General features: G+C 42.2%; 55 protein-coding genes, 2 pseudogenes and 2 riboswitches (2 of these 59 cut by a window edge). Of the genes and pseudogenes, 49 read left to right on the forward strand and 8 right to left on the reverse strand.

Annotation, left to right across the window (positions count from 1 at the left end; genetic code table 11):
* From dnaI to greA, 11 genes are all read left to right on the forward strand, one after another.
* Positions 1-84, forward strand: the 3' portion of a protein-coding gene (dnaI, locus tag I2D56_RS04455; RefSeq protein WP_023024133.1) for a primosomal protein DnaI. It extends 816 nt beyond the left edge of the window; the window shows 84 of its 900 coding nt (coding positions 817-900); its start codon lies beyond the left edge, outside the window; the stop codon is at positions 82-84.
* Positions 81-797, forward strand: a complete 717-nt coding sequence (locus I2D56_RS04460; protein WP_195348063.1) for an NADPH-dependent oxidoreductase — start codon at positions 81-83, stop codon at positions 795-797. The genes dnaI and I2D56_RS04460 overlap by 4 nt, the downstream gene beginning before the upstream one ends.
* Positions 798-813: 16 nt before the next feature.
* Positions 814-2124 carry a ribosome biogenesis GTPase Der gene (gene der / locus I2D56_RS04465; protein WP_129822391.1) on the forward strand — a complete coding sequence of 437 codons (1311 nt, stop codon included), beginning with the start codon at positions 814-816 and terminating at the stop codon, positions 2122-2124.
* Positions 2125-2130: 6 nt separating this feature from the next.
* Positions 2131-2577 (forward strand): hypothetical protein, encoded by a 447-nt coding sequence (locus I2D56_RS04470; RefSeq protein ID WP_195348064.1) that lies wholly within the window; start codon positions 2131-2133, stop codon positions 2575-2577.
* Between the two features lie 401 nt (positions 2578-2978).
* Entirely contained in the window at positions 2979-6074 is a 3096-nt protein-coding gene (locus I2D56_RS04475; protein ID WP_195348065.1) for a DEAD/DEAH box helicase, read from the forward strand.
* A gap of 57 nt (positions 6075-6131) precedes the next feature.
* Positions 6132-6800: a hypothetical protein gene (locus tag I2D56_RS04480; RefSeq protein WP_023027160.1), complete on the forward strand. Its 669-nt coding sequence runs from the start codon at positions 6132-6134 to the stop codon at positions 6798-6800.
* 14 nt (positions 6801-6814) lie between these two features.
* Positions 6815-8149 (forward strand): UDP-N-acetylmuramate--L-alanine ligase, encoded by a 1335-nt coding sequence (gene murC, locus I2D56_RS04485; protein WP_006595771.1) that lies wholly within the window; start codon positions 6815-6817, stop codon positions 8147-8149.
* Positions 8150-8158: 9 nt separating this feature from the next.
* Complete coding sequence (locus I2D56_RS04490; RefSeq protein WP_129822387.1) at positions 8159-8587, forward strand: GNAT family N-acetyltransferase; 429 nt, start codon at positions 8159-8161, stop codon at positions 8585-8587.
* Between the two features lie 12 nt (positions 8588-8599).
* The gene (locus I2D56_RS04495) at positions 8600-9100 is read left to right on the forward strand and encodes a GNAT family N-acetyltransferase (RefSeq protein ID WP_129822386.1); all 501 of its coding nucleotides are present in this window, start codon (positions 8600-8602) and stop codon (positions 9098-9100) included.
* A gap of 62 nt (positions 9101-9162) precedes the next feature.
* Entirely contained in the window at positions 9163-10773 is a 1611-nt protein-coding gene (gene mltG / locus I2D56_RS04500; RefSeq protein WP_193775110.1) for an endolytic transglycosylase MltG, read from the forward strand.
* Positions 10774-10834: 61 nt separating this feature from the next.
* Positions 10835-11317: a transcription elongation factor GreA gene (gene greA / locus I2D56_RS04505; RefSeq protein ID WP_006595775.1), complete on the forward strand. Its 483-nt coding sequence runs from the start codon at positions 10835-10837 to the stop codon at positions 11315-11317.
* 232 nt (positions 11318-11549) lie between these two features.
* On the opposite strand, the gene yidC is transcribed toward greA, so the two are convergent.
* Together yidC and I2D56_RS04515 are read right to left on the reverse strand one after the other, a co-directional pair.
* Positions 11550-12488 carry a membrane protein insertase YidC gene (gene yidC, locus I2D56_RS04510; RefSeq protein ID WP_195348066.1) on the reverse strand — a complete coding sequence of 313 codons (939 nt, stop codon included), beginning with the start codon at positions 12486-12488 and terminating at the stop codon, positions 11550-11552.
* Between the two features lie 78 nt (positions 12489-12566).
* Positions 12567-12845, reverse strand: a complete 279-nt coding sequence (locus I2D56_RS04515) for an acylphosphatase (protein WP_023024118.1) — start codon at positions 12843-12845, stop codon at positions 12567-12569.
* Between the two features lie 73 nt (positions 12846-12918).
* Between I2D56_RS04515 and I2D56_RS04520 the strand changes: the two genes are divergently transcribed.
* From I2D56_RS04520 to yidD, 14 genes and pseudogenes are all read left to right on the forward strand, one after another.
* A complete protein-coding gene (locus I2D56_RS04520) occupies positions 12919-13659 on the forward strand; it encodes a TrmH family RNA methyltransferase (RefSeq protein WP_023024117.1) in 741 nt (246 codons plus the stop codon).
* A gap of 61 nt (positions 13660-13720) precedes the next feature.
* Positions 13721-14185 (forward strand): annotated as a pseudogene (locus I2D56_RS04525) (HDIG domain-containing metalloprotein).
* Between the two features lie 29 nt (positions 14186-14214).
* Complete coding sequence (locus I2D56_RS04530) at positions 14215-14901, forward strand: Bax inhibitor-1/YccA family protein (RefSeq protein ID WP_129270194.1); 687 nt, start codon at positions 14215-14217, stop codon at positions 14899-14901.
* 82 nt (positions 14902-14983) lie between these two features.
* Positions 14984-16234: a diaminopimelate decarboxylase gene (locus tag I2D56_RS04535; protein ID WP_154853591.1), complete on the forward strand. Its 1251-nt coding sequence runs from the start codon at positions 14984-14986 to the stop codon at positions 16232-16234.
* Positions 16235-16290: 56 nt separating this feature from the next.
* Complete coding sequence (locus I2D56_RS04540; RefSeq protein WP_006595782.1) at positions 16291-16533, forward strand: YneF family protein; 243 nt, start codon at positions 16291-16293, stop codon at positions 16531-16533.
* Positions 16534-16612: 79 nt separating this feature from the next.
* A complete protein-coding gene (racE, locus tag I2D56_RS04545; protein ID WP_006595783.1) occupies positions 16613-17407 on the forward strand; it encodes a glutamate racemase in 795 nt (264 codons plus the stop codon).
* Positions 17404-18372: a nucleoside-triphosphate diphosphatase gene (locus tag I2D56_RS04550; protein WP_048688311.1), complete on the forward strand. Its 969-nt coding sequence runs from the start codon at positions 17404-17406 to the stop codon at positions 18370-18372. Before racE ends, I2D56_RS04550 begins: the two co-directional genes overlap by 4 nt.
* The gene (locus tag I2D56_RS04555; RefSeq protein ID WP_048688308.1) at positions 18357-18878 is read left to right on the forward strand and encodes a metallophosphoesterase; all 522 of its coding nucleotides are present in this window, start codon (positions 18357-18359) and stop codon (positions 18876-18878) included. Before I2D56_RS04550 ends, I2D56_RS04555 begins: the two co-directional genes overlap by 16 nt.
* Positions 18875-19336, forward strand: coding sequence for a cyclic-di-AMP-binding protein CbpB (gene cbpB, locus I2D56_RS04560; protein WP_048715404.1), 462 nt, complete (start codon positions 18875-18877; stop codon positions 19334-19336). Before I2D56_RS04555 ends, cbpB begins: the two co-directional genes overlap by 4 nt.
* Positions 19333-20064, forward strand: a complete 732-nt coding sequence (gene xerD / locus I2D56_RS04565; protein ID WP_048688302.1) for a site-specific tyrosine recombinase XerD — start codon at positions 19333-19335, stop codon at positions 20062-20064. The genes cbpB and xerD overlap by 4 nt, the downstream gene beginning before the upstream one ends.
* Positions 20064-20774 (forward strand): segregation/condensation protein A, encoded by a 711-nt coding sequence (locus I2D56_RS04570; protein WP_129822382.1) that lies wholly within the window; start codon positions 20064-20066, stop codon positions 20772-20774. The genes xerD and I2D56_RS04570 overlap by 1 nt, the downstream gene beginning before the upstream one ends.
* Positions 20767-21336, forward strand: coding sequence for an SMC-Scp complex subunit ScpB (gene scpB / locus I2D56_RS04575; protein WP_023027150.1), 570 nt, complete (start codon positions 20767-20769; stop codon positions 21334-21336). The genes I2D56_RS04570 and scpB overlap by 8 nt, the downstream gene beginning before the upstream one ends.
* Positions 21326-22054: a pseudouridine synthase gene (locus tag I2D56_RS04580; RefSeq protein WP_023024093.1), complete on the forward strand. Its 729-nt coding sequence runs from the start codon at positions 21326-21328 to the stop codon at positions 22052-22054. The genes scpB and I2D56_RS04580 overlap by 11 nt, the downstream gene beginning before the upstream one ends.
* Positions 22054-22308 carry a membrane protein insertion efficiency factor YidD gene (yidD, locus tag I2D56_RS04585; RefSeq protein ID WP_129822381.1) on the forward strand — a complete coding sequence of 85 codons (255 nt, stop codon included), beginning with the start codon at positions 22054-22056 and terminating at the stop codon, positions 22306-22308. Before I2D56_RS04580 ends, yidD begins: the two co-directional genes overlap by 1 nt.
* A gap of 78 nt (positions 22309-22386) precedes the next feature.
* On the opposite strand, the gene I2D56_RS04590 is transcribed toward yidD, so the two are convergent.
* Together I2D56_RS04590 and trkA are read right to left on the reverse strand one after the other, a co-directional pair.
* Entirely contained in the window at positions 22387-23847 is a 1461-nt protein-coding gene (locus tag I2D56_RS04590; RefSeq protein WP_195348067.1) for a TrkH family potassium uptake protein, read from the reverse strand.
* 3 nt (positions 23848-23850) lie between these two features.
* Positions 23851-25206, reverse strand: a complete 1356-nt coding sequence (trkA, locus tag I2D56_RS04595; RefSeq protein WP_006595793.1) for a Trk system potassium transporter TrkA — start codon at positions 25204-25206, stop codon at positions 23851-23853.
* 300 nt (positions 25207-25506) lie between these two features.
* Between trkA and I2D56_RS04600 the strand changes: the two genes are divergently transcribed.
* From I2D56_RS04600 to I2D56_RS04635, 8 genes are all read left to right on the forward strand, one after another.
* Positions 25507-26049: a tRNA (cytidine(34)-2'-O)-methyltransferase gene (locus I2D56_RS04600; RefSeq protein WP_154853575.1), complete on the forward strand. Its 543-nt coding sequence runs from the start codon at positions 25507-25509 to the stop codon at positions 26047-26049.
* Positions 26050-26135: 86 nt separating this feature from the next.
* Positions 26136-26291: riboswitch (FMN riboswitch) on the forward strand.
* A gap of 216 nt (positions 26292-26507) precedes the next feature.
* Positions 26508-27065 (forward strand): ECF transporter S component, encoded by a 558-nt coding sequence (locus I2D56_RS04605; protein ID WP_154853572.1) that lies wholly within the window; start codon positions 26508-26510, stop codon positions 27063-27065.
* Entirely contained in the window at positions 27055-27705 is a 651-nt protein-coding gene (locus I2D56_RS04610; protein WP_195348068.1) for a phosphatase PAP2 family protein, read from the forward strand. The genes I2D56_RS04605 and I2D56_RS04610 overlap by 11 nt, the downstream gene beginning before the upstream one ends.
* Positions 27706-27708: 3 nt before the next feature.
* Entirely contained in the window at positions 27709-28020 is a 312-nt protein-coding gene (locus tag I2D56_RS04615) for an MGMT family protein (protein WP_126404689.1), read from the forward strand.
* A gap of 23 nt (positions 28021-28043) precedes the next feature.
* The gene (locus I2D56_RS04620) at positions 28044-28976 is read left to right on the forward strand and encodes a TIGR01212 family radical SAM protein (protein ID WP_195348069.1); all 933 of its coding nucleotides are present in this window, start codon (positions 28044-28046) and stop codon (positions 28974-28976) included.
* A 10-nt stretch (positions 28977-28986) separates the two neighbouring features.
* A complete protein-coding gene (locus I2D56_RS04625; protein ID WP_195348070.1) occupies positions 28987-29544 on the forward strand; it encodes a class I SAM-dependent methyltransferase in 558 nt (185 codons plus the stop codon).
* Positions 29537-29800: a hypothetical protein gene (locus tag I2D56_RS04630; protein WP_195348071.1), complete on the forward strand. Its 264-nt coding sequence runs from the start codon at positions 29537-29539 to the stop codon at positions 29798-29800. The genes I2D56_RS04625 and I2D56_RS04630 overlap by 8 nt, the downstream gene beginning before the upstream one ends.
* Before the next feature lie 3 nt (positions 29801-29803).
* Positions 29804-31858 (forward strand): cation:proton antiporter, encoded by a 2055-nt coding sequence (locus I2D56_RS04635; protein ID WP_195348072.1) that lies wholly within the window; start codon positions 29804-29806, stop codon positions 31856-31858.
* An 82-nt stretch (positions 31859-31940) separates the two neighbouring features.
* Here I2D56_RS04635 and I2D56_RS04640 read toward each other — a convergent pair whose 3' ends face one another.
* A complete protein-coding gene (locus I2D56_RS04640) occupies positions 31941-32744 on the reverse strand; it encodes an ABC transporter ATP-binding protein (protein WP_195348073.1) in 804 nt (267 codons plus the stop codon).
* 56 nt (positions 32745-32800) lie between these two features.
* Between I2D56_RS04640 and I2D56_RS04645 the strand changes: the two genes are divergently transcribed.
* The 8 genes from I2D56_RS04645 (at position 32801) to I2D56_RS04680 (ending at position 42725) form a co-directional block, all read left to right on the forward strand.
* On the forward strand, positions 32801-33928 hold the full coding sequence (locus I2D56_RS04645; RefSeq protein ID WP_195348074.1) for an AI-2E family transporter: 1128 nt from the start codon (positions 32801-32803) through the stop codon (positions 33926-33928).
* A 156-nt stretch (positions 33929-34084) separates the two neighbouring features.
* Positions 34085-35566 carry a M protein trans-acting positive regulator PRD domain-containing protein gene (locus I2D56_RS04650; protein ID WP_195348075.1) on the forward strand — a complete coding sequence of 494 codons (1482 nt, stop codon included), beginning with the start codon at positions 34085-34087 and terminating at the stop codon, positions 35564-35566.
* 104 nt (positions 35567-35670) lie between these two features.
* On the forward strand, positions 35671-37020 hold the full coding sequence (locus I2D56_RS04655; protein WP_023027140.1) for a hemolysin family protein: 1350 nt from the start codon (positions 35671-35673) through the stop codon (positions 37018-37020).
* 111 nt (positions 37021-37131) lie between these two features.
* Positions 37132-38355: a hypothetical protein gene (locus I2D56_RS04660; RefSeq protein WP_195348076.1), complete on the forward strand. Its 1224-nt coding sequence runs from the start codon at positions 37132-37134 to the stop codon at positions 38353-38355.
* Between the two features lie 271 nt (positions 38356-38626).
* Positions 38627-39601 (forward strand): hypothetical protein, encoded by a 975-nt coding sequence (locus I2D56_RS04665; RefSeq protein ID WP_129270219.1) that lies wholly within the window; start codon positions 38627-38629, stop codon positions 39599-39601.
* Positions 39602-40029: 428 nt separating this feature from the next.
* A complete protein-coding gene (locus I2D56_RS04670; RefSeq protein WP_154853547.1) occupies positions 40030-41004 on the forward strand; it encodes an ABC transporter substrate-binding protein in 975 nt (324 codons plus the stop codon).
* A 10-nt stretch (positions 41005-41014) separates the two neighbouring features.
* Positions 41015-41908, forward strand: coding sequence for an ABC transporter permease (locus I2D56_RS04675; protein ID WP_154853544.1), 894 nt, complete (start codon positions 41015-41017; stop codon positions 41906-41908).
* A 13-nt stretch (positions 41909-41921) separates the two neighbouring features.
* Positions 41922-42725, forward strand: a complete 804-nt coding sequence (locus tag I2D56_RS04680; RefSeq protein WP_123159480.1) for an ABC transporter ATP-binding protein — start codon at positions 41922-41924, stop codon at positions 42723-42725.
* A gap of 54 nt (positions 42726-42779) precedes the next feature.
* On the opposite strand, the gene I2D56_RS04685 is transcribed toward I2D56_RS04680, so the two are convergent.
* Entirely contained in the window at positions 42780-47663 is a 4884-nt protein-coding gene (locus tag I2D56_RS04685; RefSeq protein ID WP_195348077.1) for a glycosyl hydrolase family 95 catalytic domain-containing protein, read from the reverse strand.
* Positions 47664-47927: 264 nt separating this feature from the next.
* Positions 47928-48110, reverse strand: a pseudogene (locus I2D56_RS04690) (UTRA domain-containing protein); the annotation flags it as partial.
* 213 nt (positions 48111-48323) lie between these two features.
* Here I2D56_RS04690 and pflA point away from each other — a divergent pair.
* The 4 genes from pflA (at position 48324) to I2D56_RS04710 (ending at position 51392) form a co-directional block, all read left to right on the forward strand.
* The gene (gene pflA, locus I2D56_RS04695; RefSeq protein WP_048689741.1) at positions 48324-49118 is read left to right on the forward strand and encodes a pyruvate formate-lyase-activating protein; all 795 of its coding nucleotides are present in this window, start codon (positions 48324-48326) and stop codon (positions 49116-49118) included.
* A 128-nt stretch (positions 49119-49246) separates the two neighbouring features.
* Positions 49247-50182, forward strand: coding sequence for a manganese-dependent inorganic pyrophosphatase (locus tag I2D56_RS04700; protein WP_003005572.1), 936 nt, complete (start codon positions 49247-49249; stop codon positions 50180-50182).
* A 63-nt stretch (positions 50183-50245) separates the two neighbouring features.
* A complete protein-coding gene (locus I2D56_RS04705; RefSeq protein WP_195348078.1) occupies positions 50246-50758 on the forward strand; it encodes a YiiX/YebB-like N1pC/P60 family cysteine hydrolase in 513 nt (170 codons plus the stop codon).
* Positions 50742-51392: a DUF1803 domain-containing protein gene (locus I2D56_RS04710; RefSeq protein ID WP_195348079.1), complete on the forward strand. Its 651-nt coding sequence runs from the start codon at positions 50742-50744 to the stop codon at positions 51390-51392. The genes I2D56_RS04705 and I2D56_RS04710 overlap by 17 nt, the downstream gene beginning before the upstream one ends.
* A gap of 191 nt (positions 51393-51583) precedes the next feature.
* Here the strand turns inward: I2D56_RS04710 and I2D56_RS04715 are convergent, their stop codons facing one another.
* Positions 51584-53029: a UDP-N-acetylmuramoyl-L-alanyl-D-glutamate--L-lysine ligase gene (locus I2D56_RS04715; protein WP_195348080.1), complete on the reverse strand. Its 1446-nt coding sequence runs from the start codon at positions 53027-53029 to the stop codon at positions 51584-51586.
* Between the two features lie 86 nt (positions 53030-53115).
* On the opposite strand from I2D56_RS04715, the gene I2D56_RS04720 reads away from it, so the two are divergent.
* From I2D56_RS04720 to mgtA, 4 genes are all read left to right on the forward strand, one after another.
* The gene (locus I2D56_RS04720; RefSeq protein WP_195348081.1) at positions 53116-54744 is read left to right on the forward strand and encodes a putative polysaccharide biosynthesis protein; all 1629 of its coding nucleotides are present in this window, start codon (positions 53116-53118) and stop codon (positions 54742-54744) included.
* Between the two features lie 140 nt (positions 54745-54884).
* Positions 54885-55979, forward strand: coding sequence for a cystathionine gamma-synthase (locus tag I2D56_RS04725; RefSeq protein ID WP_195348082.1), 1095 nt, complete (start codon positions 54885-54887; stop codon positions 55977-55979).
* A gap of 9 nt (positions 55980-55988) precedes the next feature.
* Entirely contained in the window at positions 55989-57158 is a 1170-nt protein-coding gene (locus I2D56_RS04730) for a MalY/PatB family protein (RefSeq protein WP_195348083.1), read from the forward strand.
* 41 nt (positions 57159-57199) lie between these two features.
* Positions 57200-57354, forward strand: a riboswitch (M-box (ykoK) riboswitch).
* Between the two features lie 223 nt (positions 57355-57577).
* A protein-coding gene (gene mgtA, locus I2D56_RS04735) for a magnesium-translocating P-type ATPase (RefSeq protein ID WP_195348084.1) crosses the window boundary here: on the forward strand, positions 57578-57671 show its beginning. 2567 nt of this gene lie beyond the right edge of the window; only the first 94 of its 2661 coding nucleotides appear in the window; its start codon is at positions 57578-57580; its stop codon lies off the right edge, out of view.

Consider the following 57671-nt stretch of genomic DNA (forward strand, 5'->3'; position numbering starts at 1 on the left):
GAGACTTGGCAAGCCAAACGTGTCATGGAGCGAATCAAGTTCCTTGCTAAAGAAGTCCGCCTAGAAGGAGAAAATCGCCGATGAATCCTGTTATTGATTTGATGAAATCTCATTCCTCTGTCCGTCGCTTTAAGGAGGAGGACATCAAAGAGGAAGACCTTCAAGCAATCCTAACAGCAGGACAGATGGCTTCCTCTTGGAAGAACTTCCAGTCTTATTCCATTATCTTAGTGAGAAGCCAGGAAAAGAAAGAGGGGCTCTATCAATTCGTCCCTCAGGAGGCAATTCGTCAATGCTCTGTTTTCTTACTGTTTGTAGGAGATCTCAACCGAGCTGAAAAAGGGGTTCGAATGCATACGGATCAATTCCATCCAGAAGGACCAGATAATTTATTGATTACTTCTGTAGATGCGGCCTTGGCAGGTCAGAATACCTTGCTAGCTGCTGAAAGTCTAGGCTACGGAGGAGTCATTATTGGCTTGGTTCGGTATGAAGCGGCTGAAGTGGCCAAACTATTTAACTTACCAGACTACACCTATCCTGTCTTTGGGATGGCTTTAGGAGTGCCAAATCAGAACCATCCTGTGAAGCCCCGCCTTCCTTTGGAAGCTGTTGTCTTCGAAGAAAGTTACCAGGAGCAGACTCCTGAAGTGATTGAAGCCTTTGATCGAGTACAGACTGCCTATGCTGGAGCACGGGCAACGGATACTTGGAGCCAACGCTTGGCTGCCCAATTTGGACAGGAAGAACCAGCTGCTACGGCAGAATTATTAAAGAAACACCAACTAGAAAAATAAGAGAAAAGAGGACACCATGGCTTTACCTACTGTTGCCATTGTAGGACGTCCAAATGTCGGGAAGTCAACGCTCTTTAACCGGATTGCCGGTGAGCGGATTTCCATTGTCGAGGATGTCGAAGGGGTTACTCGGGACCGTATTTATGCAACGGCTGAGTGGCTCAACCACCAATTTAGTATTATTGATACTGGCGGGATTGATGACGTGGACGCACCTTTCATGGAGCAAATCAAGCACCAAGCGGAGATTGCCATGGATGAAGCAGACGTCATTGTCTTTGTCGTATCTGGAAAAGAAGGGATTACAGATGCAGATGAGTATGTCGCTCGGATGCTCTACAAGACCCACAAACCAGTCATTTTAGCGGTCAATAAAGTGGATAATCCAGAGATGCGAACTGACATCTATGATTTCTACGCTCTTGGCCTGGGCGAACCCTTGCCAGTGTCATCTGTGCACGGGATTGGTACAGGGGATGTCTTGGATGCCATCGTTGAAAACCTTCCGACGGATCGGGAGCCAGAAAATCCAGATGTCATCAAGTTCAGCTTGATTGGCCGCCCTAATGTCGGAAAATCTAGTCTGATCAATGCCATCCTTGGGGAAGACCGCGTCATTGCCAGTCCTGTAGCAGGAACTACGCGAGATGCGATTGACACCCATTTCACCGATGCAGAAGGCCAAGAGTACACCATGATTGATACAGCCGGAATGCGGAAATCTGGTAAGGTCTATGAAAATACAGAGAAATATTCTGTGATGAGGGCTATGCGGGCTATCGATCGCTCGGATGTGGTCTTGATGGTCTTGAACGCAGAAGAAGGAATCCGCGAGTACGATAAGCGGATTGCCGGATTTGCCCATGAAGCTGGAAAAGGGATGATCATCGTGGTCAATAAGTGGGATACCCTTGAAAAGGATAACCACACCATGAAGCAATGGGAAGATGATATTCGAGATCAATTCCAATACTTATCTTATGTACCTATTATCTTTGTCTCTGCTTTGACCAAGCAACGCTTGCACAAGCTACCAGATATGATCAAGCAGATCAGTGAGAGCCAAAATACACGGATTCCTTCAGCTGTCTTGAACGATGTCATCATGGATGCCATTGCCATTAATCCGACACCGACAGATAAAGGAAAACGTCTAAAAATCTTCTATGCGACTCAGGTTGCTACCAAGCCACCAACCTTTGTGGTCTTTGTCAATGAAGAAGAGCTCATGCACTTCTCTTATCTTCGTTTCTTGGAAAATCAAATTCGGAAAGCCTTTGTCTTTGAAGGAACCCCAATCCATTTGATTGCTCGGAAACGGAAGTAGGTATTTATGAAAACCTTGAAACAAGGACTCCTGCTTGTAGTCATATTTATAGTATTTCTGGGACTGACAGCTTGTAGCGTTGAAAGAGAAGAAACCTATGAGAAAAAAGATAAAGACATTCTTCTTCGAGTGACGATTCGACATAGAGCCAATCAAATGATCTCTGAAGAGTTTTGGGCTGATAATTTTAATGTAAATATTGAAGATGACTCTGAGTTCGAATATATTAAAAAAGAAATTGTTGAACCTAAAAAAGGAATTTCGGGCTATACAACAGATGTGAGTCGGACGAAAGAGGGTGGACTGATGATTCATACCAAGATCGTCTACCAAGACTTAGATATTGAAGCCTTAAATAAAGCCAACGATGAGAAAAAAACGTTTGGAGAACTGGCCAACTATTCAGAACATATCAAAAATTTCAAAAAAGAAGGCTATAAGAGAATAAAATAAAAGGAACACACTTGGTGTTCCTTTTAGAATGTAAACAAACCATTATTAACATAAAATAGCTAGCTATTTTTCAAATAATGACTTTTATTTTTGGAGTCATTCAAGTAGATCTGAAACTTTCCGCCGTGAGAAAAGTGCTAGAAACAAGATTGTTTCTAGCACTCGGGAGTTTTGGAACCTTGGGTCCAAAACTAAGTCATGGAACTTCATAGAAGTTCCATGACGTCCGTACTCACCTAAGGGAAGTTTCTAAGAATAACTCTTCTTTAATTTGAATGGAAAAAGAAAAGTGGAGTAGGTGATAGTAAAATCAGGCATTGAATTCTTCACAATTCTTTGTCTTTTTTTTCTATTTTAGAGGGGATATGATATAATAAAGGGATAAACATAAGGTGGTAAATATGGCAAAATTAATTCCTGGGAAAATCCGTTCAGAAGGAATCCTTCTCTATGAAAACGGGAAAGTATCCCTACAGGAAATGAAGAATCAGTACCTCTATTTCAGAATTGACAATGAGTCCCTCCGCTATAGTCTAGATGATCAAGCAATTTTTTGTAGTTGTGAGTTTTTCCAGAAGAAAAAATTCTGTGTGCATTTAGCCGCAGGAGAAGCCTTTTTAAAAAATGATGAAGAAGGGAAGGAACTCTTGCTTGGTTTAGAGCAAGATGCAACAGAAAGTCAAGAAACAAAGGAAAAAGTATCTTTTGGAAGTTTGTTTTTAGATCAAGTCCTACCAAAAATTGAAAGCAAGGAAGTCCGTTTTGGTCTCTCAGCAACCGGTCATGTAGACGACTATTCCGGTCAGTTTTTGTGGACCCTTCGTATCTATCGCAGACCGGATGAGAGATCTTATGTAGTGCGGGATGTTGTGGCTTTTTTGCAAGCTATCAGAAAGCAGTCCCATTTTGCGATTGGGAAAAGTTATTACGAGCCGATTTCCTATGCGGCCTTTGACCCTGAAAGTCGCGCCTTGATACGATTCTTAGAAGGGTTATTATCGGGGGACACGGTACATGATGCTCTATTCTTTCCAAATGGAGGCCGTCACCTTTACTTTCCAATGAGCTTCTTTGAAGAGGCTGTGCAATTATTGATGGATTTACCGTCCTTTACCCTTGAAGTCGGGATGGATACCTATCAGGAAGTTTTCTTTCAAGAACTCCAGGAAGATTCAGGCTTGTTTTCTTTCCAAGTCGTGGAAATGAAGGAGTTTATCGAACTACAGGTCCAAGTGGCTTCCTATAAAATGGTGGAAGGTCGCTTTCTTTTGGTAAATGGCCATTTTTACCAAATCTCCCCACTGCAAAAGATTTTGATTGAGGCTGTTCAGAGTTTACCCCTATCTAGTGATCAGAAGAGACATGTTCAATTTGATTTGTCAGATCAGACCAAATTGACCTATAGCTTAGAGCAATTCAGGAAAATTGGTGAGGTGAAAGCACCAAGTAACTTTTATATCCATGATTTTCAACCTCACTTTACTTTTGATTTATCTGAACAGGGAGAAGTGTTGTTAGAAGTAGCATTTGTCTACGAAGATTGTATCGTTTGCTCTGACCAAGAACTTAAGAATCTGCCTTATTCCAGTAATTTTGATAAGGAACGTTTGGTTTTTGAAACCATTTTGGCAGCTGGTTTTACCAATCACTTTCAAACCAAACGGTCTCCTCTTCTTCCTAAACAAATCTATCCTTTCTTTCAGCAGACCCTTCCATTATTTGAACAACTAGGAGAGGTGGACGCTTCGGAGAAATTGTTGGATTTGTATCAGGTGGAGAAGCCCAAGATTGACATTCAAACCAGTGGACGACTGCTTGAAATCGGTTTTGAATTTGACTCCATTGATCCTTCTGAAGTTGACCAAGTCATGAGTGCCTTAATCGAGAAGAATGACTATTACATCAGTCAAACAGGGAAGGTCCTTATCTTTGATGAAGAAACCAAGCGTATCAGTCAGACCTTATTGAATCTTCGCGCAAAGAAGACAAAAACAGGTCAGTTGCAGACCAATCGCATTGCAGCTTTCCAGCTCTCCCAGTTATTTGAGACAGCTGACAATGTCCGATTTTCTGAAGAGTTTCGTCATTTGGCTCATGATTTGATTCATCCAGAGCAATTTCCATTAGGTAAGCTGCAAGTAACAGCTAAACTACGAGATTATCAGGAAGTAGGAGTCCGCTGGCTATCCATGCTCAATCACTACGGCTTTGGGGGAATTTTGGCAGATGATATGGGACTTGGAAAGACACTCCAGACTATTGCCTTTCTCTCGAGTGTTGTGACAGCAGATTCTAAGATTTTGATCTTAGCTCCATCTAGTTTAATCTATAATTGGAAAGAGGAGTTCGAAAAGTTCGCCCCACAAATGAAAGTAGAGGTCATTTATGGCCTTAAAGCAAGTCGCGACGAGATTATTGCAAGCAATCCTCAGGTAGCGATTACCAGTTATGCTTCCTTCCGTCAGGACGTAGAGCAATACGAAAAAAATCAGTACCAATACTTAATCTTGGATGAAGCGCAGGTCATGAAAAATTCCCAAACCAAAATTGCTCAATACTTACGGAAATTCGATGTTCCTCATACTTTTGCTTTGTCGGGAACACCAATAGAAAACCATGTGGAGGAACTCTGGTCGATTTTCCAAATTGTTCTTCCTGGTTTATTTCCCGGTAAAAAAGAATTTAAACAATTGAGTCCAGAGACCATTTCTCACTACGTCAAGCCTTTTATCATGAGACGGAAAAAAAGTGAAGTCTTGCAGGAACTTCCGGATCTGATAGAGATGACCTATAAGAATGAATTGGCTGACGATCAAAAAACAATCTATTTGGCTCAGTTGAAGCAAATGCAAGACCGCATTCTAAGCTCTTCTGAAGAGGAACTCAATCGCAGTAAGATGGAAATCTTATCTGGCCTGATGCGTCTTCGTCAAATTTGTGATACGCCATCCCTCTTTTTAGAGGATTATACTGGGGAAAGCGGGAAGTTGGATAGCCTTCGAGAACTGCTAGAGCAGATCAAAGACGGCAACCAACGTGTCTTGATCTTCTCACAATTTAGGGGTATGTTGGATATCATTGAAAAAGAGTTGGATGCTCTGAAGATGACTTCTTTTAAAATCACGGGATCTACGCCAGCTAATGAACGCCAAGACATGACCAATGCCTTTAATTCCGGTCAAGGAGATGCCTTTCTCATTTCCTTGAAAGCAGGTGGAGTTGGTTTGAATTTGACAGGTGCGGACACGGTTATTCTAGTTGACCTATGGTGGAACCCTGCGGTAGAAGATCAAGCCATTGGCCGTGCCCATCGAATGGGACAAGATAAGAATGTTGAGGTCTACCGGATGATCACTCGAGGGACCATTGAAGAAAAAATACAAGAGCTCCAGACCAGCAAACGTCATTTAGTTTCTACCATATTAGATGGTACCGAAACGCGCTCTAGTCTTTCTATTGAAGAAATTCGGGAAATTTTGGGTATTTCGGTGGAATAACTTGAAAAATAAAATGAATAGTTTATAATTAATGAAGTGTCGAAAGGAAGAAGAAGGATGACGGATAAGCATTTCCCACAAGTAGCAGATGATGAAATCATGCTAACTCAAATGCCCCATATGAATTTATATGATGACGGGGACTTCATTAGTAATATTCTTGGAGAGTATACAGATAAAAATTATTTAGAATGGGAGCCGATTGCTACTGGAAAGACTGCAGAGCAGCCCTATCAGAAATCCCTTCAAAAGTCTCTTCAAAAACCATTTGAAGTGCCCAAGTCAAGAAGGCAGCCAATGGCTCCGGATTTCAAGGAACCTGTTGATAAAAAGAGCCCGGCAAATCGCTACGCAGAAGAGGCGCGTGAAGCAGCGCGAGCTGATTTGAAAAAGAAGCGAACGGCTCCTTATTTAACAGCAGATATTGCCTCTAAACCCAATCGGAAAAAATTCACCCCTTCTTTCATACCAAAAGTGAAGCCAACAGCTCCTTTTCAAAAAGAAAATCCAGGTGAATTAATCAAATATGGCGAGCGACTGAAACAAGAGCAATTGATTCTTTTAGAGGAGGCAGAGGAACTTCCGGTTCAAGAGTCTCACCAAGAAGAAAAGCCAAAGAAGAATAATTATGATTTCTTGAAAAAGAGTCAAATCTATAACAAGGATCATCAAAACATCCAAACGAGACCCATTAAACAAGAACTCGATGTGACCAATCTGGACTAGCAGGAGGAGAAACTATGTCAAAAACATTTCATTTTATCGGAATAAAAGGAGCAGGTATGAGCGCCTTGGCTCTGATGCTCCATCAGATGGGACACACTGTACAAGGATCTGATGTGGAGAAATACTACTTTACACAAAGAGGTTTAGAGCAGGCAGGGATTACCATTTTACCATTCAGTGAAGAAAATCTTACCGGTGATCAAATCTTGATCGCAGGGAATGCGTTTAAACCTGAAAATAATGTAGAGATTGCTTATGCAGATGCTCAAGGCTACACCTATCAACGCTACCATGAATTCTTGGGTGAATTTATGCGTGATTTTGTCAGCATGGGAGTAGCAGGAGCTCACGGGAAAACTTCTACTACAGGGATTTTGTCCCATGTCTTGTCTAATATCACAGATACCAGCTATTTGATTGGTGATGGAACTGGCCGTGGTTCCAAAGGTGCTAAGTACTTTGTCTTTGAATCAGACGAGTACGAACGTCACTTTATGCCTTACCACCCAGAGTATTCGATTATCACCAATATTGATTTTGACCATCCTGACTACTTTACTGGCCTAGAAGATGTCTTTAATGCCTTCAATGATTATGCCAAACAAATCTCCAAAGCCTTGTTCATCTATGGGGAAGATCCTGAGCTTCGTCGGATTACAGCTAATGCCCCAATCTATTACTATGGCTTTGAAGAAGAGGGCAATGATTTTGTAGCCAGTGATCTCTTGCGTTCTACTACTGGATCAACCTTTACTGTTCACTTCCGTGGAGAAGATTTGGGACAGTTCCAAATCCCATCCTTCGGACGTCACAATATCATGAATGCTACAGCGGTCGTTGGTTTGCTTTATATCGCTGGATTCGATCTTGATTTAGTTCGGGAACACTTAAAAACATTTGGCGGGGTCAAACGTCGCTTTACAGAAAAGATTGTCAACGATACCGTCATCATCGATGACTTTGCCCACCATCCAACTGAAATTATTGCCACTTTGGATGCAGCCCGTCAAAAATACCCAAGTAAGGAAATCGTAGCGGTCTTCCAACCTCATACCTTTACTCGGACGATTGCCCTCTTGGATGAGTTTGCGGATGCCTTGAATCAGGCTGATGCGGTGTACTTGGCACAGATTTATGGATCAGCCCGTGAAGTGGATCATGGGGATGTCAAAGTTGAAGATCTAGAAGCGAAAATTATTAAGAAATCAGGTGTGATTACAGCTGAAAACGTTTCTCCACTTTTGGATCATGACAATGCCGTTTATGTCTTCATGGGAGCAGGAGATATTCAGACCTATGAATATTCATTTGAACGTTTACTTGGGAACTTGACCAATAACGTTCAATAAGGAGATACCATGCAACCAAGCGTTAGGATTCGGTTTGCTAAAGAAAATGATTGGGATGAGATCGAGCAGATCACGTCCCAAAATTTTTCTTTTCAAAGAGAGAAGTTGCAAGAACTGAATGGGTTTAGGACCCTGGTCTTAGAATTTGAAGGGCAAGTGATTGGAAGTTGCCTGATTCAGATGGAGGATCAGTTCGAGAATCCCTCTTTAAAATTATTGTGGTTGGAAATTCTTCCAGACTTTAGAAAACAAGGCTTTGGTACCTTGTTACTGGCCTCACTCAAGTCTCTTGTAGCTCAAGAATCCTTGTTAGAGATTCATGTGACCTGCCAGGAAGAGTTGATTCCGTATTTTGAAATGAATGATTTTCAACTAGAGATAGAGGATAAGGAAGAAGGAGTGGAGGGCTATCACCTAATGTGGCACCTATCCCTATAGAAAGGAAGAAAAATGAACATTCGTCGCGCAACGATTGAGGATTTAGAAGCCATTTTTGCCATAGAACTGGAAAATTTTAGTCCAGAAGAGGCAATAGATAAGACGGTGCTTGCAAAACATATTGACGTTTTTTCTACTAGCTTTTTGGTCGCTGAAAAAGATGGCCAGATCCTAGGCTATCTAGAAGGACCCGTTACTCAAAAGCGATATGTCGATGACCGCTCTTTTACAACAGAAGTAAAGGATGAGTCCTATCTACCAGGTGGTTTTATTACCCTTACGAGTCTTTCGATTTCTCAGTCTGCCCAAGGCTTAGGAGTTGGGAAAGCCCTACTTGAAGCCATGAAGAATCTTGCCTTAGAAGAAGGACGGGAAGGGGTTAGTTTGACCTGTCATGATTACTTGATTGGGTATTATGAAAGGAACGGCTTTGTAAACGAAGGACGCTCGGCCTCTAACTATGCTGGGGAAGTCTGGTACGATTTAGTATGGGAGGTCCCATCAAGTAAGTGATCAATAGGATTTAAGACCCTCAATCCTCGTTCCTATTGCTTTTCTATCCCTTTTAAGATATAATATTAAGGATTATGACAAGGGGGGTCAAGTATTTGACTGAAAACCAACAAGAGAATGAAAAATTATTAAGCTTCAAAGAGCGGATTCTCCGTGATCTTGAAGAAGCCAATAAACAGATTGTACAGGTTGAAAAAGAAGTTGACTTACCTGTTCAAGAAATTTCTATTCCAGAGAACCAAGAAGACGAGACGGAAGGGGCGCTTTCTGAGCTTGTGTCGGAAGAGTCCGAAGTTCAGGAAACCGTAGAGATTCCAGAGGAAGTAGAAAAAGTAGAAGTACCAGAGGTTACAGAGGTTCCTGCAATTCAGGAAGTAGCCGAAGAGAACCAAGAAGAAACACCTCTACCAATCGAAGAGCCAACTCGAGAATCAGAAAGCTCAAGTCAGCCTGTGGCTGTTTCGAGAAAAGAAACACCTGTATCTAGTGTTTCGCGCAAGGATCGGGATCAACGCGTTCAGAAAAAGAAAAAGCAGAACACCATTGCGAAGCGGATCGTCTTGACAGTTCTAGGAATTCTTTTTGTCTTAATGGTTGCAACTGGAATTTTTGCAGTGACCTATGTTCAATCTAACTTAAACGCTATGGATGCCAAGGCTACAGAGTTTGTAACCGTTGAAATTCCTGCTGGTTCTAGCAATCGTGAAATTGGGACTATTTTGGAGAAAAAAGGCTTGATTAAGAATGGCCAGTTCTTCAACTATTACACCAAGTTCAAGAATTATGGGAACTTCCAATCCGGTTATTTCAATCTTCAAAAGAGTATGGATCTCGATACCATTATTCAAAAATTGCAAGAGCAAGGAACTAAAACTCCGGAACCACCAGTCTTAGGAAAAATTACCATTCCTGAGGGCTACACAATTGATCAAATCGCGGAAGTGGTTTCTGTGGATGCGAGCTCCAAATCTGGTGCCAAGACTCCATATACGCAAGAAGAATTCCTAAAAGTCATCCAAGATGATGCCTTTATTGAAAAGATGGTAGCCAAATATCCTAAGTTACTCGCAACCTTGCCGTCCAAAGAAAGTGGCGTACGCTATCGCTTAGAGGGCTATCTCTTCCCAGCTACTTACGGTTATGGAAAAGATAGTAAAATGGAAGATCTTGTAGACCAAATGTTAGCTGCAATGGACCAAAATCTTTCAGCCTACTATGACACTATGGAAGCTAAAAATATTGATGTCAATGAGGCATTGACTCTGGCTTCTTTGATTGAAAAAGAAGGCGCTACAGATAAAGACCGCAAGGATATTGCCAGTGTCTTTTATAACCGTTTGAATCAAGATATGCCTCTTCAAAGTAATATTGCCATCTTGTACGCACAAGGTCAATTAGGCAAGAAGACGACTCTTAAAGAAGACGCAACGATTGACACCAATATTGATTCACCTTATAATATCTACAAGAATACTGGTTTGATGCCTGGTCCAGTAGATAGTCCTGGGCTATCTGCAATTGAAGCAGCTGTCAACCCAAGCAAGACAGACTACCTCTACTTTGTCGCAAATGTAGAGACAGGGGAAGTCTATTTTGCGAAAACTTTTGAGGAACACACTAAAAACGTGGAAGAACACGTGAATAGCAAATTAACAGAAAGCAGCTCAAACTAAGGAGGATGTGGCATGCCACACCTTTTTAGTTCGAAAAAAATAATAGAAAAGAGAAATAAATATGGCAGAAAAAACCTATCCAATGACCCTTGCTGAAAAGCAAAAGTTAGAACTTGAATTAGAAGAATTGAAATTAGTTCGTCGTCCAGAAGTTGTAGAGCGGATTAAAATTGCTCGTTCATACGGAGACCTTTCAGAAAACAGTGAATACGAAGCAGCTAAAGACGAACAGGCTTTTGTTGAAGGGCAAATCTCCAGCCTAGAAACAAAGATTCGCTATGCTGAAATTGTAGATAGTGATGCTGTCGCTGTTGATGAAGTAGCGATTGGAAAAACAGTCACTGTGCAAGAAATTGGTGAAGACGAAGAAGATGTCTACATCATCGTTGGTTCAGCTGGAGCAGATGCTTTTGCTGGTAAGATATCAAATGAAAGTCCAATTGGTCATGCCTTAATTGGTAAGAAAACAGGGGATACTGTGACGATTGAAACTCCAGCAGGAAGCTACCAAGTGAAAATCTTGAACGTTGAAAAAACAGAATAAAAAGAGAGTGGGACAGAAATCGGTCATTCGTTAGAATTCGATTTCGTCGTTCCACCTCCGCACAGTTGAGTAGGGCTGTAAAAGCTGATGAAAGCAGCGTAGTAGAGCCCACTCAACCACTGCGTCTTGCTCGACAATCCAAAGACAATTGAGAGGCTAGGACTTTTGTCCCAGCCTCTTTTTTTATAGTAATGGAAAAGGCCGAGATATTATCTCAGCCTATTTGTATGTATTAGTTACGGTTGCGTTGTTTTCCAGCATTTCGTTTTTTGTTTCCGTTAGTTGGAAGGGAACGATGAGCGTTGGCTGGATTGGTAGGTGTGATATCCTTTTTAACGCGACGTCCATTGGATGCTGGAGCTTTTGGAGGATTGTTTTTATATTCCTCTGCAACTTGTTTCCGCAATTTTGGACGGATGAGGTAGTTGATGACAAATTGTTGAATAATCTGTACGAAACCACCGACTACCCAGTAGAGAGTGACGCCAGCTGGTGCCATCAAAGAGAAGACTGCAATCATAATTGGGCTTACGAGAGCTGTTTTCTTCATGGTTTCTCTTTGGTTTTCATCTTCGATACCATGGAGAGAAAGCATGCTTTGAATGTAGTAAAGAACAGCAACAACTAAGGTTAAAGCCAGACTTTTTGAACCGAGATCAATGCCAAGGAAACTGCTCTTGTTGACTCCTGGAGTATATTGAGCTGCAAAATAAAGAGCTGAGAAGAATGGCATTTGAATCAACAAGGGCAAGCATCCAATACCGCCGAATGGGCTGACGCCGTTTTCTTTTTGGGCATTCATCAATTCAGAGTTGGCAAGAAGTTTTTCTTCTTGAGTCTCTGCATTTTTGATGCGTTCTTGAATCGGTGCAAAGATCGGTTTGAGGTAGTTCATCTTTTCTGATTGGTAGGTTGCCTTCCAAGATTGATAAATACCTAGAGGGAAGATGATGATTCGAACGATTACGGTTACTAGGATAATCCCTAAACCAAAGCCAAGTCCAAGATCCGTCGCAAAGAAATTGATGGCTTCTCCCATTGGTTTTCCAATGAGATTCCAGACGAAACCGGTCGGTTGTTTGGTCGTCTTGTCAATGCTGACACATCCCGTTAAGAGGAGGAGGGCAGACAAGCTGAGGGCTGCAAGTAGATAACGTTTATATTTTTTCACGAGTTTTTATCCTTTAATTTTAAATAATACCTTTCTATTCTACTGTTTTTTTATCAAATTAACAATAGTTCTCTGGACTTAATTTGAAATTTTAAAATCTTTGTAGGGTTCGAAGTTTGCCAGATGGACGTCCAGATAAGAAACTTTGGAAAAAGGAGTAGGACCTTTTCGTATTTCTTGGATAAATTTGGCCATGAGGGCATTGTCTTCACAGGCGGCAAGGATAGTGACTGTGCCGTCATCATTGTTCCAGACCCGACCTGTAATGCCTCCGATTTCTAATGCTAAGCTATAAACTCCCCAGCGAAAGCCAACACCTTGGACCCGACCTTGGGCTGTCATTTCAACTTTTTGCATGCTTGTTCTCCTTGTGATTGAATTCCTACTCAGGACGGAGAAGCTCCTCCTGTGAATGTGGTATAATAGTCTTATGAATATTATAACCTCTAAGTCCAATAATGGGATTAAAAAAGTTAAAAAACTTCATCAAAAAAAATACAGAACAGACTCCTACCTCATCGAAGGATGGCATCTTTATGAAGAAGCTGTCAATCATCAGGCACCGATTGAACAAGTCTTTGTTTTGGAAGAGTTTGTAGATAAGATCAAGATAGATGCGAAGGTGTCCATCGTATCTCCTGAGGTTTTAGCAGAAATTTCTGATTCAAAAAGTCCTCAAGGAATTGTGGCTGAAGTCAAGATAAATCCGATCCACCATCTTCAGCTGACCCAAGGAAGGTATTTGTTGTTAGAGGATGTCCAAGATCCAGGCAATGTTGGAACCATGATTCGGACTGCTGATGCAGCAGGCTTTGACGGAGTGTTTTTAACCGATCAATCTGCGGATTTGTATAATATGAAAACCTTGCGCTCCATGCAGGGAAGTCATTTTCATCTTCCTGTTATCCGTTTAAACAGAGAGCAACTCTTGACAGGTATTAAAGAGAGCCAGCTCCCCATCTATGCGACCACCTTATCCAAGGACTCCGTTGACTATAAGAAAGTGGAAAAAGTCCCTGCTTTTGTGCTGGTCATGGGGAATGAAGGACAAGGTATTAGTGACCAGATGGCTGAGAAGGCAGATCAGCTGATTCATATCTCGATGCCGGGTCAAGCAGAAAGTCTGAATGTCGCAGTTGCAGCAGGGATTTTAATGTTTTCTATGATTTAAGAAGAGTGAGCTAGTTAGATTTAAGGAGGTAAGACTTGTGTATCAGAAAGATAAAGAATATATGGCTGAAGTGGGGCATTTGATTCAACACCCAAAACTTCAAAAATTAAAGGAAATTCCGCATCATATTCACTCCAATCGTTTGGAGCATTCTATTCATGTTAGCTACACTAGTTACCGCATTTCTAAGAAGATGGGCTGGGATACCAAAAGTACAGCGAGAGGAGCTCTTCTGCACGATCTTTTTTACTATGATTGGCGCCAAGTCAAATTCAATAAGAGCCATGCTTGGGTCCATCCACGAATAGCTGTACGAAATGCAAAAAAGATAACAAGCCTCAATAAAAAAGAAGAGGATATCATCCTCAAACACATGTGGTGATTGACGCTTGCTCCACCACGTTACAAAGAATCTTTCCTCGTGACCATGGTCGATAAGTACTGGGCTATCAAAGAAGCCTCAGAACCAATGAGAAAAAAGTGGTCAAAGAGGAGACTTTTCCATCGAAAAATGTTAAAATTATAATAATTTAAGTTTGAAAGGAATGATTGATTATGAATCAACAAACCGTTATCCACGAACAAAGTGGCCTTAATAGCTTTTATAGCAAAATTTATTCTCTAGTCGGAGTTGGAGTTGGAATCTCAGCTGTTGTATCAGCTTTGATGATGACCCTTTTCCAAGAAACCTTCATGTATATTCTAATTCAGGCTCCATGGGTCTACTATATTGCCATTGCCGTTGAATTGATTTTGGTCCTTGTCGCTTCTAGACAATCGGTGAAAAACAATCCCATGGCCTTGCCTCTCTTTTTAACCTATTCCGCTTTGAATGGTTTTACCTTGAGTTTTATCATTGCTCGCTATGCTCAAGCGACAGTTTATAAAGCTTTTGTAGTCAGTGCCTTGATGTTCTTCATCATGTCAGCGATTAGTCGTGTGACCAAAAAAGACTTGTCTGGAATGGGACGAGCCTTTATGGGAGCCTTGATTGGTATCATCATTGCTTCAATTGCGAATATTTTCTTACAAAGCTCTGGTATGGATTATGTCCTTAGCATCCTTTGTGTGATTATCTTTGCAGGTTTGACTGCTTGGGATAATCAAAAGATTCGTTATGTCTATGAACAATCCAATGGTCAACCAACCAATGGTTGGGTAGTTGCCTTGGCTTTGGAACTTTATCTTGATTTTATCAACTTGTTCATCAATATCTTACGTATTTTTGGACGCAATGATTAATAGAAAGAGCCGGGGAACCGGCTTTTTTTGTTGGAAAACTTGTGATATACTAAAGAAAATTGATAGAAATGAGAATCTTCAAATGAAACGTCCATTTATTAGCAGGGAGAAATTAAAACAAATTACGGAAACCTATCCAACTCCCTTTCACCTATATGATGAAGCTGGTATCCGGCAGACAGCTCGTGCCCTCCATCAAGCTTTTTCTTGGAATCCAGGTTTTAAAGAGTATTTCGCTATCAAAGCGACCCCTAATCCAACCATCCTAAAAATCCTCAAAGAAGAAGGCTGTGGCGTGGACTGTGCTAGCTATGTGGAGCTGCTGATGGCACAAAAATTAGGGTTTACAGGCCAAGAAATTATGTTTTCTTCCAACAATACACCGGCTGAAGAGATGGTCTTTGCCCGTCAACTAGGAGCGACTATCAACTTGGATGCCTACGAAGATGTAGCCTTCCTTCAATCTGTTGCGACACTACCGGAGGTCATCTCTTGTCGCTATAATCCAGGAGGGGTGTTTGAACTGGGAACGGATATCATGGACCATCCTGAAGAGGCTAAGTTTGGCATGACCAAGGAGCAATTGATCCAAGCATTTACGGAGTTGAAAGATTTAGGAGTCAAACGATTTGGGATCCATGCCCTCTTAGCTTCGAATACCGTCTCCAATGATTACTATCCAGAATTGGCTAAGCAATTATTCCAGTTGGCAGTAGAAGTGGTTGAAAAGACAGGGGTTACCTTGGACTTTGTCAATCTCTCCGGTGGGGTTGGAGTGAACTACAAACCAGAAGACCAACCAAATGATATTGCTGTGATTGGGGAGGGTGTTCGTCAGGCTTACGAGGACATTTTAGTTCCAGCAGGCTTAGATCAAGTGAAAATCTATACGGAATTAGGTCGCTTTATGCTAGCACCACATGGCCTATTGGTCACCCATGTCACCCATAAGAAACAGACTTATCGGACCTATCTAGGAGTAGATGCTTCGGCTGTCAACCTCCTCCGTCCCGCTATGTACGGGGCCTACCACCATATTACCAATCTCGATTGTCCAGATGGAGAGACAGAAGTAGTAGATATTGTTGGTAGTTTGTGTGAAAATAATGACAAGTTTGCCAAGAACCGGGAATTTCCTGTTTCTGAGATTGGGGATCTTTTGGTCATCCATGATACAGGAGCGCATGGTTATTCCATGGGCTATCAGTACAATGCCAAGCTCCGCTCTGCGGAGATTTTATTAGAAGAATCGGGCCAAACTCGTCTCATTCGACGGGCCGAAAAACCAGAGGATTACTTTGCAACATTGTATGGCTTTGACTTTGAAAAATAGGGCCTTTTTGGTATAATAGAAAATGTGTAAATATTGAATTTAGGAGAAAAACACTTATGTCTACATTTTTGACAATTTTATTGATTATCCTTGCTTTCTTTGGTGGAATGTTGGCAGGTATGTACCTACTTCGCAAGCAGTTTGAAAAAGAATTTGCATCAAACCCACGTTTGAATGTTGAAGCAGTTCGTACATTGTTGGGAGCTAGTGGTCAACGTCCAAGTGAAGCGAAGGTGCAACAAGTTTACCGTCAAATTCTGAATCAACAAAAAGCATCTTTGAATACGAAGAAGAAATAAAAGCAAAACAGATGACACAATAAAATAAGTAGGGGGACTTTAAGATTTTTCTTGGTCCCTTGTTTTGAAAGGAAGGCAGATGGACAATCGACCAATTGGTTTTTTGGATTCGGGTGTCGGAGGGTTAACCGTTGTTCGCGAATTGATGAGGCAACTTCCCCATGAAGAGGTGGTCTATATTGGTGATTCCGCTAGAGCACCTTATGGCCCGAGACCAGCAGATCAAATTCGTGACTATACTTGGGAGATGGTTCGTTTTCTCCTAACGAAAAATGTGAAGATGATTGTTTTGGCCTGTAATACGGCGACAGCAGTTGTATGGGAAGAGGTGAAAGAAGCCTTGGATATTCCTGTTCTAGGAGTGATTTTGCCAGGAGCTTCCGCAGCGATCAAGGCGACAAAAAGCAAACGAATTGGAGTCATTGGGACCCCAATGACGGTCGCCTCAGATATTTATCGGAAAAAAATTCAAAGCCTGTCACCAGAAATGGCAGTAGAGAGTTTAGCTTGTCCGAAATTTGTCCCTCTGGTTGAATCTAATGAGTTGCAGTCCAGTGTTACAAAAAAAGTTGTCTATGAAACCTTGAAACCTTTGGCTGGGAAAGTAGATACACTGGTTTTGGGATGCACCCATTATCCTCTCCTTCGCCCTATTATTCAAAATGTCATGGGGCCAGAGGTTCAGTTAATTGATAGCGGTGCTGAGTGTGTCCGGGATATCTCGGTCTTGCTCAACTACTTTGAGATTAATCGCAGTCGTCAACTGGAGGACTGCCACCATCAGTTTTATACAACGGCCAATGCAGCCAGTTTTGCAGCGATTGCCAAGACTTGGTTGCATCAAGTCGTTCATGTGGAGCATGTAGAATTATGAACCAAAAGATTTATGAATACAAAGATGCCTTAAATTGGTTTCTAGCTGAATGGGGAGATCGGAGTGACTATAACGAATATAGTGAAGTCTCTTCAGAAGCTTCTGAGCTTGTTGACCTAGTAGAATCACTAGTTGGAGACACAGATTTGGGCTTTCCCCTAAATGTAACGGTTGTTCGTTACGCCTCTAGTTTGCAGTTTTTGACCTTCCTCTTTCAAATCGTTGAGGAAACACTAGGTCGCAAAATTGAAATCGTGCAGCGTCAAGGAGCTCTTCTCATTGTAGAAGGAGAGCAATTACTCTCTGTTTATCTGCCAAAGAATGGTCTTCCACTTGCAGATTTTTTGGGCCAGGAAGGTCTTAAGGATCGCTTGCTAATCGCTACTCGGAATGAAGGAAAAACCAAAGAGTTTCGTCAGATCTTTGAACAAATGGGTTTTGAAGTCGAGAATCTCAATGACTATCCAGATCTTCCAGAAGTCGCTGAAACAGGAATGACTTTCGAAGAAAATGCTCGCCTAAAAGCTGAGACAATTTCACAGCTAACAGGGAAAATGGTGTTGGCAGATGATTCAGGACTCATGGTCGATATCCTTGGGGGCTTACCAGGTGTCTGGTCTGCTCGCTTTGCAGGTGTAGGAGCGACCGACTTAGAGAACAATGCCAAGCTCTTACACGAGTTGGCGATGGTCTTTGAATTGAAGGATCGGTCAGCAAAATTTCATACAACCTTAGTGGTTGCCAGTCCTGGTAAGGAGAGCCTTGTTGTGGAGGCGGATTGGCCAGGATATATCAACTTTGAACCAAAAGGTGAGAACGGGTTTGGCTATGATCCCCTCTTTCTGGTAGGAGAAACAGGTAAGACATCTGCTCAACTAACTCTAGAGGAGAAAAATCAACAATCGCATCGTGCTTTAGCCGTGAAGAAATTAGTGGAGGTATTCCCAGCATGGCAGAACAAGTAATTATCGTCATGAGCGATTCTCATGGCGATCGTCAGATCGTAGAAGAAATCAAAAACCACTATAAAGGAAAGGTCGATGCCATTTTTCACAACGGTGATTCTGAGTTAGAAAGTACCGACCCTGTATGGGAAGGCATTCATGTTGTCAAAGGGAACATGGACTTTTATGGGGAGTACCCCGAACGTCTGGTGACGCAATTGGGTCCTACTCGGATTATTCAAACCCATGGTCATCTTTTCCAAATTAATTTTAGTTTTCAAAAGTTAGATTTGTGGGCCCAGGAAGAAGATGCAGATATCTGCCTCTATGGCCATCTGCATATTCCGGATGCTTGGAAGGAAGGGCGTACCCTTTTTCTGAACCCTGGGTCAGTCAGTTTACCGAGGGGGCCTATTCAAGAGTGCCTCTATGCTAAAGTGGAAATTGATGCAGATTCCTATCGAGTTGAATTTTTAAATCGGAAACACGAGGTCTATGAACCTCTTACAAAGGAGTTTGATCGATGATCGCCAAGGAATTTGAGGAGTTTATTCTCCGAGAAGAAAAGACTTTTTTGACTCCAGCGCGCAATTTAGCTGTTTTGATTGATACGCATAATGTGGATCATGCCATCTTGGTGCTGAGTCAAATTAGCTACACTCGTGTTCCTGTTGTGACCGATCAAATGAAATACGTAGGGACGATTTCTTTAACAGATATTCTTTCTTACCAAATGAAACATGATTATTCTGATGAAGTCTTTTCATCCATGGACATCGTTCATATGACAAAAACGGATGGGGAGCGCCTTGGAAAAGACTATACTGTGACGGAAGTCTTGCATAAGTTGGTAGAGGAATCCTTTCTACCGGTTGTTTCAGAGGATGGAATCTTTGAAGGGATCATCACTCGAAAATCTATTTTAAAAGCCATCAACTCCCTCATGCACAATTTCTCAAATGAATATGAGATGAGGAAAAAATGAAAGAATACATAGCTAGTTTTATCAAAGAAAAAGACTTAAGTGAAAATTCACAGACGGCTTATTCTTATGATTTGGATCAGTTCGTGGATACTGTTCATAACCATGTCTCAGATACCAATCTTCGAATTTATCAAGCTTCGATTAAAGATTTTAAACCAGCTGTTCAAAAACGGAAGCTTTCAGCCGTCAACCAATTTTTGTTTTATCTTTATCAACATCAAGTTATCGAGGATTACCATCGCTTAGTCCTTCCAAAAGTCTCTGTGCCGAAAAGCCACGATCAAGAACTATTGGACTTATCCCTCTTGTGGGAAGGGTCAGAGCTATCCCAAGGGCGCTTGATTGCCCTATTGATTGTCGAGATGGGCTTGTTGCCTAGTGAAATTCTTCAGTTGAAAATCGTTGATATTGAACTGGATTTTCAGGTTTTACGAGTAGGGAAAGAAGGACAGAAACGGGTTTTGCGTATCCCGGATGCACTTCTGGGAGAGTTGACAGATTTGATGACAGGGACTTATTTATTTGATAACAAGGGCAAGGCCTATTCACGTCAGTGGGGCTTCCGTCAATTAGAGTCCTTCCTATTGGAAAAAGGTTTTGAAAATCTTTCGGCGCAATCCTTACGGGAACAATACATTTTAAAACAAAGAGAACAGGGGATGGATCTGTTTAGCATCGCCCGAGAGCTCGGTTTAAAAACCCTAGTAACCCTAGAAAAGTATAAGTAATGGATATTAAAATAAAGGATTTTGAAGGTCCCTTGGATCTTCTCTTACACCTCGTTTCAAAATATCAGATGGATATTTATGAGGTTCCTCTAATTGAGGTGATCGAGCAGTACTTGGCCTATCTGACGACCCTCCAAGCCATGCGCTTAGAGGTTGCTGGTGAATACATGCTGATGGCCAGTCAGTTGACCTTGATTAAGAGTCGGCGTCTCCTTCCAAAAATTGCGGAGCAAGCAACGGATGAAGAAGATTTAGAGCAGGACCTCCTGTCTCAAATCGAAGAGTACAGGAAGTTTAAACTATTGGGTGAAAAGATGGCCCTTCAACACGAGGAGAGAGCCCAGTACTTTTCAAAACCCAAAACGGAATTAGTCTATGATGATGCAGAATTGGTCCATGACAAGACCACGATTGATCTTTTCTTGGCCTTTTCAAAATTGTTAACGAAAAAGAAAGAAGAATTTCGACAAAATCATACGACCATTGTTCGAGACGAGTATAAAATTGAAGACCTGATGAATGTTGTTCGTCACTTGTGTCAGCCTGGTAAGAGAATCTTGCTACAAGATATTTTTGAGGAAGCCAAGGATGTCAACGAACTGATTACAGTCTTTTTGGCGACTTTGGAATTAATTAAAGTACAAGAAGTTAAGGCTCTTCAAGAAGAACCATTTGGAGATATTATTTTAGTAGGATTAAAGAATGAGTAAAATTGCAGAGATGGAGGCCCTCTTGTTTGTTGCAGGAGAAGATGGTTTAACAGTGAGGCAGATTGCAGACCTCCTATCCCTTCCTCCTACAGGAGTGATTCAAAGTTTAGAAAAACTGGCCCAAAAGTATGAGCAGGATCAGGATTCTTGTATGGCTTTGTTGGAGACAGCGTCAACTTATAAATTAGTGACCAAGTCCCAATATGCAGAGCTGTTACGCGAGTATTCAAAGTCGCCAATGAACCAAAGTCTCTCTCGTGCCGCCTTAGAAACTCTATCTATCATTGCTTATAAACAACCGATAACTCGGATTGAAGTCGATGATATTCGTGGAGTGAACTCTAGTGGGGCCATTTCAAAATTACTTTCTTTTGAGTTGATTCGAGAAGATGGGAAGAAGGAAGTCATTGGGAGACCCAATCTCTATGTGACGACAGATTACTTTTTGGATTACATGGGGATTAACCATTTAGACGAGCTACCAATTGTTGAAGAGACTGAGTTAATCGGTCAAGAAAGCCAATTATTTACAGAAAGAACTGAGGAAATTGATGAGAATTAACAAATATATTGCTCATGCTGGTGTCGCAAGTCGCCGCAAAGCAGAGGAATTGATTAAGCAAGGCCTTGTCACTGTAAATGGTCAAGTAGTGCGCGAATTGGCGACGACGATCAAGTCGGGGGACAAGGTAGAAGTAGAAGGACAACCAATCTACAACGAAGAGAAGGTTTACTACCTCTTAAATAAACCAAGAGGGGTCATTTCCAGTGTATCCGACGATAAAGGGAGACCAACTGTTATTGATTTGCTACCTCAAGTCAAGGAACGGATTTATCCTGTCGGTCGTTTGGACTGGGATACTTCTGGTGTCCTGATTTTGACCAATGACGGTGATTTTACGGATGAAATGATTCATCCGCGTAATGAGATTGATAAGGTTTATGTTGCGCGTGTGAAGGGCTTGGCGAATAAAGAAAACTTGCGTCCCTTGACACGTGGTGTGACCATTGATGGGAAAAAAACCAAGCCAGCAACCTACGAGATTCTAAAAGTTGACCCAGAAAAGAATCGCTCAGTTGTCCAATTGACCATCCATGAAGGGCGCAATCACCAAGTCAAGAAGATGTTTGAAGCTGTTGGCCTTTTGGTGGATAAATTGTCTCGAACCCAATTTGGAAATCTAGACGTTTCTGGACTTCGCCCTGGTGAATACCGCCGACTCAATAAGAAAGAAATCAGCCAATTGCATACTCTTGCGGTGACAAAGACGAAAAAATAATGAAGAAATGTGCAATTGGACTTGTTCGTCTCTATCAACGCCTTCTTTCGCCCCTCTTTCCGCCTTCCTGTCGCTATAATCCTACCTGTTCCAACTATATGATTCAGGCTATTGAACGGCATGGTTTGAAAGGGATTCTGATGGGGCTTGCTCGGATTCTTCGTTGCCATCCCTGGAGCAAGACTGGAGTAGATCCAGTTCCAGATTATTTCAGTCTGAGGAGCCACCTAGAAGAAGAGAAAAGCGAAAATTAAGTTAGAGCAAACTTTTATAAGAAGTCTCACTCAGAGCAAAGAAAAAAGTTTTGGAAATTCTCCAAAACTTTTTGTTTTTTAGCGATCTGACCAAGTGCGATGCATAAAGAGCAGTAACATCGGGTAGATTTCTAACCGTCCTGCAATCATGGCAATTGATAGTAAGAATTTAGAGATGGGGCTAAAGATAGCGAAGGTATCCGTTGTCCCAATCATCGGTCCGATATTGTTAAAGCAACTAAAGACTGCACTGACAACCGTCATAAAATTGTTGCTGTCAAAGCTGACAACCGCAATGAGGGCGATGGTAATCAAGGTATAGACCACGAAGTATTTTAAGATTTTGTGCTGGGTATCCTTGTCTAAAGATGAACCATTGATATGAAGAGTCATCACCCGATTGGGTGATAGCATGGAACGAATTTGATTCTTCCCGATCCGAGCTAGAATTAAGCAGCGGATCACTTTTAGTCCACCGGCCGTTGATCCTGCGGATCCACCAACCACCATGAGCATGAGAAGGAGGAACTGAGAAAAGAGCGGCCAATCAACAGTATTGCCAAAACCAAATCCAGTCGTGGTAATGACATTGGAGACTTGGAAAAAGGACATTTCAAAACTATCTGCAAAATTATGATAGAGATGGAAAATGTTGCAGGCAATCAGAAGGGAAGAAACCCCGACAATCATCAGGTAGGTGCGAAGTTCTTCATCGCCTAAGAAGGCTTTGAACTTGCGAAGCATGATGTAGTAATAAAGGTTAAAATTGACCCCAAAGACCAAGACTCCAAAGCTGACCAAATAGGTGATGAGGGTCGAATGGTAGTGAGCAATCCCGTCATTGAAGACGGTGAACCCACCAGTACCAGCAGTCCCCATAGCAATGATAAAGCTATCATAAAGAGGCATGCCAGCACAGAAGTAGATCACGACAAAGAGGAAGAAGAGGGCCAAATAGAGGTAATAAAGGATTTGAGCTGTGTTCTTCAATTTGGATACAATTTTACCAAATACGGGACCAGGCACTTCTGCTTTCATCACTTCGAGGTGGCTGTTCTTGTTATTGTCCATAATAGCTAGGGCAAAGACCAGCACCCCCATCCCTCCGATTAAGTGGGTGAAACTACGCCAGAAAAGAAGGGAAGGACTGAGGACGGAGACGTCATTTAAAATGGTTGCCCCTGTAGTCGTAAAACCAGAGCTAACTTCGAAAAATGCATCAATGATGTTTGGGATTTGTCCTGAAAAGACAAAAGGAAGAGCACCAAAGAAGGACCAGAGGATCCAACACAAAGCCACAATCAGAACGCCTTCCTTGGCATAGATGTGAAAATCTTTGGGTTTGAAAAAGGAACCAATGCCTCCCAATACAAGGAGGATGGCAATGGTTGCAAATAGGGAGATAAAGACAGTCGGGCTATCCTTGACAACAAAATCGTTCTTTAGATTGAGAAGTGCAACCACAATCGGCACACAGAGCAACATGGCTTCAATCAGAAGGAGTTTTGCTAAAAGGTAGCGAATCATACTTTTGTTCATGGCTTACCCCTCTAACAAATCATAGATTTTAGTGATGTTGCTGATTAGGGTAGTAACGATAATGCGATCCCCTATCAAAAGATGGTCATCTCCAGTTGGGAAAATAGCTTTCCCGTTTCGAATAATGGCTGCGATGAGAACACCTTTTTTCAATTTCAGTTGTGCCAAAGGTTTGCCCGTCATTTTGTTTTCTTCGCGAATCTGGAATTGAAGGGTCTCGATTTGACCGTTGGCGACGTGGTGCAAGGCTTCAAGATTAGAATAGCGGGCATTATAGCGACCACGAATGAAGTGCATGATGGTGTCCACCGCAATTCCTTTGGGTGTCACAATACTTGAAAAATCTTGCCGATCAATAATTTCCAGCAGGCTAGTTCGGTTGACCTTGGTAATATTCTTTTGAACACCTACGCTATTTAGGAACATAGAAGCGATAATGTTTTCTTCATCGACCCCTGTTAGTGTCGCCACGGCATCAAAGTTACCTGCGCGCTCTTCCATTAGAATATCTTTTGATGTCCCATCTCCTTGGATAACATAGAGATCAGGGAATTCTTGACTAAACCATTCTGCTCGTTTTTGATCGATTTCAATGACTTTTAAGTCGATCTTCCGTTTGCTATTTTCCAAAATATTTAGGAGATAGTAGGAAATCTTACCAGCTCCGATCAGGAGGAGACTTTTAACAACCTGAGGACGAATGCTATTGTGGAAATTCACAATTTCCACTCGATTTCCCGTCATAAAAATCTTATCAAAGGCTTGTAAAGTGAAGTCCCCATCTGGAATCGTTAACTGACCTTGTCGTTCGATGGCACAGATAATAATGTTTCCATATTTCTTTCTGAATTGAGAAAGGGTCATCTGGCAGAGTGGGCTTTCCTCTTTGATCTTAAATTCCATAAAAGCGACTCGTCCACCAGCAAAGTGCTCAACAGACAAGGCATTTGGGAAATCAATGCTATTAGCAATGTAGCGAGCAGCTAGAAGTTCAGGATTGACGACTAGGGAGAAGCCGAGAATATTTTTTTCTTTAAAATAAGAATTTGAATATTCGGGATTGCGGACGCGGACAACGGTCTCTTTAGCTCCCATTTTCTTGGCCAGGACGGCAGAAACCATGTTGACTTCGTCTTGCTCTGTCAGGGCGACAAAGATGTCACAGTCGGCCACATCTGCTTGTTCGAGAATCTTAAAGTTGGCACCATTGCCAACAATACCAATGATATCGTAGCGTTTGGTAATATGATTAACAACGGCTTCATCTTGTTCAATCAAGATGACATCGTGATTTTCCGCGACGAGGGAACGACAGAGTGCTGTTCCGACCTTACCGCCTCCAACTACAATAATTTTCATGAATATTTCCTCCAAAGTATGATTCTATCTTACTCTATTTTCAAAAAAAAATCACCTCTTAATAGTGGAAACAGGGCATAAAGAGCCAGATTCTCTTCAATACATGAAAGAGAATGTAAAAAAGTGAAATTTTTTTATCGAAATAGTTGACAGGAGGCATGAAAGTGGTATACTGATACAGTAACCTCATTGATTTACCTCAAACCTGTTGTGAGTTAAGTTAATGAAGTCGTAACCACGCTGTTTGCTGAGCTTGACTCCGGGCAGTGTGGCTATTTTTTTGCCAGAAATGAGATCGTGATGAATATTGAAGAATTAGCTTACACAGAAACCAAATCCCAAAACCATGTAGTTCTTTACCAACCTCAAATTCCCCAAAATACTGGGAATATCGCTCGCACTTGTGCAGCTACCAATGCTCCTCTCCATATCATCCGTCCCATGGCTTTTCCTATTGATAATCGAAAGATGAAACGTGCGGGACTGGATTATTGGGATAAGTTAGATGTTCGCTTTTACGACAGCTTGGATGAGTTTATGGAGGTTGCAACTGGAGGAAAGGTCCACCTGGTTTCAAAATTTGCTGATCAGACCTATTCGAATGTAAATTATAATGATAATTTAGAACATTATTTCATCTTTGGTCGTGAGGACAAAGGCTTACCAGAGGATTTTATGCGGCTCCATGCTGAAAAGGCAATTCGGATTCCGATGAATGATGAACATGTTCGAAGCTTGAATGTCTCCAATACTGTTTGTATGATTGTCTATGAAGCCCTCAGACAACAGGAGTTTGCAGGCTTAGAGCTGGTCCATCAGTATGATGGAGATAAGTTGAAGTAGGGCAAATGCTCTTTACAAAAGTCCACTTGTTGTAACTTTTGATATTACAAAACACTTGCAATAGCAGGTGTTTTTTGTTATGATTAAGGGGTCTTCAGGGCAGGGTGTAATTCCCGACCGGCGGTGACTTTTACTAGGAAATGGTCTTTTCCTTTTCCATACTCTAAAAGAAGTCCGCGAGCGTAAGCTGATGTGGTGCGATTCCACAACCGACAGTATAGTCTGGATGGGAGAAGACGAGAGAGGAACAAACCTGTTCTTTTTGACGCTGGACTTGATAGAAATTTTGTTGATTTTATAAGAAATCAGTCTTCGAGCTTTTTTCTTGTAGCATCTTGACATCATTAGTCAAGTATTAAGGAACTGTTTAAGTTTTCTTTAAAACGATTGAAATAGAATAAGGTTAAGGGAATCTTTCCAACTTCTTCTAATTTTAGTAAAAATTGGAGGAACCTGTGATGACAAATACTCGAAAACTGACCCTAGTGGCTGTTTTATCTGCACTTTCTTTTCTATTGATGTTTTATCAACTATCAATAGGGATTGATTTTTTAAAGGTTGACTTTAGTACGATTCCAATCTTACTCGCCTTAGTTCTGTTAGATTTGAAGAGCTCATTTCTGGTACTGGTGATTCGATCTGTTCTCAAATTGGTACTAAATGGGCGAGGAGCGGAGACTTTGGTTGGCTTGCCGATTAATATGATTGCTGTATTCGTCTTTGTTCTAGCATTTGCAATCATTTGGAATCAGAAGAAAACCATAGTGCGGTTTGTGATGGCTAGCCTATTTGGAACCATTGGCTTAACCCTTTCCATGCTTCTGGTTAATTACTTTTATGCCATCCCTCTCTATGCTAAATTTGTTGGATTTGACATAGCGAAGATGGTCGGAGTTGAAAAGTATCTTCTCAGTATGGTTGTTCCCTTTAATCTAATAGAAGGACTGATTTGGGCTGCTACTTTCTGGTTGCTCTATAGTGTCTTGCAGCCCCTACTTAAAATCTATGAAAAATAAACAATCTCATTTTCTAAAGGGCTCTTTTGCCCTTTTGTTATTCATGATTCTGGGCTATGTAGTCAAATTTTATCCGGAAAATTTAGTCGGAATCGATCAACCGATTCAATCGGCTATTCGCGGGGATTTTCCAGCCTATTTGACAGCCTTCTTTACCCGTGTGACAGTGCTGATGAACACACCAATTGTCGCATCCTGGGTTGGCGTTATCGTTCTCTTCTTTGTCTGGAAGAAATGGTATGCGGAGGCCCTCCTCCTCACTGGAAGTTTAGTTACAACTGGATTACTCGTGGTGATTCTGAAACACATCTATCTGCGCCCGCGTCCAGCACTTCAACACTTGGTACAAGAGGGTGGCTATTCTTTTCCGAGTGGTCACTCTTTAGCAGCCACCCTCGTATTTGGTAGTTTGATTATTATTGTAGAACAACGCATGACCTCTCAAGTCGGAAAAGTCCTGGCTCAGATTGCCCTCTTCCTTTGTATGGTAACCATTGTTGTATCTCGTGTCTACGTTGGGGTTCATTACCCGACAGACGTAACAGGAAGTATGCTTTTGGGATTTGGTCTGTTGCAAATGGTCTTTCCTTATTACGACCGTTTGCGTTTTGAATGGCGCTTTAAGAGTAAGCAGAAGTAAAGCATGAACGATTTATTTGAAGAAAAGGTCCTAAGGGTCGTTGCTCAGATTCCCCTGGGATGTGTGGCCACTTATGGTCAAATTGCCCAACTCATTGGCTATCCTCGCCACGCCCGCCAGGTCGGCAAGGTCTTGGCAACTTCTACAAAAGATGTAGCCTATCCTTGTCACCGGGTCGTGACGTCTACTGGTCGCTTGGCTCCTGATTGGGAAGAGCAAGGCACGCTTCTCTGGGCAGAAGGGGTAGAACGGAAAAAGAATGGCTGTGTCGATCTTAAGAAATACAAATGGAAAGCAGAGGAGACTCAACTTTGAGTTCACTCTGCTTTTTTGCTATAATGAGGGGTATGAAATCCTATACGACCTTAAATGATTATTACCGAACCTTATTTGGAGAAAAGACCTTCAAAGTCCCAATCGATGCGGGCTTTGACTGTCCCAATCGTGATGGAACTGTTGCTCGAGGGGGCTGTACTTTTTGTACAGTTTCTGGCTCTGGGGATGCCATCGTAGCACCAGATGCCCCTATTCGGGATCAGTTTTACAAAGAAATTGATTTTATGCACCGCAAATGGCCCGACGTCAAAAAGTATTTGGTCTATTTTCAAAATTTCACTAATACGCATGAATCCGTCGATGTCATTCGGGAGCGCTATGAGCAAGCCATCAATGAACCAGGTGTCGTAGGGATTAACATCGGGACACGACCAGACTGCTTGCCGGATGAAACGTTGGCCTATCTAGCAGAATTGACAGAGCGCATGCATGTGACTATTGAGCTGGGTTTGCAGACGACCTATGAAACGACATCTGAATTGATCAACCGAGCCCATAGCTATGAACTCTATGTGGAAACGGTGAAGCGGATTCGCCAACAGGTCCCTAAGGCAGAGATTGTTTCACATTTAATCAACGGTCTTCCTGGGGAGACGCATGAGATGATGGTGGAGAATGTCCGCCGTTGTGTAACAGACAACGATATCCAGGGCATTAAATTGCACCTGCTCCATCTCATGACCAATACCCGGATGCAACGAGACTACCATGAAGGGCGCTTGCAATTGATGAGTCAGGAGGAATACGTGTCGGTCATCTGTGACCAACTGGAGATCATTCCCAAGGAGATCGTCATCCACAGGATTACAGGAGATGCTCCACGCGAAATGCTGATAGGACCGATGTGGAGTCTCAATAAGTGGGAAGTTCTGAATGCCATTGAAGCTGAGATGCGTCGCCGTAGAAGTGTTCAAGGTTGTAAAGTAGGAAAATAGGAGGAGCAGCATGTTGCGACCATTAGAGATGGCCCATGATTTTCTTAGGGAGATCATTACAGATCAAGATACTGTGGTTGATGCGACCATGGGAAATGGGCATGATACCCTTTTCTTGGCAAAATTAGCCAAAGAAGTCTATGCATTTGATATTCAAGAGCAGGCCTTGGTCCAAACGCAAAAGCGTTTGGAAGAAGCAGGTCTTTCCAATGCCCACCTTCTGTTAAAGGGGCATGAAGAAGTAGATCACTATGTAAAGCAGGTCAAGGCGGCTATCTTCAACTTAGGCTATCTTCCTTCAGCAGACAAGTCGATTATTACCCAGCCTAAAACAACGATCCAAGCCATTGATAAACTCTGTCACTGCTTGATCAAGGGAGGGCGAATAGCCATTATGATCTATTATGGTCATGAGGGTGGGGACCTAGAAAAAGATGCTGTCTTGGAGTTTGTCTCCCAACTTCCTCAACAAGAATTTACGGTCACTACTTACCGGACCCTGAACCAGATCAACCATCCCCCATTTTTGGTCATGATCGAAAAATTAGAAAGTTATCGCCATGGATAAAGAATTTTTAAAAAATAAAATTGATGCTCTTCGTCACGATTTTGTGGAGTCAACGTCTCATGAACGTGCCGTTGGTTTTTTAGATGAAGCACGGATGAGCAAAAAGATGATCAAAATCAAGAAGAAGCTGGTCTCTCTTGAAATGGAACGTAGCCAGAAGAAAATTGAGCACAAGGATCTGACAAAGATTGATCAAAAGATCCAAGAACAAAAGCAACTCTTTGAGGACTGTTGTAACCAACGATCAGGAGGATAAGGGATGGAGATTCTTGTATACGCCATTGTCTTTTCCTTGATCCTGATTGTCTCCAATGCGACCAATAAGTTGATTCCGACCTTGCCCCTCCCTTTGATCCAGATATTATTGGGGATTGGGATTGGCTTTCTCTTACCCAATTCGGAGTACCACTTAGATACCGAGCTCTTTTTAGCCTTGGTTATTGGACCGCTCCTCTTTCGAGAGGCAGAAGAAGCAGACATTACCTCGATTCTGAAGCACTGGCGCATTATCGCCTTTTTAATCTTCCCAGTTATTTTTATTTCGACCCTTAGCTTGGGGTGGTTGGCCCATCTCTTGTGGCTAGGAATTCCACTAGCGGCCTGTATGGCAGTAGGGGCAGCACTCGGGCCGACTGATTTGGTGGCTTTTGCCTCCCTTTCGGAACGCTTTACCTTTCCAAAACGAATCTCCAACATTCTAAAAGGAGAGGGCTTGCTCAATGATGCTTCAGGTTTGGTTGCCTTTCGTATGGCTCTAGCTGCATGGACCACTGGAGTCTTTTCCTTGGGCCAAGCTAGTTGGGACTTGGTCGTCTCTATTTTAGGAGGGTTTGCGGTCGGGATTGTGACAGCTGCTGTCAACCGTGGGCTTCAAAAATTACTGCTCAGTGTTCGGGCAACGGATATTGCCAGTGAACTCATTTTAGAATTGAGTCTCCCCTTACTGACCTTCTTTATCGCAGAAGAGATCCATGTATCAGGGATTATTGCGGTTGTCGTGGCTGGGATCCTAAAGGCTAGTCGGTTTAAGAAAATTACCCTACTAGAAGCCAAGGTGGATACGGTCACGCATACGGTATGGAATACAGTCAATTTTGTCCTCAATGGGTCTGTCTTTGTCCTCTTGGGGATGGAGCTGGAGATGATTTCTGAGCCAATTTTGAGGACTCCCTTTTACAACAATCTGCTCTTGATTGTGACTGTTCTCTTATTGACGGGGCTCTTGTTCCTGATTCGCTTTTTGATGGTGTATGGATTTTATTGGTATCGGGGCTTCCGATTAAAAAAATCCATTGACAAGTATCTGAAAGATGCCCTCTTGTTGACCTTTTCAGGGGTCAAAGGAACAGTGTCCATTGCGACCATTCTCTTGATACCGACGCATCTAGAAGCAGAATATCCAGTTCTCTTGTTTTTAGTAGCAGGGGTCACCTTGTGTAGTTTCTTAATCGGACTTCTCGTCCTCCCAAAACTATCCGAGGACAAAGAGGAATCCAATGATCATTTGATGCATATTGCTATCTTGAATGATGTCGTCATGCTATTGGAGAAAGAGTTGACGGTGACCAAGCAGAAGGGACCTCTCTATGCGGCGATTGATAATTATCATGGACGGATAGAAAATATGATTCTCAGTCAGGAGGATAAGGCGACTCAAAGAGACTGGGAACAACTAAAACTCCTTATTCTTAGTATTGAGAACGATGGCTTGGAACAGGCTTATGAAGAAGGAAAGATTCGAGATAGAAGTTACCATGTCTACCAACGTTATCTTCGATCCATGGAGCAGAAGGTCAACCGCAATCTGTCATCACGCCTGACCTATTATTTCTTGGTGCTCTTCCGCCTGCTCCGCCTGCTGTTGCACGAGCTTGTGACCTTTGGATCCGGTATTCGGGCATGGAAAAACGGAGAGAATTACAAGCTCGAAGCCATTGACTATGACCAGATCGCTGCCTTGTATCTGGCCAATACGGAAATCATTATCGAGAGTTTGGAAAACCTAAAAGGGATTTATCGGAGTACCTTGATTTCCTTCCTTCAAGAATCTCGTCTGCGGGAAACATCGTTGATTACCAGTGGTGCTTTTGTAGAGCGGGTTATCAATCGCATCAAGCCTAATAATATTGACGAGATGCTAAGAGGCTATTACTTAGAAAGAAAATTGATTTTCGAATATGAGGAGCAGCACTTGATTTCGGCTAAGTATGCGCGTCGCATGCGCCAAAATGTCAACGAATTGGAAAACTATTCCTTAAGAGAAAGTGCCAATACTCTTCCTTATGACATGATCAATTATGCTCGGAATCGGTAAACGTGAGTTTCCGCTTTAATAGAAGAAAAGAGATTGGTGATGCTTGTCCCAATCTCTTTGTTTTGTATCTTAGTAAGTCTTTTTACTGCTCTGGCTGGATATAATAGCGTTCTTCCCCGATTGGAATCAGCTGGACCTTTCCCCCATAAAAAGCTGATAGCGTTTCTTGGGTGAGAATTTCCTCCTTAGGTCCTTGGGCAAAACTTTGTCCCTCCTTGAGGAGAAGGACATGGCTAAAGGACTTGGTGATTTCCTCTGCATGGTGGGTGACAAAGAGAATGGTCGGCGCCTTTTCCATCTGCTTGATCTGTTGGATTAGCTGAAAGATCGCTTCCCGAGCAAATAAGTCAAGCCCACTAGAGGCTTCGTCAAAGATGAGAAGATCGGGCTCTTCCATGAGACTACGGGCGATTAGAATCGTCTGTTTTTCCCCTTGAGAGAGAGTCCGGTATTTTCGCCCAATCAAAGAAGCAGCCCCGATGCGACGCAACATGGATCGTGCTTCCTCGAGTTCTTTTTCTCCATAAGCTGTATAAAGAATGCTACTCTTGTATTTTCCAGTGAGGACGATTTCTTCTGGGGATAGAGATTCAGGGATGCGCTCAGAAATAAAGGAGCTGACCACTCCGATTCGCTTGCGGAGTTCAGGAATCCCTCCTTGGCCAAATTGTGTTCCAAGGACAGAAACTTCCCCTTCCGTTTTCCAATATTCCGCCATTAAGAGACGGAGTAGGGTCGATTTGCCAGCACCATTCAGTCCAAGGATGGCCCAGGTTTCCCCCTTATTGACGGTCCAATTCAAACGAGAAAGGAGATTTTTTCCTTCTTTTCTGAGAGTGACGTCTTTCAGTTCAATTAAGCTTTCTTTCATCTTTTTAACCTTCATAAAAATATTTTCTATTTTACCATAAATATGATAAAATATCAGATAGGAGGAAAGGGATGTTTCATAAAAGTAAATTATTTTTCTGGACCTGTGAAGTCCTATTATTAACAATTATATTCTATATTTGGGGAAGTATGGGAAGCCTGATCTCTCCCTTTGTATCCGTTCTGAATACCATTATTCTTCCATTTTTGATTGCTGGTTTCTTGTACTATATTACCAATCCAATCGTAGAATTTTTGGAAAAGAAATTTCATCTGAATCGAATTTTGGGCATTCTATTAACTTTGGTAACCCTTTTTGGATTGATTATTTATGGGATTGTTTATATCTTGCCTATTTTGATCAACCAGTTGACAAGCTTGATTAATTCAACCCAAGGCTTGTATTGGGAAGTGCAAAGTTTTGTAACGAAGTTATCAAAGAATCCAGCCTTTCAGAGTATCAATATCCAATCAACTATTCAGCAACTAAACCTATCTTATGTGGATATTCTACAAAATATCTTAAACAGTGTGACCAATAGTTTAGGTAGTGTGGTGTCAACGATTGTCAATACACTCTTCATTCTGGTGATGACACCGATATTCCTGGTTTATTTCTTGATTGATGGGAAAAAACTACTACCGATGTTAGAGCGGACGATCCTGAAAAATGACCGGCGGAATATTACCTCTCTCTTAGTGAGTCTCAACCAAACAGTTTCTCGCTATATTAGTGGGATTTCTATCGATGCTTTAATCATCGGGACTTTAGCCTTTATTGGCTACAGTTTTATCGGTTTGAAGTATGCCTTGGTCTTTGCCATTTTCTCAGCCTTGGCTATCTTCATTCCTTACATTGGACCGACGATTGGCTTGATTCCTATGGTGGTTACCTATGCCTTTACAGATTTCAATATGATGATCAAAGCAGTCATCTTCATGTTGATTGTTCAACAAATCGATGGAAATATCCTTTATCCACGGATTGTGGGAGGGGTGATGAAGGTGCATCCCATTACCATTATGGTTCTTTTGCTTTTATCCAGTAACATCTATGGTGTAATTGGAATGATCGTGGCAATTCCGGTTTATTCGATTGGTAAAGAAATCGTGAAATTCCTCGCAGCCTTGTATGAAAATCATAAAAAGACACAGAAGCAGCGCAAGCAGGAAGAATTTGGGATTATCAATAAATCCTAGTAGAATAAATACAAAAGGAATGGACAACCATTCCTTTTTTGTTTAAATAACGTGAAAGACTAGGATAAGTTTTTGAATCGTAAACTTTTACCTTTCCTTTTAGAAAATATGTTATAATGAATTAGTAATGATACAAAATCGAGGAGTTTCTATAAGATGATAGAATTGCTTGCCAAAAAGCAGCGACGCCAAATGCGTTTGCTAGAAACATTAATTCGAGAGAAGCGCTGGTTTCATTTGAAGGAACTCGCTGAAATGTTAGATTGTACAGAACGGTCATTGAAGGAGGATCTTTCAAATTTACGAACGGTCTTTAATGAGTTTTTGATTGAGTCCTCGACAAATGGTATTAAGATTAGTTATGACGATTCGATTGGGATTGAGGTGGTCTACTATCACTTCTTTAAAGAATCTACAGCTTTCTCCCTCTTGGAATACTTGTTCTTCCATAAGGATGTTTCCAGTGACTTAATTTGTAGACGGTATGATCTCAGCCAACAGTCATTTTATCGCTTGATTCGAAATATCAACCAAATTATTCAGGAAAAGTACAATATACGAATCACCTTGAATCCTCTAAATGTCGTGGGGGACGAAGTCGATATTCGCTTTTTCTATTCCCAGTATTTTGCAGAGCGGTATTATTATTTAGAGTGGCCATTTCCAGATATTAGAGAGCAAGTCATTATTGATTTCATTACCTTCTTCTATAAACTGACAGAAATCCCACTGACTTATTCGATCTTCCATTCTTATAAAATTATGCTAACGGTCTACCTTTACCGGATTAAGCAAGGGTATCGAATTGAAGGGGCCAATAATTTTGAACAATACGCCTATCTCTATCAAGAGCTCCCAAAAATCAATGAGATGCTTCGTTATTTTGGTTTGCAGCTGGGTGTAGAATTTAACGAAGAAATCATAGAACAGCTCTTTATTATCTTCCTACAGAAACGCTTCTATTTTACCCCACAGGATCTGATTGACTCCACTGAGGAAGATGCTGTTACAAAAAAATCCTATATTTTAGCCTCTCAATTTCTTGATCACCTGAGTGAATCTTATGGTTTAGAACTTGAGAATTATGAAGAGATGATTATGCATATTCACAACACCGCCTATTTGGAGCGGCGTGAAATCTTTGGTGAATTTCTTCTCTATGATACCAAGAGCTATACCAATGAGGATTATCGAACCCTCTTCCCTAAATTTTATCAGGATGTTGAAACAGGTTTGTATCACTATCTCAAAGAGATGGGCTTTCATGAAAATCCTGAAAACCTCAAGCATCAGATTTATACCGTATTTTCACATTGGGAAAATCTATTGCCTCAACTATTAAGGAGACGGACAGCTGTCAAGGTCTTAATCATTAGCCGATACGATGACCACCATGCCAAGTCCATGATTGATTTCTTAAAATTCTATTGTACGGATAACTTTGAGTTTTCACAGGTCATCAAGCATGACTTTAATCTTCATGAACTAGAGCATACCGAATATGATGTTATTGTTGCCAACTTTATGATTCCGAATATCAAAGGGAAAAAATTTATTTGTACAAGTAGTTTGACCCTTTTGGAACTTGTAGAAAAACTGAATGTACTCTTTTATGATTTCACACGTTATGGAGTATAACTGAGCCTTCCCTCCTCTTTTAGGAGGGAAATTTTTGCGACTATGCACCATTTCAAAAAATATGATATAATGGGCATTATTACTATACATTGAGGAGAATATCCATGGAAGACCCTGGCAGTCAGGATTTAATACTGCAATTTGTTTTACTATTTGTATTGACCTTATTAAATGCATTTTTCTCTGCAACGGAGATGTCGATGGTATCGCTGAACCGTTCTCGCGTAGAGCAAAAGGCTGAGGAAGGCGATAAAAAATATATTCGTCTCTTAAAGGTATTGGAAAATCCCAACCACTTTTTATCTACGATTCAGGTTGGTATTACCTTGATTACCATCTTGTCTGGGGCAAGCTTAGCTGATGATCTTGGGAAAGTAATCGCTTCTTGGATGGGAAATACGGAGACAGCACGTGCGATAGCTAGCTTCCTCTCACTGGCTTTTCTGACCTATATTTCGATTGTATTTGGTGAGTTATATCCGAAGCGTATTGCCATGAATCTGAAAGATAGCTTGGCTATTCGAACGGCTCCAATTGTGATTTTACTAGGAAAAATCGTTAGCCCCTTTGTCTGGCTCTTATCGGCATCAACCAATCTGGTCAGTCGTCTGACTCCTATGCAATTCGATGATGCAGACGAAGAGATGTCACGAGATGAGATTGCCTATATGCTGGCTAAGAGTGAAACAAGTCTGGATGCTGACGAGATTGAAATGTTGCAAGGAGTCTTTTCACTAGATGAGCTGATGGCGCGTGAGCTAATGGTTCCTCGTACGGATGCCTTTATGGTGGATATCCAAGATGATACCAGAGAAATCATCGAAAGCATCTTAAAACAGAATTTTTCTCGTATTCCTGTCTATGATGATGACAAGGACAATGTCATTGGTCTGATCCATACCAAACGTTTGCTTAATGAAGGTTTTGTGAATGGATTTGATAATATTGCTCTTCGCAAGATCCTTCAGGAACCGCTCTTTGTACCGGAAACAATCTTTGTAGATGATCTCTTGAAGGAGCTCCGGAATACACAAAATCAGATGGCCATTTTGCTGGATGAGTATGGAGGAATGGCTGGTCTGGTAACCTTGGAAGACCTTCTTGAGGAAATTGTCGGGGAAATCGATGATGAAACCGATAAGGCTGAGAATGATGTTTTTGAAATTGAGCCTAACCTCTATATTGTGCAGGGGATTGTGACTCTAAATGATTTCAATGAGTATTTTGATGTGAAGTTGGAAAGTGATGATGTGGATACCATTGCAGGCTACTACCTGACTGGTGTCGGACGGATTCCAGGTCACAAGGAACGCTTGAGTTTTGAAGTAGACAGTATGAAGAAGCATCTGATCCTTACAAACGATAAGGTAAAAAATGGTCGTGTCACCAAGGTGAAGGTTGAGGTCAGTGACCTAGTCGATGAAGATGAGCAAGCGACAAAAGGTCAAGAATAAGAACATCAAATCAGGGAGTTTCCCTGATTTTTTTATGCTCATTTTAGACGGATTTGCATCTCTCATGAAATTCCTTTATAATAAAATAAATAAAGGTAGAAGGAGATCACAATGAAACAAGAAGAATGGTTAGCAGAGTTTGAGAGGGTTCATGGTCGACCGGCCAATCAGGAGGAAATCCAACAGGCTTTTGGTACGTTTGGAAGTCCAGAAACACAAACGACACCGAATACGCCCGTAAACCCAATCCAATCTCCATTTGAAGGTGCAGCACCTGTTTCCAATCAAGGACAATTTGGAGGCCCTTTACCGTTTCCAGAACAAGCTAAATTTGGAGGAGCAGCGCCAGCCCCAGAACAAACCCAGTTCGGAGATGCAGCGCCAACTCCAGAGCAAACGCCATTTGGAGGAGCAGCGCCAACTTCAGAGCAAACACAGTTTGGAGGTGTGACGCCACCACCAGAACAAGCACAGTTCGGAGGTCCAGCTCCGGCCCAAGCCCCATTTGGAGGTGCAAGCCCAGCTCCAAATCAATTCCAAGGTGGAGCAAGTCAGTATCAACATCAAGAACAAGCTTTTGGGCAAGGTGGAACTCAGCCACAAGCTCCTGTTCAGGAGGCGGCTCAAACAGGAGCGCCCTTCGCATCTTATAACAACACTCAGATGCAGGGAGGCTACCCAAACAATGGGCAACTGAATTACCAGGCTAATTCTCCATATATGGGCCAAGCTCCAATACCAGGTAAGAAGTCTAAAAAAGGGCTGATTATTGGTTTATGTAGTCTTGTTGCTGTTGCAGTTTTATCTGTGCTTGCATTTTTCTTTTTTACTAAAAATCCAAATAGTATTCAAGGAAAATGGTCGGCTACTCCTGAAATGAAAAAGACAATGAAGTCTGCTTTTGCAGGCACTTTCTCTACTACATCAGATATTTCTAGTGAATTTGTAAAAGATATGGATATGATCGTAGAGGTAAAGGGGAAAAAAGTAACCGTCAGTGTGATTGGTAAGATTGATTTCAAGGGAGCTGCAAAGGAACTCTATGATGATGGGGACAATGATTTTTACTCTGTTGAGGATGCCTTAGACTATATCCAAGAAAACAGTGAGAATTCCTATTTAGAGGATATGGGACTTGAAATCGATGTGAAAAAAGGCACTCTTAAAATGGTAGCCTTTGAAGGTGAGGTGGATGAAAAAGATCACCGATTCATTCAGGATGAAGATGCGAGTCATTTCCTTAAATACGATCTCAAGTATAAAATTGAAAATGGAACGCTGAAAGTTTCCGTGGATGGAAATGATTATGGAATTGAATACTCCTTTAAAAAATAAGATATTCGCTTATTTAGGCTCTTTGTCAACTGTAGTGGGTTGATGAAAAGTTATACCCTGGAGAGGACCAAATTGGTTCTCTCCTTTTTGATGTTCTTGTTTTCTACAACAAAATAGGCTCCATAATTCCTATGGTGATATTATCCACTACAGAAATTATAGAGCCATAAAATCAAGGTTTTTCCTGATTTTTATACTCATTTTAGTAGGGTTTGCTTCTCCTATGAATTTCCTTTATAATAAAATAAGTAAAGGTTAGAAGGTGATAGTCATGAAACCAGAAGAATGGTTAGCAGAGTTCGAGAGAGTCCATGGTCGACCGGCCAATCAGGAGAAATTCCAACAGCTTTTTGGTCAGTTTGGAAGTCCAGAAACACAAGCGACACCGAATACGCCCGTAAATCCAATTCAATCTCCATTTGGAGGTGCAAGCCCAACTTCAAATCAATACCAAGGTGGAACAAGTCCGTTTCAACATCAAGGACAAGCTTTTGGGCAAGGTGGAACTCAGCCACAAGCTCCTGTTCAGGAGTCGGCTCAAGCAGGAGTGACCTTCACATCCTATAACAATGCTCAGGTGCAGGGAGGTTATCCAAACAATGGGCAACTGAATTACCAGACTAATTCCTCATATATGGGACAAGTCCCAATACCCGGTAAGAAGTCTAAGAAAGGGCTGATTATTGGATTATGTAGTCTTGTCGCCGTTGCAGTTTTATCTGTGCTTGCATTTTTCTTATTTGCTAAAAATCCTAATAGTATTCAAGGGAAATGGTCAGCTACTCCTGAACTGAAGAAAGAAATGACATCTGGTTTTAAAGAAAGTTTCACCTCGACTTTAGATATCTCTAGTGAATTTATTAAAGATGTCGAAATGATTGTGGAAGTAGAGGGTAACAAAGTAAAAATTTCTACATCAGGAAAAGTTGATTTTAAAGGAGCAGCAAAAAAACTCCTTGAAGGCGATAAAAGTTATTTATATTCTATGGAAAATGCATTGGAGTACATTGAGGAACGAAGCAAATGGGGGTACTTGAAGGAAATAGGAGTTGAAATTGATGTAAAAAAAGGAACCATTGATATGGTGCTATTTGAAGGCGAGTTGTCTGAAAAAACTCATGAATTTCTTGTAAATAGTGGTGGGAACTTTGTAATGCAATACAATCTCAAATATAAATTGGTAAACGGAACGTTAACGGTTTATCAGAATGAAGAGGATGATTTTAAATACACCTTCAAAAAATAAGATATTCGCTCATTTAGTGCCCTAATCGGGCACTTTTTTTGTTGATATACGTAGAAAAAAATAAGATAATTAAAAAAATTCTGAATTTCGGCTTGACAGCTTGAAAAATTTTCGGTAAGATAGTCAACATAAAAAAACGAAAGCAGAATCTTATGAAAAACACGAACTCCACATTGTTGAATCAAAACTTTTACTTTAGCTACTTTAGATAATGTTTGTAGACATGAACTCATGGATACAAACGAAACGAGCAATTTGTTTGTATCTATGTGGCTAAGATTTTTGATTGTGGTCCATATAGATGATATCTAAATGGACGGCAATGCTGGCATACTTTTAAGTTTGTGAGGAATGATACCAACCGTTTAGAATCATCTAAACGGTTTTTTGTATTCTGTTTGAATGTTTTAGATAAGGAGACATGTTTCATGAAAATTGTAAAGAAGTTAATTGCACCGGTCCTGGTAGTTGGTCTACTGATGACCTCCCTCTTGACCCTCCACCACTTGAAGACCTCTAAGCATCAAAAGATCAAGATTGGGATTTCCCAGTATATTACCCATAAGTCTCTAGATGCGACTCGAAAAGGCTTTGTCGAAGAGTTAGCCAAACAAGGTTATGTGGATGGAGAAGAGATTGAAATTGATTATCAAAATGCCCAAGGGGAGCAGCGAAATTTGAAAAATATTTCAAATCAATTGTCACAGGAAAGTGATCTTGTATTTGCCATTGCGACTCCATCAGCACAAAGCATCGCCAATACAAGCAAAACGACTCCTGTAGTCTTTTCTGCAGTGACGGATCCTCTGGCTGCCAAGCTGGTCAAGAACTTGGATCAGCCTGGTGGCAATGTGACAGGAACGAGCGACCAATCTTCAGATGCCATTGCTACGCAAGTCGATCTGATTCAAAAGGTTTTGCCAACAGCTAAGACGATTGGGATCCTCTATACGCAAAGTGAACCCAACTCAGTCGTTCAAAAAGAGGAAGCCAAGAAGGTTCTTGAGGCCAAAGGCTATCGTGTCGTAGAGAAGACTATCTTAGATAGTAATAATGTAAAGGCAGCAGCTGACAGTTTGATGTCAGAAGTCGATATGGTCTTTGTCCCTACAGACAACATCATTTCTTCCACAATGGAAACCATCAAACAAGTGTCTCTGAAACATCAGGTTCCAGTTATTGGAGGTTCGATTGAAATGGCCCAAGTAGGAGGGCTCTATACCTATGGGACAGACTACACCGAGTTAGGGCGTCAATCTGCTCGGATGGCGATTCGTATCCTGAAAGGGGAAAAGGCAGGCGAACTGGCAGTGGAGGCCCCTAAAAATCTAGAATTGTATGTTAACAAAGAGATGGCTAAGAAATTAGGAATTGATCTCTCTGGTATAAACGAAAAGAAATAGGAGATGGATGATGGATTTAGTATTATCAAGTTTATCTGAAGGTTTATTGTGGTCGATTATGGCCATTGGTATTTTCTTAACATTCCGCATTTTAGATATAGCGGATATGACAGCAGAAGGGGCTTTCCCGCTTGGGGCTGCAGTCGTTGCTTCCCAAATCCAAGCAGGGCAAAACCCTTGGCTAGCGACCCTCTTCTCGATTTTAGCAGGGATGCTAGCAGGTTTGGTCTCTGGTCTTCTTCATACCAAGATGAAGATCCCAGCGCTCTTAACAGGGATTGTGACCCTGACGGGACTCTATTCAATCAATATTAAGATCATGGGGGGCGTCCCTAATTTATCCATTGGAGATTCTAGTACCATTTTCAAGTCTGTGATGGGCTTGGGTTTGTCCAATGAGGAAGCAGTCTTTGCTGTTAGTATTGCTTGTTTGTTATTGGTCTGTCTGATTTTGACCCTCTTGATGAAAACCCAGATTGGTTTGGTTCTTCGTTCGACTGGTGACAATATCCCGATGAGTGAAGCCAATGGGGTGAATGTGGACACCATGAAGATTTTCGGTTACATGATTTCCAATGGCTTGGTGGCATTGTGTGGGGCTCTCTTCGCTCAGACAGATGGCTTCTCAGACGTGACTTCTGGTACAGGTACCATCGTCGTAGGTCTCAGTGCTGTTATTTTAGCAGAAGTCTTGATCCATGATTTGACCATTGGAGGACGCTTGCTTTCGATTGGAGTGGGGGCAATTGTCTACCGCCTCATTATCCTCAATATCTACGAAATTCCAAACCTAGACCAAAACTTGGTCCGTTTGTTTAACGCCATTCTCTTGGCCTTGGTCTTGTTCGCACCAGAAGCCCAGAAACGTCTCAAGATTCGTGGATTGAAATTAAGCAACAACTAGAAGGAGAAGATAAATGGCAACATTGTTAAAAATTGAAGATATCCATAAGACATTCGAAGCAGGTACGGTCAATGAAAACCATGTTCTCAAAGGCTTGGATCTGACAGTAGAAGAAGGAGATTTCATTTCCGTCATTGGAGGAAATGGAGCCGGTAAATCGACCTTGATGAATATTCTGGCAGGTGGCCTGCAAGTGGACCAAGGAGAAATCCTTTTAGAAGGGAAATCGATTAAGCAGACCAGCGTTCGGAAGCGTGCCAAGGATATTGCGCGTGTTTTCCAGGATCCTAAGATGGGGACGGCTTCCCGCTTGACCATTGAAGAAAATATGGCCATTGCTAAAAAACGTGGAGCAAGACGGGGACTCAGTTGGGGGGTCAAAGAAAAAGACCGCGAAGAATTTAAAACGGCTTTGAAGGAACTCAATATTGGTTTGGAAAATCGCCTCAAAGTGGACACGCAATACTTATCAGGGGGACAACGGCAAGCTTTGACCTTGGTCATGGCTGCCTTGGTCAAACCAAAACTCTTGCTACTGGATGAACATACCGCAGCGCTCGATCCAAAGACCAGTGAAATGGTCATGGAATTGACACAAAAAATCGTGGAAAGCCATGATTTGACAACCTTAATGATTACGCATGATATGAACCATGCAATTGAATACGGCAACCGCTTGATCATGCTCTACCAAGGCAAGATCGTGGTCGATGTTAAAGGAGAAGAAAAGAAGAACCTGACAGTTGAAGACTTGATGCGCCTTTTCCATCAGAACAGTGGTGAAACCTTGGTGAGTGACGAATTGGTTTTAGGATAAACGAAAAAGGATGGAGATTCCATCCTTTTTATTGATCTTGTTAGCTACATCAAGCTAATCGGTTTTCTTTTTCTCTAGGAAAGTAGCTGCGAGAACAAGGCTAAGTCCTGCTAAGAAGAGTAGGTATGAACTGAGTTTAGCATTCGTTTTTGGAAGTTGTCCTTGTGAAGCGTCGTCTTGTTTAGAGTTGGGAACACTCATCAAAGTATCACCGGCCTTCCTTGGACTAGTGTTCTCTGAATTTGGCTTGTATGGCTCCCTTCTTTCTGATACAGTCGGCTCAACTTTCTCATGAAGACTTGAAATGAATGGTACAGTTTCTGATTTTGTCTTGTAGACAATGGCATAGGTTCCTAACTCTTGTGCCATGAATTCAATCATGCCCTCTCGTAGTGTAAATTCTACTGCTTGGAGTTCTTGATTAGGAGTCAAGACATAGACTTGCTTCACTTCTTTTGATAGTGGAAGTCGAACCAATACACTTCCTTTGACTGGAACTGGATTCCCTTCTTTATCCTTGAGTTGAAGGTTGAAAGCATCGTAGGTTTTGCCAAAGAGTCCTTGGTCAAGGACCTTTTGAATCTCTAAATGACTGTCACTACCAATCTCATTTTCTCCACTAATGACCTCTACCTGGCTTGCTTGGTCTTTCAGTACTCGAAGGACATATTCAGGTAGAGAGTGGATAGCTGCCTCCTGTCCAGCAGTGCCGATTGGCTCTGTGTACTCAGGAAGTGTCACTACAGGAGGTTCTTGGTCTCCCAAACTTGTCACAATAGCAGGTAACAGAGAGACGACCGGACTAGTGATGGTCTTTCCTCGGATGGCATAGGCTGTGATGAGCTGAGTTTGTTTTTGATGAGCAGTTTCTGGGATCGGCAATTCAACTTGCTGGTCCTTAATCGCTAACACTCGATTTCCATCTGATAGGGTGACGTGGGAATCATCGGTTTTCTTGAGGAAAACAGGATCTTTTTCGCCAGGGAAATGAAGGGCAATAGCATCCCACTCCCCAGACGGAAGTGTGAGGGTAATCGTCTGATCGCCTGCTTTTATTGGGGCCAGGCTTGGAGTATCTAGGGATACAGTTGACGGCTTCAAGATGTCAAATGAATCCAGAGAAATCATCTTTCGGTCATCTGGAGAGTTAGGATCGACTGTCAAAGTGAGGATATGATCTCCATTGCTTAAGTTTGTATACTCGCCAATCAACACATTCTTTTCATAGTCATCACTTGAGTAGAAGTCCAAACTTGGCATTTCTTTTCCATCTATGGTGACTAAGGCTTTTCCATAGTCAGAAGATTTTAAGCCGTAAATACGAATACCTGTACCAGTGAATGGAATGGTTGCTTTGGCCTCAGCATACTGAGATGGATCCACGTTTTGGAGAGTCGCGTATTTTTCTATCGTTTGATATAAGCCTGATTCGCTCCAGTCCTTGAACAAGGAGCCATAGTGGATACGAGGATCTCTGTCATCCATCTTTTCAACAGTCGCACCTTGACCCGGATAGATTTTAAAGTAATCTATGGAAATTTTTGAGCGTTCATTCCCTCGGTTCAAGTGTTCCTTCTTCACGGTTAGAGTCAGGAGATGCTCTCCATCAGGAAGTCCTGTGAAACGACCGATTAGAGCACTTTTTTCCGTTTCTCCCGAGGTGTGGAAATCCAGGTCTCCTACTTTCTTGCCATCGATTTGAACTTCCGCTAGGCCTAATTCAGATGATTTGAGACCATAGATTTCAATTCCTCGTCCATTAAAAGAAATTCTAGCAGTGGCATCGTTGTCAGAATAACTATCGACAGTTAGGTCAGCATATTTTTCGGTTCCTGCAAATAGGTCAGCATCCTCCCAGTTATGGAAGGCAGGACCGTATTGAACACGAGGATCTCTGTCGTCCATCAATTCCACAACTGGTTGGATTGACGCAGATTCGGATGCTTGCCTTGAGTGCTCCCCAATCATGGCTCTAACAGAATAGCTATAGCTATGGAGAGAATCAATGGAGCGGTCGATGAAATGAGTGACATTGGTTAGGAATTCTTTGATAGAAGGAGCATCACTGCTTTCGTCATTACTCTCTCGACGGATGACATAGTGGGTCGCATCTGTAACCGGATTGAAATCGAGTTCAGCAGTTACAGCATCTTTTCTCACAGCAGATAGGCGAGTGACCCGCTCTGGTAACTTTTCAAAGGTAATCTGATCCCCTTTTTGAGTGGCAATCTGAATCCGATTGTCTTTGAGAAGAGTTGGTTTGATTTCTTTCCCGTTAATCTTGACAATACTCGATTCGATGTCTGGATAATCGACCACTAAATCTCCACCTGCATGGGAAAGGAAAGCTAATGTCTCAAGATTTTTTTCTTTCCATTTCATGCTGACTTCAAAGTTGCCACGGGCCACGAGACCTGAGACTTGACCGTCTTTCCAAGAATCTGGAAGGGCTGGTAATGGGGCAATATAGCCTGTGTGAGACTGAAGGAGCATTTCTGCCATCCCACTGGTTGCACCAAAGTTCCCATCGATTTGGAAAGGCGCATGGGTATCCCAGAGGTTTTCTAGAGTTGAAGATTTTAGCTGTTCAGCCAATAAACGATGAGCGCGGTTTCCGTCTAAGAGACGAGCCCAGAGGTTAATTTTATTAGCCTTGGACCAACCTGTACCACCATCTCCACGATGGTTTAGGGTTGCGCGTGCGGCCTCCAGATATTCAGGCTGGTCCTTATCAAATAGAGTACCTGGGAAGAGTCCAACTAGATGGGAAACGTGACGGTGATGATTTTCAATGCCTTCGTTGGTGAATTGAGGACTGTCTTCCTCGTACCATTCCTTGATACGTCCCTCTTGGTTGATATGAAGTGGTTTGAGCTTGTCAAATTTAGCCTTCACTTCTGTCACCAAATCTTGGTCAATATTGAGGTGATTGGCAGCTTCCATATAGTCGTGGAAGAGCTGCCAAACTAGTGATTGGTCGAAGGTATTCCCGATCGTGATAGTTCCATGCTCTGGCGAATAAGATGGAGAAGAAACCCAACGGTCACTAGCCTGGTCATAGTGCAAGAAGGAATTCCAGAACTTGGCTGTTTCCTTAAGCATGGGATAAATCTTTTCTTTAAGATAAGTTTCATCCTTGGTGAATTTGTAGTAATCATAGACGTTCTGCATCATCCAAGCATTGGCAGCAGGAGACCAACCCCAATAGTAGTTCCAACCTGGAGTAGTCCAGCCAAATGGTGTTGCTTGGGTATGAACCAGCCAACCGTTTTCTTGGCCTTCTTTAGACTCGATGCCGGCATACTCTTTAGCAGCGATACGACCATAGTAGCGCATGTCATCGATATAATTGACCATTGCCCTAGCCGTTTCTGCGAGATTACTCATATAGGCAGGCCAGTAGTTCATTTGTAGGTTGACATTGAGGTGGTAGTCAGCGTTCCAAGGTGGATTGTCTACAGCATTCCAGACTCCTTGCAAGTTGGCAGGAAGGGCATCTGTCCGGTCACGAGACGAACTGATGAGGAGGTAACGTCCGTATTGAAAGAAGAGCTCTTCTAGTTCTTGCCCTTTTGTAGGATCATAGGTTTGGAGAGCTTCTTTTGTCGTTTGGTTAGACTTATTACCGCCAAGATTTAGTTGAACACGATTGAAGAGACGTTGGTAGTCCTTGATGTGGTCATGTTTTAGAGTTTCATAATCTTTGGCTTTAGCCGCCTCGACAATCGATTTGACAGTTGCTTCTACATCAATATCCTTGCGGTAATTGGTTTTTGGATTTTGAGCATAATTAGTCTTGGCACTGAGTAAAAGGGTCGCATAGCTGGCTCCGGTGACAGTCAAATAGCCATCTTGGGCAGTGACTTGTCCATCTGTTTTGATTCCAAGATAGGAGGCAAATTGAAGGCCATTGTCTTTGACAGTCCCCTTGAGCAAGATACCATTTGAATCGGTCGTGACTGCCCCTTGTTTATAATTCGAATATTCCCAAGAGTAGTCACCATTCGCAAGTAAATCCTCTGTCAAGCTATTCCAAAGGGTAAAATCGAGGGTCTTATCCCCTTTTTTACTCAAATGGGTCACAGTAACATCATCTGGATAGCTAGAGAAGGTTTCGCGTTTAAAGGTGGTTCCATCCTGGCTATAAGAAGTAGTCGTGATAGCTTCAGTAATATCTAAGTCACGGTGATAGTCGGTAACGTTCTCCAAGCCTTTCTTTTGGTTGTTAAAGACCATGAAGATATCACCGAAAGATAAGTAGCGTCCGTATTGGGCGTTGTTTGGTCCCACTAGATTTTCTTCGGCTAACTGCTTCGCTTTTTGGCGGTCTCCAGCTTCAAGAGCCTTACGGATTTCTGCTAAGACTTTGTAGCGATCTTGATAGTTTCCTCCGTTGTAGTCGGTGCTATCCGGTTGTGGGCCACCAGACCAAAGAGTTTTTTCGTTGTATTGAATTCTCTCCTCGCCGATGAGTCCGAAAACCTTAGCGCCCATTTCTCCATTTCCGACTGGGAGAGCTTGTTTTTCCCACCCATCATAGGTCGCAGCAGCAGGTTGATTGTAGCTTAAATGATAATCTGTTTGTTTGGCCACGGGAGTCTCAACTTTCATATTTTCCCTTTCTTCATTTGGCTCAATCGAAGTAGTCGAAGTGGCTGTATGCTTGCTTTGAACTTCTGTATCAGGTGACGAGCTTTTTTCTTCAGAAATAGGAGCGCTATACGGATTTTCTGGTTTGGCTTCTCCGGTTCCATCAGTCGGGCTCTCTATGGCTGGGGCAGCTTCAAGGTGGTTGCTTTCGTTTTGACTTCCAACAATACTATCAGCACCTACCTGGTGTGAGCCGAGAAAAATGGCTCCTAATAACACAGAAGCCGTACCGACAGTTAGTTTGCGGATACTATAACGACAGGATTTTTCCAAAAATCTTTGGTCCATAGAACTCTCCTCTAATTTTTTGAGACCGCTTACATTTTCAGTTAAAGACAGTCCCTTCGTATTTATTTCTATCATACCCAATTTAATAGGGAAATAGGAAAATGTCAATAGCTTTTAGATAAGATGCATATTTGAGAGTGTTATTTCTTGAAATAGTAGAGAAATAAGAGATAAATAAGCTATTATTTTGGGCTGAAAACAATTTTCATTTTCGGATATCGTAAAAAAACAGTTGAGTCCATTCTCAACTGTCAGCGGAGTACTTTATTTTTGATGTCTTTTTGCATAGTCGACAAAATGAAACTTGTCTAATTTGTGTCGACTTTCGGTGAACTGGAATTGGCGTCCGTCTGCTAGGTGAACTTGGGAGCGGACCGTCACCACGTGTTGGTCTTTCCCAAGATCCAGTAAGATTTTGTCGCGATTATCGATTGGTGAAATCAAGATTCTTAAGATATTAAAAAAAGAAAACGGCTCTTCGTTTTCTTTTTTTGCCAGAGAGAATAGGAGCAGCCAAGAGCGACTGGAAGGGCCTGTACTAATACAATGGATTGAAATTGAAAAACAGTTTATTTTCTAAAAATCATTAAAATCCTTTTATTCACAAGGAATCATGGTATAATAAAACCATAAAACGTTTTCAAGAGAGAAGGACAAGACATGGAAAATGAAACAGTTGACTATGGAAAAGTAACAGGAATGGTACACTCTACGGAAAGCTTCGGTGCAGTGGATGGACCAGGGATCCGTTTTATTGTCTTTCTTCAAGGCTGTCAAATGCGGTGTCAGTATTGCCATAACCCGGATACTTGGGCTATGGAAACCAATATGTCTAGAGAACGAACAGTAGATGATGTATTGGAAGAAGCTCTCCGCTATCGTGGTTTTTGGGGTCAAAAAGGTGGGATCACAGTCAGTGGTGGAGAAGCCCTCTTGCAGATAGACTTTTTGATTGCCCTCTTCACCAAGGCTCAAGAGTTGGGCATTCACTGCACGCTCGATACCTGTGCTCTGCCTTTCCGCAATACCCCTCGTTACCTGGAAAAATTTGATAAATTAATGGCAGTGACAGACTTGGTGCTTCTGGATATCAAAGAAATTAACGATGAACGGCACAGATTTGTAACTAGTCAAACGAATAAGAATATTTTGGCCTGTGCCAAGTATTTGTCTGATATTGGCAAGCCCGTTTGGATTCGCCACGTCTTGGTGCCTGGGCTTACAGACCGAGATGATGACTTGATCGAACTTGGAAAATTTGTTAAAACCCTTAAAAATGTTGATAAATTTGAGATCCTGCCTTACCATACTATGGGGGAATTCAAATGGCGGGAATTGGGCATTCCGTACAAGTTGGAGGGTGTGAAACCACCGACAAAAGAACGGGTCCAAAATGCGAAGGACTTGATGGAAACGGAAAGTTACCAAGATTACCTGAAACGGGTCAAAGGATAAAATAAATCGAGACAGTTGGTCCTTCCAGCTGTCTTTTTCTGATGAAAAGCATCACTATTCCCTTTCTTTAAACGAAAAAACGTGCTAAAATAGAGTGAATATACAAATGAAAATGAAGAGGTAGAAACATGTCAAAAATTCTCGTTTTTGGTCACCAAAATCCTGACTCAGATGCTATCGGATCATCTGTAGCCTTTGCTTATCTTGCAAAAGAAGCTTACGGTTTGGATACAGAAGCAGTGGCTCTTGGAACTCCAAATGAAGAAACAGCTTTCGTGTTGGACTATTTTGGTGTGGAAGCACCACGCGTCATCACATCAGCTAAAGCAGAAGGTGCAGAGCAAGTCATCTTGACGGACCACAATGAGTTCCAACAATCTGTTTCAGATATCGCTGAAGTAGAAGTTTACGGTGTAGTGGATCACCACCGTGTGGCTAACTTTGAAACTGCCAGCCCACTTTACATGCGTTTGGAACCAGTAGGATCAGCATCTTCTATCGTATACCGCATGTTCAAAGAACATGGTGTAGCAGTGCCAAAAGAATTGGCAGGTTTGATGCTTTCAGGTTTGATTTCAGATACCCTTCTTTTGAAATCTCCAACAACTCACCCATCTGATAAAGTGATTGCGCCTGAATTGGCTGAATTGGCTGGTGTGAACTTGGAAGAATACGGTCTTGCCATGCTTAAGGCTGGTACCAACTTGGCAAGCAAATCAGCAGAAGAATTGATCGACATCGATGCTAAGACTTTTGAATTGAACGGAAACAACGTTCGTGTGGCTCAAGTGAATACAGTTGATATTGCTGAAGTCTTGGAACGCCAAGCTGAAATCGAAGCAGCTATCCAAGCTGCCAATGCAGCTAACGGCTACTCTGACTTCGTTTTGATGATTACAGACATTGTCAACTCAAACTCAGAAATTTTGGCGCTTGGTGCCAACATGGATAAGGTAGAAGCAGCTTTCAACTTCAAACTTGAAAACAACCATGCCTTCCTTCCAGGTGCCGTTTCACGTAAGAAACAAGTGGTTCCTCAATTGACTGAAAGCTTTAATGCTTAATGATAGATGGGGATACCCATTGTTAAAAAGGAGTTTTGGCTCCTTTTTTTCTAGGAGAGAAATATGCTAGAAAATGGTGATTTAATCTTTGTGAAAGATGATTCGGATATAGGGCAAGCCATCCAGGCATCAACTGGCAACTATAGCCATGTGGCTATCTTTTTGGACGGACAGGTCTATCATGCTAGGGTGGAAGGTGGCGTTCTTTCCCAGTCACCCGAAGATTTCTTTGAAGCTGGAAAAGTCTATGACCTTTATCGCTATACGGCGATTGATTACGAAGAAGTCAAAAAGCGAGCAGAGAGCCTTTTAGGAGCTCCCTACAATGCGTCCTTTTATCCAGATGGAAAAGGTTTCTATTGTTCCCAGTTCATCGCTGAACTACTCCCTGTTTTTGAGACCATTCCCATGAAGTTTGGAGATGGGGAAGAGGAGATTAGTCCGTTCTGGCTGGATTACTACAAGGAACTTGGCCTAGCCGTTCCCCTAGATCAGCTTGGGACTAACCCGAGTCAGTTAGCTCAATCACCCCATCTACAGTTTAAAGAAAGGTATTTGGATGATTACAATCATTAATCCCACACGTTTGACACGTCAGCCATTTTTCAAGGACTTGATCAACTATCTGGACCAGCAGGATGATGTGATCCTGCGGCAAATCAAGGCCCAATTTCCAGATCAACCAGTGGATAAGCTGATGGAGGAGTATATCAAAGCGGGCTTCATCCTTCGAGAAAATAAACGCTACACTCTCAATTTGCCTTTCTTAGAGTCAGCTGATCGAGTTGAACTGGATCAAGAGGTCTTTGTTCGAGAGGACAGTGCAGTTTATCAAGAATTAAAAGCCAAGGTCTTCCAAACAGAACTCCGCAATACTACCAATGCAGCGATTTTGATAGAGGAGACTGACTTCGAACGACATGCACAGACACTTTCCAATTACTTCTACAAGGTGAAACACCAATATCCTTTGACGGAGGAGCAAGAGAAACTCTATGCTATTTTGGGCGATGTGAATCCCGAGTATGCTCTCAAGTATATGACCAGCTTTTTGCTCAAGTTCCTCAAAAAAGAAGAAGTCCAGCAAAAGCGCAGAGACATCTTTGTTGATAGCTTAGAAGTCTTAGGCTATATCCGCAAAAATGATGAAGGCAAATATGAATTAGCAGTGGACTTGGATAAGGAAAGACTGATGTTTAGTAAACAATAGAAAGAGAGTGGGACAGAAATCGGTAATTCGTTAGAATTCGATTTCGTCGTCCCACCTCCGCACAGTTGAGTAGGGCTGTAAAAGCTGATGAAATCAGCGTAGTAGAGCCCACTCAACCACTGCGTCTTGCTCGACAATCCAAAGACAATTGAGAGGCTAGGACTTTTGTCCCAGCCTCTTCTTTCGTTTGATTATAGGTAACGTTCAGCGATGGCGGCATCGCCTGGATATTCTTCTTTTACGCCATTGACGATTTGGTAGCAGTCAGCTCCTTTTCCGGCGATAATGACGGCATCTTCAGGCTTGCTGGTCGTTGCCATAGCTAGTTGAATGGCTTGCTCGCGATCTGCGATTTTTTCGACAGGGCGCGTGATGAAACTGCTAATCTCTTCAGCGATAGCCAAAGGATCTTCATAGTTGGGGTCATCCGCTGTGAGGAAGACTTGGATCTCAGGATGGTCTTCTAAGAGCAAGCCAAAGTCCTTGCGGCGGCTCTCTCCTTTATTCCCAGTTGAACCAAGGACCAGTGAAATCGTTCCTGTCTGATGGGTTTCAACAACAGAGAGCAGTTTTTTCAAGCTATCTCCATTATGGGCATAGTCAATAAAAACTTTTGCTCCATTCTTTTGAGTCAAGACTTCCATCCGGCCAGGAACACGGGTTTTGGCAATCCCCTTTTTGATGTCTTCAAGACTCGCTCCTAGACGAAGGCAGGCGAGACCTGCAGCTACAGCATTTTCTTGATTGAAGTGGCCGATGAGCTGGGTATCATAATCCCCTGCCAGCTTGCCAGTGACAGAAAAGCTAAAGGCTTTTGAGTTGTGGACTTGGTTGGTCGATTGACTACCGTAGAAGTCGTGGTCTTGCTCAGCTACCTGCTCCGCAAGAATGTTAAAATGGTCCATATCACTATTGACGACAACAGCACGACTATTTTCCATCAAGAGACGTTTATGGTAGAAGTAGTCTTCGAAACTTGGATGTTCAATCGGTCCAATATGGTCAGGGCTGATGTTGAGGAAGACACCAACATCGAATGTGAGTCCGTAAACACGTTTGACTAGATAGGCCTGACTAGAGACCTCCATAATCAGGTGAGTCCGATCATTGGCAACTGCCTGGGCCATCATTTCAAACAAATCGATACTTTCTGGGGTAGTCAAGGTTGATTTGAAGAAGGTCTTGCCATCCAAGGTTGTGTTCATAGTGGATAGCATGGCAGGACGATGGCCTTGCTCAAGAATCTTGTAGGCATAGTAAGCAGAAGTCGTTTTGCCCTTGGTCCCTGTAAAAGCTAAGAGTTTTAGCTGGCGCTCAGGGTGGCCATAGAATTCCATGGCAATCAAGCTCATAGCCTGTTTGATATCCGTAACGATAATGGCTGGGATGCTGACCTCAAAGTCTTGCTCAGCGACATACCACTGGAGACCTTGCTCGATCGCTTGCTCCAAAAATTCCTTCTTGAAATTTGCCCCCTTGACAAAAAAGAGGGTCTCGGAGTTGACCTTTCGACTATCGTAGCTAATTTGATTAAAAGAAACACCACTTGCTGAATAGTGGTATTCTCCGTCTTGTAGGATCTCACGAAAGTTGTGATCCTCTTTTAAAATGTTTAGTACAGTTTCTATCTTTATCATAATCCTATTTTAAACTGAAAGACCTTATTTTACAAGTGTAAAGGAAAAGTTTATAATGAAAGAAGACTATAAAGCAGAGGAAACATATGAGTAACGAAACAAGTAATCAACAGGCCCAGATGCTTCGAGGTACAGTCTGGTTAACAGCCAGTAATTTCATTAGTCGTCTCTTAGGAGCGGCCTATATCATCCCTTGGTATATCTGGATGGGCAAGCATGGCGCAGAGGCAAACGGTCTCTTTACCATGGGCTACAATATCTACGCTTGGTTTTTGCTGATTTCAACAGCAGGCGTCCCAGTAGCAGTCGCTAAGCAGGTGGCCAAGTACAATACCAAGGGGCAAGAAGAGCACAGTTTTGCCATGATTCGTGGCTTCCTTAAGTTCATGTCTTTATTGGGCTTGGTTTTTGCTATTATCATGTATGTGCTTTCCCCAGTATTTGCAAATCTGTCTGGAGGTGGGAAAGACCTAATCCCTGTCATGCAGAGCTTGTCTTGGGCAGTCTTGATTTTTCCTTCCATGAGTGTCATTCGAGGCTTCTTCCAAGGTCATAACAATCTGAAACCTTATGCCATCAGTCAAATTGCTGAGCAAGTGATTCGGGTTATCTGGATGCTCTTGACAGCCTACTTCATTATGAAGGTCGGCTCAGGTGATTACGTTGAAGCCGTGACCCAGTCCACTTTTGCAGCCTTTATTGGGATGGGAGCGAGTCTCCTTGTCCTCCTCTATTACCTCTGGAAAACAGGACTTCTACAGCACATTATCCATCGACCAGAGTCTGATAATGAGATCGATACTAAGGCTCTCTTGTGGGATACCATTCGTGAAGCGATTCCGTTCATTGTAACAGGATCAGCCATCCAGCTCTTCCAAATTATCGACCAGATGACCTATAGCAATGTCATGTCTTGGTTTACCAACTTCAGTCGTTCAGAGCTCTTGGTTCAGTTCAGCTACTTTTCAGCAAATCCAAATAAAATCACCATGATTTTAATTGCAGTTGCGACATCGATCGGTGGGGTGGGAATCCCTCTCCTTACAGAGAACTATGTCAAGGGTGATTTCCGGGCTGCAGGTAAGCTGGTTCAAGATAATTTGACCATGCTAGTAGCCTTCTTGCTTCCAGCGACGATTGGAGCTGTAGCTATTGCAGAACCTCTCTATACGGTCTTTTACGGGAAACCAGATTCCCTTGCTTTGGGACTCTTTATCCTAGCGATGTTACAAACGGTCATCCTAGGCTTGTATACGGTTCTCTCTCCAATGATCCAGGCTCTTTTCCAAAATCGGAAGGCAATTCTTTACTTTGGCTATGGAGTATTGGTAAAACTGATTCTCCAAGTACCGTTCATTTATGTCTTTAAAGCCTATGGTCCTCTTCTTTCTACTACAATTGGTCTCATGATTCCGATTGTTCTTATGTACAAGGAAATTCATCAGGTGACTCATTTCAATCGCAAGACAGTCTTCAAACGGAGCTTATTGACAGCCATTCTCACCTTGATCATGCTCTTGGTGGTCCTAGTTGCAGGCTTTATCCTTGGCTTGGTCATCAAACCAAATGGTCGAGTGACCAGCATGATTTATGTAGCTCTGATTGGTGGTGTGGGAATCGTGGTATACGGAGGCCTCGGTCTTCGTCTTCGTTTCTTAGATCGCTTCATTGGTAGCAAGGCAGCTAGTCTTCGAAATAAATTTCATATTTCATAACCAGTAGAGGTTGGGGCTATCCCACCTCTTTTTTTCATTATAGTTTGAAGCTATATCTAGCTCTTGAAAAAGGAAAAACCGAATCATCTAAAGAAGTGATACAATAGAGACAATTGAATTTACGTCCATTGGAGGTTTGTATGAGTCACAAAAAGAATATTAACACCATCCTAGCTCAAGCGGGAATCAAGTCGGATCCAGCAACAGGGGCTTTGATTACTCCGCTTCATTTTTCAACCACTTACCAGCATCCAGAGTTTGGTCAATCTACTGGTTTTGACTATATCCGTACCAAGAATCCGACTCGGGTAAACGCTGAAAAGACCTTGGCAGCTATTGAGAGTGCAGAGCATGCCTTGGTGACGAGCTCAGGTATGTCTGCCATTGTCTTAGCCTTCAGTATTTTTCCTGTTAGCAGTAAGGTTTTGGCAGTAAGAGATCTTTATGGAGGTTCTTTCCGTTGGTTCAACCAAATGGAACAAGAAGGACGCTTTTTCTTTACCTATGCAAATTCAGAAGCAGAATTGATAGAGGGATTGAAAGAGGAAGTGGATATTCTCTATATTGAAACGCCTACTAACCCACTCATGCTGGAGTTTGACATCCAGAAATTAGCTAAACTCGCTCATGAAAAAGGGGCAAAAGTGATTGTAGACAACACCTTCTATAGCCCTATCTACCAACGTCCAATTGAAGAAGGAGCAGATATCGTCCTTCACTCAGCGACCAAATATCTAGCGGGTCATAATGACGTTTTGGCTGGTGTTGTAGTGACTGATGATGAAGGTCTCTATGAGCAACTCTTTTATAACTTAAACACAACTGGAGCTGTTCTTTCTCCTTTTGACAGCTACCAATTGATCCGTGGGTTAAAAACCTTAGCCCTTCGAATGGAGCGCTCCACAGAAAATGCGAAGAAGGTAGTGGAATTCTTGAAGGGGCATCCAGCTGTTAAGGAAGTCTTGTATACCGGCAAGGGAGGCATGGTTTCCTTTAAAGTAAGCCACCAAGAAAAGATTCCAACCATTTTGAACCACTTGCAAGTCTTTACCTTTGCAGAGAGCTTAGGTGGAGTGGAGAGTTTGATTACCTACCCAACTACACAGACCCACGCAGATATTCCTGCAGAGGTTCGTCATTCCTATGGGTTAACGGATGACTTGCTTCGCCTTTCCATCGGAATTGAAGATGCAAGGGATTTGATTGAGGATTTAGAACAAGCATTGGCTAGATAGGAGTCCATCATGGGAAAAGAACAATTTTTGACTGTCCCTAATCGTTTGGGGCACCACACTAGCAAATGGAAGGAGTCAGAGCAAGATCCAGAACTTCTTCCTGCTTGGATTGCAGATATGGATTTTGAATCCTTGCCTGCGGTTCGCCAAGCCATTCGAGATTACGCAGATCAATTGGTCTACGGATACACCTATCCTAGCGAGGAGCTTTACCAGGCTGTTCAGAATTGGGAAAAGTCAGAGCATGGATATGTGTTTGAGAAGGAAGCCATTGTCTTTATGGAGGGTGTGGTTCCGTCTATTTCAACGGCTATTCAGGCTTTCACTAAGGAAGGAGAGGCTGTTCTCATCAATACGCCAGTTTATCCCCCCTTTGCCCGTAGCGTCCGCCTCAATCAGCGCAAATTAGTGACCAATTCCTTAGTAGAAGTGGATGGACTTTTCCAAATTGATTTTGAGCAATTGGAAAAAGACTTTGTGGAGCACCAAGTCAAGCTCTACATCCTGTGCAATCCTCATAATCCAGGCGGTCGTGTCTGGGAACGAGAAGTCCTAGAAAAGATTGGTCGTCTCTGTCAAAAACATGGGGTCTTGCTTGTTTCAGACGAAATTCACCAAGATTTGGTACTGTTTGGCCACAAGCACGTTTCTTTTAATACAGTAGATCCAAGCTTTAAAGAGTTCACCCTTGTCTTATCGAGTGCGACCAAAACCTTCAACATCGCAGGGACAAAAAATTCCTATGCCATCATCGAAAATGATGCACTAAGAAAATCTTTCCAAGCTCGGCAGTTGGGAAACAATCAACATGAAATATCTGCCCTTGGCTTTATCGCTACCGAAGTAGCCTATCAGAATGGAAAGGCTTGGTTAGAGGACTTAAAGGAAGTCTTGGAAGAAAATATCAACTACACTGTAGAAGTTTTGCGTGAGCAGACAGACATTGGTGTGATGAAACCGCAAGGGACCTATCTGCTCTGGCTTGATTTTTCTGCCTACGGTTTGTCAGAGGAAGAACTCCATGCTCGACTTCATGACCAGGCTAAGGTCATCCTTAATAAAGGGACAGACTTTGGAGTAGAAGGGAAGCAACATGCCCGTTTGAATGTGGCAGCTCCGAAAACCCTAGTCCAAGAGATTGTCGATCGGATCGTAACAAATTTTCCTAAAAAAGGTTGATTTTAAGGGTTGACTTTTCTATAGGGGAGGAGTATACTCAAGGGGAATAACGGTAGGTGAGGCTACCACAAGGATACGGATGACTACCGCAAAGCAGTGGAGACACTACTCGTTGGTCAACAGTCCTGATCGCAAAGGTCAAGACTAAGCTCATTTCATTGCCTTGCGGAGCTAAAGCTTGGACGGTCTATTTTTTGAGAATTTTTATTAAAAAATAAACGACGAGTTTAATGAGTCCTACCTATAAAAGGGGAGGGCTTTTTTCTTATGCTTAAGAAGCCTCTCACCTATCAAGTAGAAAAGGAGAACACTATGATACAAATCGACGATCATCCCGAACCGCACATAGCCAGCCAATCGCTGATTTGTGTCATCGGGACTCTATAAGCGTTTGGCTCCTGATTTAAAAGGAGATTCCAATGCAAACAACAAAAGAAAGACTCATAGCTGCATTGCAAGATGTAGAAACAAGAACCTTAGCAACCTATCAATCTAGCTGGTCTGGTTTGACGG

The sequence above is a fragment of the Streptococcus australis genome (assembly GCF_015553625.1).
Classification (GTDB): Bacteria; Bacillota; Bacilli; order Lactobacillales; family Streptococcaceae; genus Streptococcus; species Streptococcus australis_B.

What these genes read in the sequence shown, in the direction of transcription:
- I2D56_RS04460 (WP_195348063.1), top strand. Translation starts at nt 81, where the DNA reads ATGAATCCTGTTATTGATTTGATGAAATCTCATTCCTCTGTCCGTCGC.
- der (WP_129822391.1), top strand. Translation starts at nt 814, where the DNA reads ATGGCTTTACCTACTGTTGCCATTGTAGGACGTCCAAATGTCGGGAAG.
- I2D56_RS04470 (WP_195348064.1), top strand. Translation starts at nt 2,131, where the DNA reads ATGAAAACCTTGAAACAAGGACTCCTGCTTGTAGTCATATTTATAGTA.
- I2D56_RS04475 (WP_195348065.1), top strand. Translation starts at nt 2,979, where the DNA reads ATGGCAAAATTAATTCCTGGGAAAATCCGTTCAGAAGGAATCCTTCTC.
- I2D56_RS04480 (WP_023027160.1), top strand. Translation starts at nt 6,132, where the DNA reads ATGACGGATAAGCATTTCCCACAAGTAGCAGATGATGAAATCATGCTA.
- murC (WP_006595771.1), top strand. Translation starts at nt 6,815, where the DNA reads ATGTCAAAAACATTTCATTTTATCGGAATAAAAGGAGCAGGTATGAGC.
- I2D56_RS04490 (WP_129822387.1), top strand. Translation starts at nt 8,159, where the DNA reads ATGCAACCAAGCGTTAGGATTCGGTTTGCTAAAGAAAATGATTGGGAT.
- I2D56_RS04495 (WP_129822386.1), top strand. Translation starts at nt 8,600, where the DNA reads ATGAACATTCGTCGCGCAACGATTGAGGATTTAGAAGCCATTTTTGCC.
- greA (WP_006595775.1), top strand. Translation starts at nt 10,835, where the DNA reads ATGGCAGAAAAAACCTATCCAATGACCCTTGCTGAAAAGCAAAAGTTA.
- I2D56_RS04515 (WP_023024118.1), bottom strand. Translation starts at nt 12,845, where the DNA reads ATGCAAAAAGTTGAAATGACAGCCCAAGGTCGGGTCCAAGGTGTTGGC.
- I2D56_RS04520 (WP_023024117.1), top strand. Translation starts at nt 12,919, where the DNA reads ATGAATATTATAACCTCTAAGTCCAATAATGGGATTAAAAAAGTTAAA.
- I2D56_RS04530 (WP_129270194.1), top strand. Translation starts at nt 14,215, where the DNA reads ATGAATCAACAAACCGTTATCCACGAACAAAGTGGCCTTAATAGCTTT.
- I2D56_RS04535 (WP_154853591.1), top strand. Translation starts at nt 14,984, where the DNA reads ATGAAACGTCCATTTATTAGCAGGGAGAAATTAAAACAAATTACGGAA.
- I2D56_RS04540 (WP_006595782.1), top strand. Translation starts at nt 16,291, where the DNA reads ATGTCTACATTTTTGACAATTTTATTGATTATCCTTGCTTTCTTTGGT.
- racE (WP_006595783.1), top strand. Translation starts at nt 16,613, where the DNA reads ATGGACAATCGACCAATTGGTTTTTTGGATTCGGGTGTCGGAGGGTTA.
- I2D56_RS04550 (WP_048688311.1), top strand. Translation starts at nt 17,404, where the DNA reads ATGAACCAAAAGATTTATGAATACAAAGATGCCTTAAATTGGTTTCTA.
- I2D56_RS04555 (WP_048688308.1), top strand. Translation starts at nt 18,357, where the DNA reads ATGGCAGAACAAGTAATTATCGTCATGAGCGATTCTCATGGCGATCGT.
- cbpB (WP_048715404.1), top strand. Translation starts at nt 18,875, where the DNA reads ATGATCGCCAAGGAATTTGAGGAGTTTATTCTCCGAGAAGAAAAGACT.
- xerD (WP_048688302.1), top strand. Translation starts at nt 19,333, where the DNA reads ATGAAAGAATACATAGCTAGTTTTATCAAAGAAAAAGACTTAAGTGAA.
- I2D56_RS04570 (WP_129822382.1), top strand. Translation starts at nt 20,064, where the DNA reads ATGGATATTAAAATAAAGGATTTTGAAGGTCCCTTGGATCTTCTCTTA.
- scpB (WP_023027150.1), top strand. Translation starts at nt 20,767, where the DNA reads ATGAGTAAAATTGCAGAGATGGAGGCCCTCTTGTTTGTTGCAGGAGAA.
- I2D56_RS04580 (WP_023024093.1), top strand. Translation starts at nt 21,326, where the DNA reads ATGAGAATTAACAAATATATTGCTCATGCTGGTGTCGCAAGTCGCCGC.
- yidD (WP_129822381.1), top strand. Translation starts at nt 22,054, where the DNA reads ATGAAGAAATGTGCAATTGGACTTGTTCGTCTCTATCAACGCCTTCTT.
- I2D56_RS04590 (WP_195348067.1), bottom strand. Translation starts at nt 23,847, where the DNA reads ATGAACAAAAGTATGATTCGCTACCTTTTAGCAAAACTCCTTCTGATT.
- trkA (WP_006595793.1), bottom strand. Translation starts at nt 25,206, where the DNA reads ATGAAAATTATTGTAGTTGGAGGCGGTAAGGTCGGAACAGCACTCTGT.
- I2D56_RS04600 (WP_154853575.1), top strand. Translation starts at nt 25,507, where the DNA reads ATGAATATTGAAGAATTAGCTTACACAGAAACCAAATCCCAAAACCAT.
- I2D56_RS04605 (WP_154853572.1), top strand. Translation starts at nt 26,508, where the DNA reads ATGACAAATACTCGAAAACTGACCCTAGTGGCTGTTTTATCTGCACTT.
- I2D56_RS04610 (WP_195348068.1), top strand. Translation starts at nt 27,055, where the DNA reads ATGAAAAATAAACAATCTCATTTTCTAAAGGGCTCTTTTGCCCTTTTG.
- I2D56_RS04615 (WP_126404689.1), top strand. Translation starts at nt 27,709, where the DNA reads ATGAACGATTTATTTGAAGAAAAGGTCCTAAGGGTCGTTGCTCAGATT.
- I2D56_RS04620 (WP_195348069.1), top strand. Translation starts at nt 28,044, where the DNA reads ATGAGGGGTATGAAATCCTATACGACCTTAAATGATTATTACCGAACC.
- I2D56_RS04625 (WP_195348070.1), top strand. Translation starts at nt 28,987, where the DNA reads ATGTTGCGACCATTAGAGATGGCCCATGATTTTCTTAGGGAGATCATT.
- I2D56_RS04630 (WP_195348071.1), top strand. Translation starts at nt 29,537, where the DNA reads ATGGATAAAGAATTTTTAAAAAATAAAATTGATGCTCTTCGTCACGAT.
- I2D56_RS04635 (WP_195348072.1), top strand. Translation starts at nt 29,804, where the DNA reads ATGGAGATTCTTGTATACGCCATTGTCTTTTCCTTGATCCTGATTGTC.
- I2D56_RS04640 (WP_195348073.1), bottom strand. Translation starts at nt 32,744, where the DNA reads ATGAAGGTTAAAAAGATGAAAGAAAGCTTAATTGAACTGAAAGACGTC.
- I2D56_RS04645 (WP_195348074.1), top strand. Translation starts at nt 32,801, where the DNA reads ATGTTTCATAAAAGTAAATTATTTTTCTGGACCTGTGAAGTCCTATTA.
- I2D56_RS04650 (WP_195348075.1), top strand. Translation starts at nt 34,085, where the DNA reads ATGATAGAATTGCTTGCCAAAAAGCAGCGACGCCAAATGCGTTTGCTA.
- I2D56_RS04655 (WP_023027140.1), top strand. Translation starts at nt 35,671, where the DNA reads ATGGAAGACCCTGGCAGTCAGGATTTAATACTGCAATTTGTTTTACTA.
- I2D56_RS04660 (WP_195348076.1), top strand. Translation starts at nt 37,132, where the DNA reads ATGAAACAAGAAGAATGGTTAGCAGAGTTTGAGAGGGTTCATGGTCGA.
- I2D56_RS04665 (WP_129270219.1), top strand. Translation starts at nt 38,627, where the DNA reads ATGAAACCAGAAGAATGGTTAGCAGAGTTCGAGAGAGTCCATGGTCGA.
- I2D56_RS04670 (WP_154853547.1), top strand. Translation starts at nt 40,030, where the DNA reads ATGAAAATTGTAAAGAAGTTAATTGCACCGGTCCTGGTAGTTGGTCTA.
- I2D56_RS04675 (WP_154853544.1), top strand. Translation starts at nt 41,015, where the DNA reads ATGGATTTAGTATTATCAAGTTTATCTGAAGGTTTATTGTGGTCGATT.
- I2D56_RS04680 (WP_123159480.1), top strand. Translation starts at nt 41,922, where the DNA reads ATGGCAACATTGTTAAAAATTGAAGATATCCATAAGACATTCGAAGCA.
- I2D56_RS04685 (WP_195348077.1), bottom strand. Translation starts at nt 47,663, where the DNA reads ATGGACCAAAGATTTTTGGAAAAATCCTGTCGTTATAGTATCCGCAAA.
- pflA (WP_048689741.1), top strand. Translation starts at nt 48,324, where the DNA reads ATGGAAAATGAAACAGTTGACTATGGAAAAGTAACAGGAATGGTACAC.
- I2D56_RS04700 (WP_003005572.1), top strand. Translation starts at nt 49,247, where the DNA reads ATGTCAAAAATTCTCGTTTTTGGTCACCAAAATCCTGACTCAGATGCT.
- I2D56_RS04705 (WP_195348078.1), top strand. Translation starts at nt 50,246, where the DNA reads ATGCTAGAAAATGGTGATTTAATCTTTGTGAAAGATGATTCGGATATA.
- I2D56_RS04710 (WP_195348079.1), top strand. Translation starts at nt 50,742, where the DNA reads ATGATTACAATCATTAATCCCACACGTTTGACACGTCAGCCATTTTTC.
- I2D56_RS04715 (WP_195348080.1), bottom strand. Translation starts at nt 53,029, where the DNA reads ATGATAAAGATAGAAACTGTACTAAACATTTTAAAAGAGGATCACAAC.
- I2D56_RS04720 (WP_195348081.1), top strand. Translation starts at nt 53,116, where the DNA reads ATGAGTAACGAAACAAGTAATCAACAGGCCCAGATGCTTCGAGGTACA.
- I2D56_RS04725 (WP_195348082.1), top strand. Translation starts at nt 54,885, where the DNA reads ATGAGTCACAAAAAGAATATTAACACCATCCTAGCTCAAGCGGGAATC.
- I2D56_RS04730 (WP_195348083.1), top strand. Translation starts at nt 55,989, where the DNA reads ATGGGAAAAGAACAATTTTTGACTGTCCCTAATCGTTTGGGGCACCAC.